34 protein-coding genes, 1 pseudogene and 2 CRISPR repeat arrays are annotated in these 43208 nt (G+C 66.1%); of the genes and pseudogenes, 18 read left to right on the top strand and 17 right to left on the bottom strand.

Going from position 1 to position 43208, the window contains the following annotated elements; all coding sequences use genetic code 11:
• Together ABZW74_RS14160 and ABZW74_RS14155 are read right to left on the bottom strand one after the other, a co-directional pair.
• The coding region (locus tag ABZW74_RS14160) for an NtaA/DmoA family FMN-dependent monooxygenase (protein WP_355276947.1) at positions 1-817 on the bottom strand (817 nt) is incomplete at its 3' end.
• Complete coding sequence (locus ABZW74_RS14155) at positions 814-2037, bottom strand: LLM class flavin-dependent oxidoreductase (protein WP_240859863.1); 1224 nt, start codon at positions 2035-2037, stop codon at positions 814-816. The genes ABZW74_RS14160 and ABZW74_RS14155, both read right to left, overlap by 4 nt.
• 286 nt (positions 2038-2323) lie before the next feature.
• Here ABZW74_RS14155 and ABZW74_RS14150 point away from each other — a divergent pair, with 286 nt between their 5' ends.
• Positions 2324-3487: an LLM class flavin-dependent oxidoreductase gene (locus ABZW74_RS14150; protein WP_355276943.1), complete on the top strand. Its 1164-nt coding sequence runs from the start codon at positions 2324-2326 to the stop codon at positions 3485-3487.
• Here the strand turns inward: ABZW74_RS14150 and ABZW74_RS14145 are convergent.
• Positions 3463-4575 (bottom strand): acyl-CoA dehydrogenase family protein, encoded by a 1113-nt coding sequence (locus ABZW74_RS14145; RefSeq protein ID WP_355276940.1) that lies wholly within the window; start codon positions 4573-4575, stop codon positions 3463-3465. The genes ABZW74_RS14150 and ABZW74_RS14145 overlap by 25 nt on opposite strands.
• 30 nt (positions 4576-4605) lie before the next feature.
• Positions 4606-5799, bottom strand: coding sequence for an acyl-CoA dehydrogenase family protein (locus ABZW74_RS14140; RefSeq protein ID WP_240859860.1), 1194 nt, complete (start codon positions 5797-5799; stop codon positions 4606-4608).
• Between the two features lie 187 nt (positions 5800-5986).
• Here ABZW74_RS14140 and ABZW74_RS14135 point away from each other — a divergent pair, with 187 nt between their 5' ends.
• The 4 genes from ABZW74_RS14135 to ABZW74_RS14120 are packed head-to-tail and all read left to right on the top strand — an operon-like array spanning position 5987 to position 8877.
• Complete coding sequence (locus ABZW74_RS14135; protein ID WP_355276936.1) at positions 5987-6565, top strand: TetR/AcrR family transcriptional regulator; 579 nt, start codon at positions 5987-5989, stop codon at positions 6563-6565.
• A gap of 25 nt (positions 6566-6590) precedes the next feature.
• The gene (locus ABZW74_RS14130) at positions 6591-6848 is read left to right on the top strand and encodes a DUF1707 domain-containing protein (protein ID WP_355276933.1); all 258 of its coding nucleotides are present in this window, start codon (positions 6591-6593) and stop codon (positions 6846-6848) included.
• A gap of 11 nt (positions 6849-6859) precedes the next feature.
• Positions 6860-7438: a hypothetical protein gene (locus ABZW74_RS14125; RefSeq protein WP_355276930.1), complete on the top strand. Its 579-nt coding sequence runs from the start codon at positions 6860-6862 to the stop codon at positions 7436-7438.
• Between the two features lie 17 nt (positions 7439-7455).
• Positions 7456-8877, top strand: coding sequence for an amidase (locus ABZW74_RS14120; RefSeq protein ID WP_355276928.1), 1422 nt, complete (start codon positions 7456-7458; stop codon positions 8875-8877).
• 8 nt (positions 8878-8885) lie between these two features.
• Here the strand turns inward: ABZW74_RS14120 and ABZW74_RS14115 are convergent, their stop codons facing one another.
• Positions 8886-10784: a hypothetical protein gene (locus ABZW74_RS14115; protein ID WP_355276925.1), complete on the bottom strand. Its 1899-nt coding sequence runs from the start codon at positions 10782-10784 to the stop codon at positions 8886-8888.
• 118 nt (positions 10785-10902) lie between these two features.
• On the opposite strand from ABZW74_RS14115, the gene ABZW74_RS14110 reads away from it, so the two are divergent.
• Positions 10903-12741: a hypothetical protein gene (locus tag ABZW74_RS14110; protein WP_355276922.1), complete on the top strand. Its 1839-nt coding sequence runs from the start codon at positions 10903-10905 to the stop codon at positions 12739-12741.
• 83 nt (positions 12742-12824) lie between these two features.
• On the opposite strand, the gene ABZW74_RS14105 is transcribed toward ABZW74_RS14110, so the two are convergent.
• Together ABZW74_RS14105 and ABZW74_RS14100 are read right to left on the bottom strand one after the other, a co-directional pair.
• On the bottom strand, positions 12825-14465 hold the full coding sequence (locus ABZW74_RS14105; RefSeq protein WP_240859846.1) for a cation acetate symporter: 1641 nt from the start codon (positions 14463-14465) through the stop codon (positions 12825-12827).
• Positions 14462-14818 (bottom strand): DUF485 domain-containing protein, encoded by a 357-nt coding sequence (locus ABZW74_RS14100; protein ID WP_240859845.1) that lies wholly within the window; start codon positions 14816-14818, stop codon positions 14462-14464. Before ABZW74_RS14100 ends, ABZW74_RS14105 begins: the two co-directional genes overlap by 4 nt.
• A 179-nt stretch (positions 14819-14997) precedes the next feature.
• Between ABZW74_RS14100 and ABZW74_RS14095 the strand changes: the two genes are divergently transcribed.
• Both ABZW74_RS14095 and ABZW74_RS14090 read left to right on the top strand, forming a co-directional pair.
• On the top strand, positions 14998-15198 hold the full coding sequence (locus tag ABZW74_RS14095; protein WP_240859844.1) for a type II toxin-antitoxin system VapB family antitoxin: 201 nt from the start codon (positions 14998-15000) through the stop codon (positions 15196-15198).
• Entirely contained in the window at positions 15195-15599 is a 405-nt protein-coding gene (locus tag ABZW74_RS14090) for a PIN domain-containing protein (RefSeq protein ID WP_355276918.1), read from the top strand. The genes ABZW74_RS14095 and ABZW74_RS14090 overlap by 4 nt, the downstream gene beginning before the upstream one ends.
• A 203-nt stretch (positions 15600-15802) precedes the next feature.
• Here the strand turns inward: ABZW74_RS14090 and ABZW74_RS14085 are convergent, their stop codons facing one another.
• From ABZW74_RS14085 to ABZW74_RS14045, 9 genes and pseudogenes are all read right to left on the bottom strand, one after another.
• Positions 15803-17545 (bottom strand): cation acetate symporter, encoded by a 1743-nt coding sequence (locus tag ABZW74_RS14085; protein WP_355276916.1) that lies wholly within the window; start codon positions 17543-17545, stop codon positions 15803-15805.
• On the bottom strand, positions 17542-17955 hold the full coding sequence (locus ABZW74_RS14080; RefSeq protein ID WP_355276913.1) for a hypothetical protein: 414 nt from the start codon (positions 17953-17955) through the stop codon (positions 17542-17544). Before ABZW74_RS14080 ends, ABZW74_RS14085 begins: the two co-directional genes overlap by 4 nt.
• Positions 17952-18764: a LytTR family DNA-binding domain-containing protein gene (locus tag ABZW74_RS14075; RefSeq protein WP_355276910.1), complete on the bottom strand. Its 813-nt coding sequence runs from the start codon at positions 18762-18764 to the stop codon at positions 17952-17954. Before ABZW74_RS14075 ends, ABZW74_RS14080 begins: the two co-directional genes overlap by 4 nt.
• 10 nt (positions 18765-18774) lie before the next feature.
• A complete protein-coding gene (locus tag ABZW74_RS14070) occupies positions 18775-20007 on the bottom strand; it encodes a histidine kinase (protein WP_355276907.1) in 1233 nt (410 codons plus the stop codon).
• A gap of 174 nt (positions 20008-20181) precedes the next feature.
• A pseudogene (locus ABZW74_RS14065) lies at positions 20182-21705 on the bottom strand (polyamine aminopropyltransferase); the annotation flags it as partial.
• Positions 21706-21914: 209 nt separating this feature from the next.
• The gene (locus ABZW74_RS14060) at positions 21915-22346 is read right to left on the bottom strand and encodes a DUF350 domain-containing protein (RefSeq protein ID WP_240859829.1); all 432 of its coding nucleotides are present in this window, start codon (positions 22344-22346) and stop codon (positions 21915-21917) included.
• Between the two features lie 57 nt (positions 22347-22403).
• The gene (locus ABZW74_RS14055; protein ID WP_355276905.1) at positions 22404-22937 is read right to left on the bottom strand and encodes a DUF4247 domain-containing protein; all 534 of its coding nucleotides are present in this window, start codon (positions 22935-22937) and stop codon (positions 22404-22406) included.
• Complete coding sequence (locus tag ABZW74_RS14050) at positions 22934-23476, bottom strand: DUF2617 family protein (RefSeq protein WP_355276903.1); 543 nt, start codon at positions 23474-23476, stop codon at positions 22934-22936. The genes ABZW74_RS14055 and ABZW74_RS14050 overlap by 4 nt, the downstream gene beginning before the upstream one ends.
• Entirely contained in the window at positions 23473-24111 is a 639-nt protein-coding gene (locus tag ABZW74_RS14045) for a DUF4178 domain-containing protein (protein ID WP_355276900.1), read from the bottom strand. The genes ABZW74_RS14050 and ABZW74_RS14045 overlap by 4 nt, the downstream gene beginning before the upstream one ends.
• A 248-nt stretch (positions 24112-24359) precedes the next feature.
• Here ABZW74_RS14045 and groL point away from each other — a divergent pair, with 248 nt between their 5' ends.
• The 10 genes from groL (at position 24360) to cas2e (ending at position 35498) form a co-directional block, all read left to right on the top strand.
• Complete coding sequence (gene groL, locus ABZW74_RS14040; protein ID WP_240859821.1) at positions 24360-25985, top strand: chaperonin GroEL; 1626 nt, start codon at positions 24360-24362, stop codon at positions 25983-25985.
• A gap of 381 nt (positions 25986-26366) precedes the next feature.
• The gene (locus ABZW74_RS14035) at positions 26367-26564 is read left to right on the top strand and encodes a hypothetical protein (RefSeq protein WP_355276898.1); all 198 of its coding nucleotides are present in this window, start codon (positions 26367-26369) and stop codon (positions 26562-26564) included.
• Positions 26565-26661: 97 nt separating this feature from the next.
• Positions 26662-29397: a CRISPR-associated helicase Cas3' gene (gene cas3 / locus ABZW74_RS14030; RefSeq protein WP_355276896.1), complete on the top strand. Its 2736-nt coding sequence runs from the start codon at positions 26662-26664 to the stop codon at positions 29395-29397.
• Entirely contained in the window at positions 29378-31036 is a 1659-nt protein-coding gene (casA, locus tag ABZW74_RS14025; protein WP_355276894.1) for a type I-E CRISPR-associated protein Cse1/CasA, read from the top strand. Before cas3 ends, casA begins: the two co-directional genes overlap by 20 nt.
• Positions 31017-31667, top strand: a complete 651-nt coding sequence (gene casB, locus ABZW74_RS14020) for a type I-E CRISPR-associated protein Cse2/CasB (protein ID WP_355276892.1) — start codon at positions 31017-31019, stop codon at positions 31665-31667. Before casA ends, casB begins: the two co-directional genes overlap by 20 nt.
• Positions 31668-31674: 7 nt before the next feature.
• Positions 31675-32796 carry a type I-E CRISPR-associated protein Cas7/Cse4/CasC gene (cas7e, locus tag ABZW74_RS14015; RefSeq protein ID WP_355276890.1) on the top strand — a complete coding sequence of 374 codons (1122 nt, stop codon included), beginning with the start codon at positions 31675-31677 and terminating at the stop codon, positions 32794-32796.
• Positions 32793-33479 carry a type I-E CRISPR-associated protein Cas5/CasD gene (cas5e, locus tag ABZW74_RS14010; RefSeq protein ID WP_355276888.1) on the top strand — a complete coding sequence of 229 codons (687 nt, stop codon included), beginning with the start codon at positions 32793-32795 and terminating at the stop codon, positions 33477-33479. Before cas7e ends, cas5e begins: the two co-directional genes overlap by 4 nt.
• Positions 33479-34165, top strand: coding sequence for a type I-E CRISPR-associated protein Cas6/Cse3/CasE (cas6e, locus tag ABZW74_RS14005; RefSeq protein ID WP_355276886.1), 687 nt, complete (start codon positions 33479-33481; stop codon positions 34163-34165). Before cas5e ends, cas6e begins: the two co-directional genes overlap by 1 nt.
• The gene (cas1e, locus tag ABZW74_RS14000; protein WP_355276884.1) at positions 34165-35124 is read left to right on the top strand and encodes a type I-E CRISPR-associated endonuclease Cas1e; all 960 of its coding nucleotides are present in this window, start codon (positions 34165-34167) and stop codon (positions 35122-35124) included. Before cas6e ends, cas1e begins: the two co-directional genes overlap by 1 nt.
• The gene (gene cas2e / locus ABZW74_RS13995) at positions 35118-35498 is read left to right on the top strand and encodes a type I-E CRISPR-associated endoribonuclease Cas2e (protein WP_355276882.1); all 381 of its coding nucleotides are present in this window, start codon (positions 35118-35120) and stop codon (positions 35496-35498) included. The genes cas1e and cas2e overlap by 7 nt, the downstream gene beginning before the upstream one ends.
• A gap of 50 nt (positions 35499-35548) precedes the next feature.
• A CRISPR array of direct repeats spans positions 35549-36065; the repeat unit is 29 nt; unit sequence GTGCTCCCCGCGGACGCGGGGATGAGCCC.
• A gap of 91 nt (positions 36066-36156) precedes the next feature.
• Here cas2e and ABZW74_RS13990 read toward each other — a convergent pair.
• A protein-coding gene (locus ABZW74_RS13990) for an IS3 family transposase (protein WP_355276880.1) occupies positions 36157-37310 on the bottom strand; the annotation gives its coding sequence in 2 pieces (ribosomal slippage) (positions 36157-37034 and positions 37034-37310; 1155 coding nt in all).
• A 76-nt stretch (positions 37311-37386) separates the two neighbouring features.
• A CRISPR array of direct repeats spans positions 37387-43095; the repeat unit is 29 nt; unit sequence GTGCTCCCCGCGGACGCGGGGATGAGCCC.
• Positions 43096-43208 lie beyond the last annotated feature (113 nt).

The raw sequence follows: 43208 nt of genomic DNA, 5'->3' as shown, positions 1-43208 counted from the left end.
CGAAGGTCGCCGCCGGCAGGATCAGCAGATCCGACGGTGCGCGGCCGTACCGGCCGAGGCGCCGCTTGACGTCGGCGTAGAAGCGGGTGCCCGCGTCGAGGGTGGAGTGTCGGGAGAAGATGGCGTCGGCGCGTTGTGCGGCGAATTCGCGGCCCTCGTCGGAGTCGCCGGCCTGGAAGATCACCGGCCGCCCCTGTGGGCTGCGCGGGACGGGGAACCGGCCGGCGATGTCGAACTGGGTGTCGCGGTGGGCGAATGCTCCCGCGTCGGGTCGGGCCACGAACTGGCCCGACGCCTGGTCGCCGACGATGTCGTCGCGCTCCCACGAATCCCATAGTGCAGTGGCCACTTCGAGGAATGCCTTGGCGCGCACGTAGCGCTGGTCTTGCGGCAGGTAACCGCCGCGTCGAAAGTTCTGCCCGGTGAACTCGTCCCAGGAGGTCACCACGTTCCAGGCGGCTCGACCGTCGGAGAGATGGTCGAGTGTCGCGAATTGCCGTGCCACTTCGAAGGGTTCGTTGAACGTCGAGTTGATTGTGCCGGCCAGACCGAGGTGTTCGGTGACCGCGGCAAGGGCGGCGAGGACGGTGAAGGTGTCGGGTCTGCCGACGACGTCGAGGTCGTAGATCCGACCGTTCTGTTCCCGCAGGCGCAGACCTTCGGCGAGGAACAGGAAGTCGAACAGGCCGCGCTCGGCGGTCTGCGCGAAGTGAACAAAGGAATCGAACTCGATGTGACTGCCCGACGCGGGATCGCTCCACACCGTCGTGTTGTTGACGCCGGGGAAGTGTGCGGCGAGGTGGACCTGTTTGGTCATCGGGCAGCCTCCACCAATTCCGAAATGGCATAACGGCTTTCCGGTCGACCGAGTCCGAGTCGGGAACGCAGCGACTCGCCGTCGATGTAGGACTCCCGCAGGCGGTGCCGACGGCGGAGTTCGGGTGCCAAATCGGCGGCGATCCGCTGGAGGTCGTGCGGAATCGCTGCGGGGTGCAGGCGAACTCCGTCGGCTCCCAGATCCAGCAGTTCGGCGATCCGATCGGCGACGTCGGACGCGGTGCCCGCCACCACCGGGATGCCACCCGTGTAGACACTGCCGGCTGACTCGTCGAAGCGTGCGCGCCGGGCGCGGGCTTGCGCAGCGGTGTCGTCGACGACGACGAGCAGGTCGACGAGGATCGCGAGCGGACTGCCGGCACGCTCCGCCCGGGCCTCGGCTGTCCGTGCGGCGGTGATGGTGTCGGCGATCGCCGTGTCGTCGCTGCCGACGGCGAAGCCGATGTCAGCGGTCGTGCCCACGAAGGATGTGGATCGGTTGTCGAGGTCGGCGGCGATGATCGGCTGTCCCTGCGGCGGTCGCGGGGTGATCGACGGTCCGCGCACCGAGAACTGGCTTCCCTCGAAGTCGATGTAGTGCAGCTTGTTTCGGTCGATGAAGCGGCCCGTCGCGGTGTGACGGATCTCCGCGTCGTCCTCCCAGCTGTCCCAGAGTCGACGGAGAACCTCGGCGTAGTCGGCTGCCTCCGCGAGCAGATCGGCATGCGACACCGAATCGAGGGCGCGTCGGCCGAACAGCGCCGCGTGCTCCTGGCGTGGGTCGATGGTCACCACCACTCCGGCACGTCCTCGGCTGATGTAGTCCAGTGTGGCAATCGATTTCGACGCGTGGAAGGGCTCGGTGTGCGTGGTCACCACGGTGGGCAGCAGGCCGACACCAGTGGTGATCGGCGCCAGCCGCGCGGCGAGAAGCTGCGTGTCGAGCTGTCCCGCAACGACATCGGTGCGCGTAATGTCGGTCTCGTCCGTATCGAGTCGGTGCACCGAGAAACCGTCGTCGAACGTGACGAAATCGGCACGTGCGTCTTCGGCGGCGGCGATCACCGAACGCCAGTGTCGGGCCCCGAGTAACGTCGCGGGCGTCACGTCGGGCTCGCGCCAGGCCCCGGGATGGCGACCGGTCGGGGTCAGTGCGATCGCCACCAGCGGTTGCGTCGGCTCGTGAGTGGGTGCGGGCATGTACCGGACAACGTCGGGCATGCACCCGACAACTCCGCCGTGCGGGGAATCGATCACCCTGAGCCAAACCCTCGCGTCGTCGGCCGATCTGCGTCTGACTGGGATGTCGGCGACGGTGAGGAGGTGTTGTGGTGGCGTGGTTGGCGCGTGTTCTCGAACGCGAGCACCGGTGGCTGCTTCGCGGCGCGGAAAGCCTGATGCCGGAAGCCACGGGAGCGACGACGCTGTGTCCGGATTCATCCTGTCGATGCGCAGGCGAACGGGTGTTGCCCGATGTGGCCTACGCGGCACAGCCCGGTGGCGAGAGATGAGTGGGTATTCGCGGATCCCGTTGTCGGTGCTCGATCTTGCTCCGATCGCGGACGGATCCTCGCCGGCCGAGGCGATCCGACGATCGATCGAACTGGCGCGCGTCGCGGAGGGCGCGGGCTATCGCCGATTCTGGTTGGCCGAACACCATTTCGTGTCGGTGGCGTCATCGTCGACGGCAACTCTCATCGCATTGATCGCCGCCGCCACCCAACGCATTCGGGTCGGCAGTGCGGCAGTTCAACTCGGGCACCACACGCCGGCGTCGGTGGTGGAGGCTTTCGGCACCATCGATGCGGTCCATCCCGGTCGGCTCGACCTGGGACTCGGGCGGTCGGGCCAGCGACGGACCGAAGCCATCGCCACGGTACGTACCGGCGGCACCGTCACGCGGTCCGAACCGGAACGCGTGGTCGACGGGCTGTTGATCCCACGTGCCTTTCCGGTCGAGACCCTGTTGGCCTCGCCGCGGATTGCGGCGGCCGCCCAAGCTCTGGAGTTCGAGGGCGCAGCTCCGCAGGATTTCGCCGACGCCGTCGCGGATGTCCTTGCGCTGCTGAGCGGTTCGTACCGTGTCGACGGCATCGCACTGCACGCTGTTCCGGGCGAAGGCGCTGATGTCGACGTGTGGGTGTTCGGAAGCAGCAAAGGCCAGAGCGCACAGGTGGCCGGTACCGAGGGGTTACCGTTCGTCGCCAACTATCACGTCAGTCCCGCAACGGTTCTCGAGGCCGTGGAGGCCTACCGTGCGGCATTCCGCCCTTCGGGGCGGCTCGACCGGCCCTACGTCGTGGTGTCGGCCGACGTGGTGGTCGCCGACAACGACGCCGCCGCACGCGAACTCGCGTCGACCTACGGTCACTGGGTGCACAGCATCCGGGCCGGCGGTGGCGCAGCTCCGTATCCCGATCCGGCGTCGACACCCCCGCTCACCACCGAACAGTGTGCCGTGGTGGACGATCGCATTCGGACCCAGTTCGTCGGCTCACCGTCGGCAGTGGCCGATGGGCTCGACACCCTCGCCCACGCCACCGGCGCCGACGAGCTCGTGATCACCAGCGTCACACACGATTTCGAGGCGAGGAAGCGATCGCACCAGCTCCTGGCGGCCGAGTGGGGTGTCACGCGGGAGAAGGCTCAGCCGACGGACACCATCTCGTAGGTGCCCACGTTCGCCGACAACCGGCTCAGGTGCGACGACGCATCGCCCAGGGTGTGCGAGATGCCGGTCAGGCGGCTCACGTAGTGCCCGACAGGGTATTCGGCGGTCATGCCGATACCGCCGTGCATCTGGATCGCTTCCTGGCCGATCGCGCGGCCCGAGGTGCAGATCTGCAGCTTCGCACGGGACGCGACGACCGGGTCGGCGACACCGTCGGCTAGTGAGGTGGTGGCGTACAGGCTCATGCTGCGTGCGAGTTCGAGCTGCACGTACATGTCGGCGGCGCGATGGCTCAGTGCCTGGAAGGTCGACAGGGTGACGCCGAACTGCTTGCGTGTCTTGAGGTATTCGGTGGTGAGTTCCAGCGAACGCTCCATCGCGCCGACCGCCTCGGCGCAGAGCGCGGCCTGGATCCCGACCTCGGCGTCGGCGATGAGGTCCGACGCGTCGCCGCTGCCGAGGCGTCGGGCGGCGGCGTTGGCGAACTCGATCTGGGCGCCACGACGACGGTCGTGCGTGCGGTACGGCGTGCGGGTGACACCCTCGGCGTCGGCGTCGATGAGGTACAGACCCACGCCGTCGGCGTCCTTTGCCGACACGATGAGCTTGTGGGCGCAATCGCCGTGTCCGACAAGACTCTTGAGTCCGGTGAGGTTGCCGTCGGCATCCGCGGTGGTCTCGATGGTGCTTTCCGGCCAGCGGTTTCCGGCCTCATGATGGGCGAAGGCCATCATGAGCTCACCCGATGCGAGGCCCTCACGCAACTCGACGCGGGTCTCGTCGTCGGCGATCGCGAGCAGCGACCCCGGTACGAGAACCGAATCCAGGTATGGCTCGGGAGCCAGCGCGCGGCCGATCTCGGTCATGACGCTGGTGAATTCGACGGGGCCGGCGTCCATGCCGCCCTCGGCCTCGGGGAAGGTCATGCCGAGAATTCCGATGTCGGCCAGCGACTTCCAGACCTTCTCGCTCCAGCCGCGCTCGGTGTCGGTGACCGCGCGCAGGGTTTCCACGTCGTAGCTCTTGGTGAGGACGTCGCGGACGGTGTCGCGCAACATCTGCTGCTCTTCGGACAGCTCGAAATCCATGATGTTCCTTGGGTTGTGGCGGGTAGGGCTTTACAGGCCCAAAACGGCTTTGTCGATGATCTGGCGCTGAACCTCGGAGGAACCGCCGTAGATGGTGACCTTGCGGTAGTTGAGGTATGTCGGGACGCTGCGCTGTGCCCATTCGGGGGATTCGATGTCGGCGCTGCCGTTGGCGGCCGCGGCGTCGAGTTCGGCGACGGGGAGGGAGTCGGGGCCGGCGATGTCGGCGATCAGCTCCATGGCGGCCTGCTGCAGTTGGCTGCCCAACAGTTTCAGCAGCGACGACGCCGGGTTGGGTTTGCCGTCGGCCGACGATGCGACCACCCGCAGCTGCGTGAGTTCCAGTGCCAGCAGCTGATTTTCGATCTCGGCGAGACGGGCCGCGAACAACGGGTCATCGAGGAGGGTGCCGTTGGCGGTCGGTGTCTGTGCGGCCAATTCCTTGGCGCGCGCGAGCTTGGTCTTGGTGTAGCCGACGCGTGCAATACCGCTGCGCTCGTTGCCGAGCAGGAACTTGGCCTGGGTCCAGCCGTCGTTCTCCTCACCGACGAGATTCTCGACCGGCACCCGGACGTCGTTGAAGAAGACCTCGTTGACCTCGAAACCGCCGTCGATCAGCTGGATCGGCCGCAGTTCCACGCCCGGGGTGTCCATCGGGAACAGGAACATGCTGATGCCGGCCTGCTTCTTGACGTCCGGGTTGGTGCGGGCGAGGCAGAAGATCCAGTCGGCGTACTGACCGAGTGTGGTCCAGGTCTTCTGGCCGTTGATCACGTAGTGGTCGCCATCGCGGACCGCCTTGGTCTTGAGCGACGCGAGGTCGGAGCCGGCTTCGGGTTCGGAGAACCCCTGGCACCACCAGATGTCGGCGTTCGCGGTCTTCGCGAGGAACCGCTCCTTGATCTCCTGCGACCCGAACTGCGCGATGACGGGGCCGATCATGCCGACGTTGAACGGCAGCAGGTCCGGCACGAAGTTGAGGCTCATCTCCTCGCGGTAGATGTGGTGCTGGATCGGGGTCCAGTCCTTGCCGCCCCACTCGACCGGCCACGCGGGCGTCGCGACGCCGTGCTCGTTGAGGATGCGCGTGGTGGTGACGATGTCGTCGGGATAGCTGATCTTGCCGGCCTCGTTGCGTTGCCGGATCTCTTCGGGAACCTTCGAGAAGATGCTGCGCAGCTCCTCGCGGAACGCCTCTTCTTCGGGGCTGTACTTGAGATGCATGGTTCCGTCTTACTCCTCACCGGCGGGTGCTGACGCGCAGACCTCGGAAACGGTTCGCGCGGTCGATCTTTGGGGGATGCTGCAGGCTGTCGCAGTGATTTGGGGGATGCTGTGACAGCCGTCTCGACCATGACGGTACGCGAAACGGGGTCACAAAAGCAACGATCTTTGCAATAATGGCCCGATCATGACCAAACCGACAACAGCGACCGGCATCGCCAAACGTCCCGGCGGCCGCAGCGAGCGTGTGAAGGCGGCCGTCTTCGACGCGGTCGGGCAACTCCTGGATCAGGGGCTGCGGGAGACGATGACCATCCCGCAGGTCGCCGAGTTGGCCGGGGTCAACCCGTCCAGCGTCTACCGGCGCTGGGGGTCGATGGACGTGCTGCTCGAGCAGGTCGCGATCGAGGTGCTCACCGCCGAAGAACCAGTCCCCGATACCGGTGTGTTCGCCGACGATCTGCGCGCATGGGCCCAGCGCATCGCCGCAGACCTCACCACTCCTCGTCGTCGCAACTATCTGCGGGCCATGGTGTGGGCCCGCACCGACATCGTCGACGCCTACCCGCGCTGGGAAATCCGGCGTGACCAGGTGGAACAGATGCTCGCTCACGCGCGTGAACGCGGCGAATCAGTACCGGCCGTCGACCTCGTCCTCGACCACGTCGTCGCTCCGCTCTACCACCACTGCGCTTTCGGGATGCCGGTCGAGGAGGCGTGGGCAGAGCGGTTGGTGCGCGACGTGTTGTCGATGACGGCGCGCTGAACCGTAGGCGGCGTAACCTGGCGCCATGGCCGACCATGAGTCGGGTCGGGGGAGAACGCAGGCGGGTACACGGGCGCGCGACGTCGACCGGGTGACGTCGATGCAGATCCTCGACGACGCCCTTCTGGACGGGCAGCTCAGTATCGGTGAGCATCGCCAACGTGTCGAGGACGCCAAGTCGGCATCAATACTGGCGAACTCGATTCCATCGTCTCTGACCTGCAGCGTGGCACGGAGTCGCCCGCGGATTCGGCGTCGACGCGGTCGGTGGACCCGCGCGTGATCCTCGGCATCGTGGCGATCCTCGCAGTCGTGGCCCTGCTAGTGGGGGTGGTCGTCGTGACCCGCGCCTCGTCCGACGATGAGGCCGGCGCGCCGGTCCCATCTGATCCGCTGGTGGAGGGTGCAATGTTCACCGCCGGCGGGATACGCGGGATCATCGAGGCCACCCGTCAGCGATTCGGGACGACTGTCGTGCAAGGTGTCCACCTGTACCGCGACGACGCCGTACTGCATGTCCTCGATCCGAAGTCTCCCACCGGCGCTGTGCACTACGACTTCTCGCCCGGCGGTGAGTTCCACAATCCGCAGGTCTACAGCGGACTATCGGTGAACTCGACCGGATCGCCCGACGTGGTCGTCGATCTTGCCGACGTCGACGCCGACAGCGTGGCCGACCTCATCGCATCGGCCCCGGCTCGGCTCGGCATCAGCGCAGCCACTGTAGGACAAGCCAAGTTCCGGGTGACGATCGGCGGGGACGACGGCGGCGAGATCTGGATGGGCGTCAACGACATCAGCCTCGATTCGCATCTGGTGGCCGGCCTGGACGGGCACATCAAGGGTGTGCATCGCTGCGGCTGGGGTTGTTGACGCTATGCTCGGCCTGCATGAAGCATGTGCATGCGTTTGGTGATGACTGTCTCGGCGATCTCGACGGTGTCGGCGTCGCACGGGGGATTGTGGCTGGCGAGTTCTCCGCGACCGAGGCCGTGGAGGCCGCGCTGGCCCGCATCGACGCGGTCAATCCGCACCTGAACGCCGTCGTCTACGACGACCGCGAACGTGCCCGCAAACGTGCCGTCGACAACGACTTCCCGGCCGGCTCGTTCACCGGTGTGCCGTCGATCATCAAGAACAACACCCTGTTCACCGGCTTGCCGACGCGGCACGGGTCCGCTGCCGTGCCGGAGCGTCCGGCCGAGATCAACGAGGCCTTCACCGACCAGTGGCTCTCGACCGGCGTCAACGTCGTCGGGGCGTCGACGCTGCCGGCCTTCGGCCTCACCGCGACCACCGAGTTCGTCGACGGCGACCCGACGCGCAACCCCTGGGACACCGACTTCTCCTCGGGTGCGTCGTCGGGCGGTTCAGCGGCACTCGTTGCCGCCGGAGCACTACCGATCGCGCACGCCAACGACGGCGGAGGTTCGATCCGTATCCCGGCGGCCGCGTGTGGGCTGGTCGGTTTGAAACCGTCCCGCGATCGGGTCGTCGCATCGCGGGAGGGCGAAGCGGCACCGATCGACATCATCTCCAACGGCATCATCAGCCGGTCGGTCCGCGACACCGCGCACTTCATCGCCGACGCCGAGCGGTTCGCGGCCGCGCCGGATCTCGAGCAGGTTGGACTCGTCGAGGGCCCGAGTCAGCGTCGACTGCGGATCGCACTCATAACGGAGCCGCTGACCGGCCAGCTTCTCGACATGGAGACCCAGCGGGCGGTGACCGAGGTGGCCGAGCTGGTGGAGAAGCTCGGCCATCGAACCGAGATGGTTCCGCTGCCGGTGGACCGGGACTACATCCAGGACTTCACCGACTACTGGGCGCTGCTGGCCTTTTCGCTCGACCACTTCGGAAAACGCGTGATCGACAAGGGTTTCGACCGTTCGCAACTCGACCCCTTCACGCGCGGCCTGTCCCGGATGGCGTTGCGACGGTTCTGGCGGATGCCGTCGGCCATTCGAGGGCTCAAACGTTCGACGGCGGCCTTCCGCGGCATGTTCGACCGCTTCGACCTGGTCCTCACCCCAACCCTCGCCCACACCACCCCCGAGATCGGATACCTCGACCCCGCAGGCGATTTCGCCGATACCTTCGAACGACTCACCCGCTACGTCGCGTTCACCCCGGCCAACAACACCTCGGGCACCCCGGCGATCAGTCTCCCACTCGGCCAGACCGCCACCGGCCTGCCCATCGGCATCCACTTCATGGCCGACCTCGGCAAGGAACGCTCACTGCTCGAGCTGGCCTTCGAACTCGAAGCGGCGCAACCGTTTGCGCGGATTCAGGATGCGTCAGGCCGCTGACGTCGGGTTCACGCCATACCGACGATGGTGTTGAGGCACTTCACCACAAGCGCCCCCGGCACCGATGTCACATACTGCAGCGGGTCCTCGCAGGGCACCGGCAGTGCGTGCGCGTGTCCGTCGATACCGATCGCCACGAGACCGGGCCAGTGCGGTGGTTCCGGTGTCGGCCGAGTCCCGACACTGACGTCGCCCAGTGCGAACCAACCGCCGTTCACCGAGGTCCACGACGCCTCCAGCGTGGTTGCCCAGGCGGACTCTGCCTGTAGCGGTGTGCGAACCGTCCGCGCGGAGTCGACCAAGTAGATCGATGAAGTGTCCTTCCGGTCCGATCGCCTGGTCACCAAGAGAATCGATTGGTCGTCGATGAACTGTGCGGCACCCGCAACGGACTTGGTGTCCAGCGTGTTCACGTCGACAAGGATGTCGCGTCGACCAACCGTCAGCAGGGCGTGTGGGCCCCGCGCGTCGACGAAAGACACCCGATCTGACTGTCGCGCACCGAGTATCGCGCGTGTGATCGTGCCGCGCCGGGTTCCGGTGACGGGATCGAGAATCGTCGCCAGTTCGCTCGAATCGCCCAGCAGCACGCCGCTGCGGCCGACATCGCTGCTGTCGCATGCGGTGATGATCACCGCATCGGTGGTGAGGGTACCGCTGGAATTGCATCCGTACCGAAATATGCGCTGCCACAGAACTTCGCCGGTGCGAGGATTGATCGCCGTCCAATGCTGCGAACGCGCCGACGCTGTGACGCCCGGCGGTTCTGGCACAGAATCGGCGATCAAGGCCACGTCCGGTGAGGTCCCGAAGACGGTGGCCGGTGCCTCGGAAGTTCTGGTCCAGAGAACCCGGCCAGTCATCGCGTCGATGCCGATGACCGACTCGGACTCGGCGACATTCCGGGCGAGTTTCGTTGTCACCGCGGTGATCACCACCGATCCGTGACCGATGCCGGTGCTCCGTGGTAGGTACGGGGACACCTGTGGGGCTGACAGCCACCAGCGCCGCTCCCCGGTGCGGCCGTCGTAGCCCTCGATCGTGTCGGGTCTTCCGGACATGGTGAAGTCGTACTCGACTCGGACGAACCCGGCGCCGGCCGGAACGACCCGGTCCGCGTCACCGACAGCAATGCGATAGCGTTCCTGGACTTCGAGGCCAATGCGGCCGCCAATCGTTGTCGGAGCGGCGGTTTCACCGGTCAACGGCCCATTCGACGACGAGCTCTGTGTGGCGGCAACGACGATCGCCGGAATCGAGATGAGGATCGCCGCAGCGACAGCCACCGCAACCGTCCAGCGCGGCCGGTGGCCAGGAGTGCGGTGCCGGTGGTGCTCACGCGGCGGTGGTTGGACAGCCAATCCGATCGCCTCTCGTGCCGGACCGTAGGAGAACAGAGCGACCACGACGAGCACAGCCAGCGCCGCGCAGGCAGACAACCAAGCTGCTGTCGCCGCGGCCGTAGCCAACGTCGATGCGGAGTTTCGCTGGGCATCAAAGGTATCGGTGAATGCGGCCATGGTTGTGCCGCGGAATCGGGCGATGATGACACAGACACCCGCGACGGCCAGGATCGGCGTGGACAGCGCGGCGATTCGGTGGCGAGTCCTGTTCGACCACATGTGCACCCTGCCGACGAAGTAGTAGAGGCCGACGAGGACGGTGGCCGTACCGACCATCCACCCCGTCCGGACAAGCACACCGTCCATGGCCACGTTCACCGGAGCAGGCATCCCGGTCGGCCGCGCGATGATCGCGTAAGCGAGGCATGTCAGTGATGCGCCCAGGAATCCGATCACCAACGCCGACAGGATCGGTGACCATGGTCGTTCGATGTCTCTGTCGGTATCGGTCGGTTCCCAGACGTCATCGGCGATGGATGTTTCCGTGTCTGCCCCGTCCTGCACGAGCAGAGCGTACCTTCGTTGGGATGGCTCCGGAGAGCTCGCTGCACAACGGTTCTGAGTTGTCCACAGCGAGGACTCGGCAGTGATCCGAACCGCCTGCGGCCGTTAGTCTATGCAGATGCCGGGGGACGACTCGAACACCGATGCCATCACGACGACGAGCGTCGACCGACCGCGCGTCGGGTCGCGAACTCCACTGTCGATCGCGTCAGCAATCGGATTGGCCGTGGCGGGCGTTGTGCTCACCGGTTATGCAGTGGCGCACCGGCATCCCGACAACTGGATCGGCGACTTCACCTCACCTCAGACGGACCGGTATCTGGTGATTGCGGCTGTGGCGGTTCCGCTGTTGGCGGCGGCCATCGCGATTACGGCTGTCGTGGTGTGGAGACGTCGGTCAGCCGACCTCGATCTTGCAGGCCCCGTCTTTGGGCTCCTGCTGTTGGCGTCCTTGGGTGTCGGCTGGCTGTGGCTGACTCCGATGGGTTCGACGGCGGACAAGGAGTTTGACGGGCCGCTGCTGCCACCGGTCGTGATGTGGATTCGGGTCTCGGATGGTCTGCTGATGGCCGCCTGGTTCGTACTTTTGATCGGCGCGGTGCGGCCGACAACGATTCCGCGCGAACGCCGAGTTCGTGGCGCCGCAGTGTTCGTTGCCCTCACCTCGATCGTGGCGATCAGCGTCGTCGGTGCCGGCTATGCTGGTGGGAAAGGACTGGTGGGCAGGAGTATTCACCAGCCAAAGGCGGCGTCGGTGCCTGTGCCGCCGCTGCCGACAACCGTCGGAACCCGCATCGCGTACACGATCCCAGCTCGCTCAGCGGGAGATGTCCTCGAGGCAGGCCCGGGCTTTGTGGTGCGTGGTGCGGACGGTCTGGTGGCCTATGACGGCTCGACCGGGGCGCGACGGTGGTCTATCGAGTCCTCAGATCTCGGAAGCCTGTGCGGGGGCGAGCTCCTGCGTCGCATGAGCCGCACATTGGGGGTCGCGAGTCCGCGCGCCGAGGCGTCGGTCCGCACTACCGGTATCGGCCGCGATGCGACGGTCGTCGTGACCTGCAGTCGATGGATTGTCGGAGTCGACGCGATGACGGGTTCGGTGCGATGGGTGAATTCGGAGGGTTGGGACGTCTACGACGCGACCCCCGATGTCATCGCGGTGACCAAGGACGATCGCAGTTCCCAGCACGCGGCGGTGGCGGCGATGGACCCCAGGACCGGCAAGGTGCGCTGGGTGATGGGAGCGTCGGACTGCACCGACGCCGAGAGCCTCATGGTCGTCGAGCGTGTGATCGTTCAAGAGGACCGCTGTTCGGTGAGCGGGCGGTGGCTGCGAATGCTGGACGTGCACAGCGGAATCGAACGCTACATCGCCATGCCCGAGTGGGCGGTGCGGTCGCAAGAGTGGCCGCGCCGCGTGATTCGGGCGCTGGCGCGATCCGGTTCGGTATTGGCCATCGAGGTGTCCATGGGCGGCACCGACTACCGGACGTGGGACACCGGAATTGTGGCCGTCGACACCAGGTCGCGTGGAGTGCGCGAGGTCGTGCCACACAGCACGAAGAGTGAGTATTGGCTCGTGGATCGATACGGCAGCGAGTGGCCGCCGTCCGGTGCGATCACTCCATTGGCAAGCACGTCAGATCAAGTGATGTTCCTCAGGCTTCCTGCTGGTCGCGTCGAACATCATTCTGCGCGTGAGGTCTTCAGTAGCGACGTCCGGGCAGAACAGTGGTGGACCCTCGTCGGCGACACCGCAGTAACGGCCCTGGGTCGCCCCGAATCCGGAGCCATCGTGACCATCTCGCCCGACGGCCGCGTCGTGAGCCGACCCGGTCCGTGCGGACGCGACGAAGGCGGCGTGATGACCGTCCCCGGTGGGCTGTTGGTGCTGTGCATGCGGACAGACGCACACAGCTACAAGGTCACAAGCGTGGATGTCGTCGGATTGCGGTGAGCGCGGCATAGCGGTCCGACAACGACAAAGGTTGCAGTTCGACGCCTCACGCGCGTCAAACTGCAACCTCTGCGTCGAAATCGCTAGTGCGCGACCGCCTTTTCGGCGCCGACACCGGTCAGTGAACGAACCTCCATCTCGGCGTTGCGCTCCGGAGTGCCCTTGTCGGCGGGTGAGGTGAAGGTGCCGATGATGCCGAGGGCAAAGCCCAGCGGGATCGACACGATGCCCGGATTCGAGAGCGGGAACCATGCGAAGTCGGAGCCCGGGATCATCGAGGTCGACGCACCGGAGACCGCCGGCGAGAAGATGATCAGGATGATCGTCGAGCCCAGACCGCCGTAGATGCTCCACAGCGCGCCGCGGGTGTTGAACCGCTTCCAGTACAGCGAGTACACGATGGTCGGCAGGTTGGCCGCCGCGGCGATCGCGAAGGCCAGCGCCACCAGGAAGGCGATGTTCTGGCCGTTGGCGAGGATACCGAGGACGATGCCCATGATGCCGAGCACCACGACGGTGTAGCGCGACACCCGCACCTGATCGTCCTCACTTGCCTTGCCGCGCTTGATGACACTGCCGTAGATGTCGTGGGCGAAGGAGGCAGATGCGGTGATCGCCAGCCCGGCCACGACCGCGAGGATCGTCGCGAAGGCGACCGCGGAGATGATTCCCAACAGGACCACGCCGCCGAGTTCGAAGGCGAGCAGCGGTGCCGCCGCGTTCTGACCGCCGGCCGCGGCAAGGATCTTATCGGGTCCGACGAGGGCTGCCGCGCCGTAGCCGAGGATCAGCGTGAACAGGTAGAACGCGCCGATCAGGGCGATGGCCCAGACCACCGAGCGTCGGGCTTCCTTGGCGGTCGGCACGGTGTAGAAGCGCATCAGCACGTGCGGCAGACCCGCGGTGCCGAGCACCAGCGCGATGGCCAGCGACACGAAGTTGATCTGCGAGGTCATCGATCCGCCGTACTGGGCGCCCGGCGCGAGCACATCGCGGCTTGCGACCTTCTTCGACTCGGAGTCGCTGATCGCGTCCTGGGCCGAACCCAGGAGCGAGGAGATGTTGAAACCGAACTTGGCGAGAACGATGAAGGTCATGATCGCCGCACCCGCGATGAGCAGCACGGCCTTGATGATCTGCACCCAGGTGGTGCCCTTCATGCCGCCGATGAGGACGTAGACGATCATCAGGGCGCCGACGACGGCGATGACGATCGATTGTCCGAGGCGACCCTCGATGTCGAGCAGCAGCGCGACAAGCCCACCGGCGCCGGCCATCTGGGCGAGCAGGTAGAACAACGACACCGCGAGCGTGGAGATCGCCGCGGCCAGTCGCACCGGACGCTGCTTCAGGCGGAAGCTGAGGACGTCGGCCATGGTGAATTTGCCTGTGTTGCGGAGCAATTCGGCGACGAGCAGGAGAGCGACGAGCCACGCGACGAGGAAGCCGATGGAGTAGAGGAACCCGTCGTACCCGTAGACGGCGATGGCGCCTGCGATACCGAGAAAGCTTGCGGCCGAGAGGTAGTCGCCCGCGATGGCGATACCGTTCTGCGGCCCGGAGAAGCCGCGGCCGCCGGTGAAGAAGTCGGCGGCGGACTTGTTGTTCTTGCTGGCGCGGATGACGACGTACATCGTGACCGCCACGAACGCGAGGAAGATCGAGATGTTGGCGACGGGGCTGCCGACCGTTGCGGCGAGCACCATGGTGTTCTGGCCGGTCATGCCGATACCTCACTTTCCATCTGGTCGCGGATGGCCTCGGCCTTGGGATCGAGTTCGCGGTTGGCGAACCGCACGTAGAGGCCGGTGATGACGAAGGTGGTCACGAACTGCAGCAGTCCGAGGATGAGTCCGAGGTTGATGTTGCCCCAGACCTTGGTGGCCATGAAGTCGTGCGCGAACGCGCCGAGCAGCACGTAGATCGCGTACCAGGCCAGGAAGAACGCCGAGACCGGGAACACGAAGCGACGCAGGGTGCGCTTGAGGTCCTGGAACTGATCGCTCTCCTGCATGGCGAGATAGGCCTCGCCGGTGGGTAGGTGTGACTGAGGTGGTGGTTGGTCGACGGTCGACACGGGTTTCCTCCCAGCTGTGACGGGTAACTGGAGTCAGACTTGCTGAGGCGTGGATCACATCGCAATGCGTGGCGCGGGTCACACGCCGAAGTCCACCGGCTGTGCGCCGGACGGTCGAAATGTGCCGACGAGCGGTTGCCGTTCGCAGTGTGTGGGATCATGTGTAAGGAGGTACACAGATGGCCACAAATCTCGCGATCGACCCGGAACTGCTCGATCATGCTTTTCGGGTCGGCGGTGAACGCACCAAGAAGGACACGGTCACTCGCGCGCTCGAGGAGTTCATCGCCCGACGTGAACAAGCCAAGATCGTCGACCTCTTCGGTTCGCTCGATCCCGACGAGACCTTCGACTACAAGGCGCAGCGTTCGCGCGGATGAGCGTTCTCGCAGACACCAGCGTCTGGTCGCTGGCGTTGCGGCGCGACGCTCAGCTCGACAACCCGCACGTCGTCGAACTGCGACGGCTACTCGTCGGTGGTGACCTCGTCGTCACCACCGGACTCATCATTCAGGAGCTACTCCAGGGGTTCGTGCCGGAGCGCACGCGCGGGGTCATCCTCGAACGGTTCGCGTCGGTGCCGGTTGTTGCACCCGACCGCGACGACCACGTCGCCGCTGCCGACCTGAAGAACCTGTGCCGCAGTGCAGGGGTCCAGTTGGGCACGATCGATGCTCTGATCGCGCGACTTGCGATTGCCCACGGGCTCACATTGCTGACCGCGGACAACGACTTCGTCCATGCCGCACCACATGTCGGGCTCGCCGTCTGGACGTCGTGAGTGGCGCTGGCCCGTCCATCTGGCCCGGCAGAAGCACCATCGGTCCGCCGGTGCGCCCCACAAAAGTAGGGGAAGAAACTTCTTCCCCTACCCTTGGAGTCCTCCCCCAGAAAACTCTCGCGGACGACTACATACCCCGGGGAAGAAGTTCTTCCCCTAGATTTTGCGGCCACGGCACTATCGCATTTGCCCAGTTCAGAAGGTCAGTCGCCCGGGAGTCGCTCGACGCCCATGCCGAGGCGTTCGGGCACGTGCATTCGTGCAAACGTGCGTGACAGATCGGCGGGCACCCGGCTGCGGGTGGCCAGACTGACGCCGATCATGGTCCCGAACGCGAGCGGCACGGTGACTGCGGCCGGGTACCCGATGATGACCGCGAGCCAGCCGTTGAATGCGTCGTCGTCGGCGACACCGGCGATCGCGAGGCTGGTGGCTACGCCCGCCGATACGCCGCCCACGATCAGGCCGGCGATCGCGCCTGGCGCGGTGAGCCCGCGCCACCAGATGCCGAGCACCAGAAGAGGACACAACGTCGACGCGGCGACCGCGAACACCAGGCCGACGGTCCGCGACAGTTCCAGCGACGTCGCCGCCAAGGACAGTCCCACCGGGATGAGGCCGCCGATCACCGCGGCCAGACGGAAGTCACGAACCCTGCCGCGCAGAACGTCGGTGGCCAATGCTCCGGCGACGCTGACGAGCAAGCCCGACGAGGTGGCCAGGAACGCGGCGATCGCGCCGGCCGCCACCAGCGCGGCAAGAATCTGGCCGCCCACACCACCCACCGCGGCGCTCGGCAACAGCAGAACAGCGGCGTCGGCCGTGCCGGTGATGAGCAGTTCGGGGACGTACAGGCGCGCAAACACGCCGAGCAGCAACGGAAACAGATAGAACAGCGACAGCAGCGCGATCACGGTCAGCGCCGTCCGACGCGCGGTCCGGCCGTCGGGGTTGGTGTAGAACCGCACCAGGACGTGTGGCAGGCCCATGGTGCCGAGGAAGGTCGCAATGATCAGCGAAAGCACTTGGTAGAGAGCGTGATCGCCACCGAGACCGTGGCCGGGGGAGATCCATTCCGAACCGGTGGCCGGCGCGCCGGCGATGACCGGGGTCGCGGCCCCGGCGTCGAGGGCGATCACGCTGCCCGCCGAGATGTGGTGCTGTCCCGGCGCGAGGATCGGCTCGTCGTCGACCGCGCGGCCATCCACGGTCCCGGAGATGCGCATGCCGGCCGGATCACTCACGGTGACCAGCACGTCAGTCGTGACGTCGACCGTGGTGGCGACCGAGACGCGAGGCGGTGCGGGGTCGCCGAGATGTGCTCGGTCCCCGGCAAATACGCCGACGAGAACCAGAGCGGGGATGGCGATGGCGGTGAGTTTGAGCCAATACTGAAATGCCTGGACAAAGGTGATCGACCGCATGCCGCCGCCGACCACGTTGACGATAACGATGGCTCCAACAGCAACAGCACCGACCCATACTGGGGCGCCGAGCAGAATGTTGAGTGTCAGTCCGGCGCCCTGGAATTGGGGGATCAGATAGAGCACGCAGACCACCACCACGACAATCATCGCCGTGGTGCGCACCGGCTTCGACGACAATCGGAACTCGGCGAAGTCGGGCACCGTGTAGGCGCCGGAGCGACGCAGGGGTGCGGCCACGAACAGCAGTAGCCCCAGGTAGCCCGCGGTGAACCCCACCGGATACCAGAGTGCGTCGGCACCGTACTTCGCGACAAGTCCGGCAACGCCGAGAAAGGATGCTGCCGAGAGGTATTCGCCGGATACGGCGGCGGCATTCCACCGCGACCCGACCGTCCGCGAAGCCACGAGGAAGTCCGACGTGGTTCGCGAGAACCGTCCGCCGTAGGCGCCGACCGCGATGGTCGCCACCGCCGCGACGAGCAGGGCTGCCGCGGTCAGGGCGTCGACGTGCTGGTTCACGGGCCGTCACTGTCTGAATCGGTGTCGTCGAAATCAGTGTCCCTGTCGTCGTCGACGACACCCATGAAGTCGCGTTCGGCTTGTTCGGCGAGCCGTATGTACAGCCAGCCGGTCAGATACACGATTGGGTAGAGGAGGACCCCGAGGACGATCCAGTGCAACCGGATGCCGAACACGGTGAGCTCGCCAAGTGAGGGAAAAGCCAGTCCCAGCAACGGAATTGCCACGATCAGAACCAGCAGACTACCGCCGAGCCGAAGTGCGAGCCCGAGCTGGGCACGCATCAGGCCACGAACCAGCGTGTCGCCGACCTCGGTCTGTTCCTGCACCTCCACCCGGGTCCGGACGGTACGTGCGCCGCGTCGGGACGCGAGGACAACCCGTTCACGTGGTGGCGGATTCGAGGTCATGTTCGCCCGCCTGGTTCCCCAGAGCGATAGGTGCGGAGCGGGTCTCGAATGATGCGGTCCTTGATCTCACGCAGCTGACGTCGGCTGACTGGAAGCTCTACCGCGGGAGATCGGCCGTTCTCGCCGACGCTGACTACCGTCGTCGACCCCGACGTGCGCAACCCGGTGACCATCTTGAGGGCGACCAGATACGAGCGATGCACGCGGGCAAAGCCGTGATCCTGCCAGCGAGATTCCAAGGTGGACATCGGTATTCGCACGAGGTGTGCGCCGGAGTCGGCGTGTAGCCGGGCATAGTCGCCGACGGCCTCCACCCATGAGATGGAGTCGCGTCGGACCAGCGAGGTGACGCCACTCATCTCCACCGGGATCACCTCGTCCGATGCGTCGGTGGTGCCGGTCACGTTGTCGCTCTGCGGTTGTGGCGTGGAATCTGCATTGTCTCGATTGCTCGTCACGCGGTCCACGGCCTGTGCCAGCCGATCCTCGCGCAGTGGTTTGAGGAGGTAGTCGAGTGCGCCGACCTCGAAGGCGTCGACCGCCTTGTCGTCGTGCGCGGTGACGAAGACGATGGCCGGCGGCTCGGTGTAGCGGCCCAGCACGCCGGCGAGTTCGAGTCCGGAGAGTCCGGGCATGTTGATGTCGAGGAAGATGGCGTCGATGTGATGGTCGTTGAGTTCGCGCAGCGCGCCAGTGGCATCGGACGCGGCGAGAACGGTCCCCACGGCCTCTTGTCGCTCGAGGAGGTAGCACAGTTCGTCGAGCGCCGGTCGCTCGTCGTCGACGGCGAGGACCACGAGATCGTCCATCGGTCACCTCCTAAACGTGCACGCCCGCGCGGAACTTCGGTACTCGCATCCCGACCTTGGTGCCCGCACCGACCGCGGTCTCGACCACTAGACCGTAATCGTTGCCGAAGGCCGCGCGCAGTCGATGGTCGACATTCGTGAGCCCCACGTGAGCACCCTCGGAGGTCTCTCCCGAAGGGTTCGGTCCCGAGGTAGTTGGCGCAGACGGTTCCAGCGCGTCGAGCACACCTGAGCGCAGCATCTCCGGGTCCATGCCAACCCCGTCGTCTTCGACGGTGATCACGCAGTCGGTGCCCTCGTCGCGGGCGGTGATGGTGATGACGCCACCGCCCTTGCCGCCCAAACCATGTCGGACGGCGTTCTCCACCAGGGGTTGGAGGGCGAGGAACGGCACCACCACGTTGAGCACCTCGGGCGCGACGTGCAGACGCACCTCGAGCGCGGGCCCGAATCGGGCGCGTTCGAGGGTGAGGTAGCGGTCGATGTTGCGCAGTTCGTCGGCGAGCAGGGTGAACTCGCCGGCCGCGCGGAACGAGTAGCGGGTGAAGTCGGCGAACTCGAGGATGAGTTCGCGGGCGCGGTCGGGGTCGGTGCGGACGAAGGACGCGATGGTGTTGAGGGCGTTGTAGATGAAGTGCGGGCTGATCTGTGCGCGCAGGGCGAGGACCTCGGCGCGGTCGAGGCGGGCGCGGGAGGCGTCGAGGTCGGCGAGTTCGACCTGGCTCGACACGTACCGGGCCACCTCGGCAACCGCGCCCAGCATGCCCGGCCCGGGTCGGCGCGTGGTCGCGACCACGAGGACGCCGAGCCGCTCATCCCCGGCGACCAGGGGTTGGGCGATGAGTGCCCGCACCGGTGATTCGGAGTACGACGGGTCGGTCGACAGGACGCGGCGCTGGTTGTCGGCGGCCGACGCGGCGGCCCGGTCGGCGTGGGCGAGCATGTCGGCGTCCCAGATGTCGTCGTCGACCGGGTTGTGTGCGAGGCGACGTGGTTCGTCGTCGTAGAGAGCCACGGCGTCGGCGGCGGTGAGCGATCGGAGGTGGGGCAGCGCTTCGGCGGCGGACTCCGCGGTCAGCCCGGTACGCAGCGACCGCGCGGCCCGCGATGCCGTGTGCAGGGTGGTGTGCACCGCACGCTCGGTGGGGGTCGCGACCACTCGCCGCGTCCGGATCAGCATGATGACACCGACGACGACGATCGTCGCGAGCACGGCGATCAACACCGCCAATCCGCTAGACATCGTCGTACCGGTCCATGCGTTCATCTTCATCGGTGGCGTTCGGGCCCGCTGTAACTCTGCCCAAATCGTTGATCGTGCATCCCAAATCGTTGATCGTGCGTCCCGCGTGCCCACTCAACGGTTTGAGGCGCACGGTCAACGGTTTGCGACGCACGGTCAACGAGGGTCGGGAGATCAGTAAACGGTCCACTCACTCTGGGCGTACCGCAGGATGCGGGGGTCCATGAGCGTCGACGGCGGCATGTCGAGGGGTGGGCGGTCGAGCGGGAAGACGGCGGCCGACGCGAGTTCGTCGGGGCTCAAGAATCGCAGCGGTCTGGGAGCGTGCACGGCGAGTGGAACCGGCTCGTTCGCGGCGAGGTGGAAACCCCAGTCGCCGAAGGACGGTACGTCGACGTGGTACGGCTGCGTCCAGAGCCCTGCGTCGCGCAGGGTGGACTGTATGCACCAGAACGACTTCGGCGCGAAGTACGGTGATCCCGACTGCACCACCATCCGTCCACCGTCGGCCAGGTGCGCGCGGGCCAGTGCGTAGAACTCCGTCGAATACAGCTTGGCGGTGGCGGATTCGTCGGGGTCGGGCATGTCGATGATGATCGCGTCGTAGCGCTGGTTCGCCTGCCGCAGCCAGGTGAAGGCGTCGGCGGTGATCACCCGCGCGCGCGGATCTGTCATCGATCCGCGATTCAAGCGCACGAGCCGCTCGTCGTTCCGGGCGAGACGGATCATCTCGGGATCGAGTTCGACAAGGGTGATGTCCCCGGCGTCGGGGTAGGTGAGTACTTCCCGCAGGGCCAGGCCGTCGCCGCCACCGAGCACCAGTACCCGTGCATGTGCTCCCGACATCGCCGGATGCACCAGCGCCTCGTGATACCGGTACTCGTCGATCGACGAGAACTGGAGGTCGCCGTTGAGGTAGAGCCGAGTGTCCGGTCCCTCGGCGGTACGACGCTCGGTGATGACGATGTCCTGATATGGCGTGCGTTCGGCCGCGACGATCGGATCGCGGTACAGCGCCTGACGGGCGGTGACCTCGAACTTCGACGAGTAGACGAGAGCCGCGACCAGCGCCGCGACCACCGCTACGGCGGCGGTGCCGAGCAGTGCCATCCGCATCGGGCTCAACGACCGCCGGAACACCACGAACACCAAGAACGAACCAGCCGCGGCGTTCACCAGGCCGACCACGAGCGCACCCCGCAGCTGACCGAAGAACGGCAACAGCAGGAATGGGAAACACAGGCCGCCGACGAGGGCGCCGATGTAGTCGACGGCGAAGATGTCGGCGACCGCCGAGCCCGCCTCCTGCCGCCGAATCCGTTGCAGCAGAACCATGAGCAGCGGGATCTCGGCACCGATCAGCAGACCCAACACAAACGCGACCACCACGAGCGCCTGCGTGTACAGCGCAAGATAGGCGAACGCCGCGTACAGCGCCATCACCGACAATCCACCGAGCAACGCGAGGGCCAGTTCGATCACCGCGAACGCGGTGACCGAGTGCGGCTGAAGCGGTTTGGCGGCGAGCGACCCGACACCCATTGCGAAAACCATCACCGCGAGCACGATCGACGCCTGGGTTGCGGTGTTGCCGATCAGGAACGACCCCAACGACACCAGGGCCAGCTCGTAGACGAGACCACAAGCAGCGCAGACAAAGACGACGGCCAGGAGCGCGGATCGGGACCAGCGGGTAGCGGTCGTCTTCTCGCTCCCGGTAGCCTGCCCGCTCCCGGTCGTCCTCCCGCTCCCTGAGGTGTGAGGAGCGCCAGCGACGAGCCTCGAAGGGTCTGGCGACGTCATCTCACCAGGCCTTCGAGGCTCCTCGCTAGCGCTCGTCGCACCTCAGGCAGCGGAAGGAGCTCAGGCAGCGGCATTTCGGGGCGATCCATGCTCAGGGGTTGGCGTCACAAGATAGAGGCGGCGATGATCAACGCGGTGCCGACGTGGGTGACGCCGTGTACCCACACGGCCGGGTGACTTTCGGTGTCGACGACGAGTTCGCCGAGCTTGCCGGGCGTGAACAGGTCGACGATGACGAAAGTGAGTGCCATTGCGGCCATTCCGATGATGGTGTAGACCACTGTGTACGTGAGCCCCACCGCGAGCCGTCCCTCGCTGGACACGATCGCCGCGGTGACGATGATCGCGACCGACAGCAGGTTGGTGGCAACGAGGATGCCGGCGTTGCGATTTCGGTCGGCCCACAACTGGTGGCGCAGGTTGCCGGGCGTGAGCACGTCGAGGACCGCGAAGGAGATGAGCATCAGGAGGACCCCGACACCCGAGTAGGCCGCGGCGTAGGCGGCGTTGAGCGCGATGTCACCTATCGAGATCATGAGTATTCTCCGGTTCTTCGTGGTCCGTCGTGCTGTGAGGGTGATCGTCGTCGAAGGTCATTTTCCGCCTCCGTTGCTTCCGCCGCCGCGGTTGTCGCTCCCGTTGCCGCCGAAATTCGGTGTGGGAACCCAATATCCGCCGACGTAGTTGTGATAGTGGTTGTAGCCCGACCGGTAATCGCGACTGACCATCACGCGTGTCTTGTCGTTGCCGTAGGGGAAGAGGCCGATGAGGTAGTCGGGGTACTGCATGAACAGCGATCCGGCCACGGCGCCCGCTGCGGCGGCATCACCCTCGCGCCGGTCGTTGGGGTTCTCGGCGTCGCTGATCTCGTCTGCGACCTTCGACGGTGTGCCGTCGGCGATGTAGGCCTGCACTCCGCTCTCGTCGAGCGATGCGTCGCGCTGATAGTTCGACGTCACGTACTGGCGAGCATTGTTCTGCTTGAAGGCGTTGTAGCCGCAGGAGCCGATCAGGATCAGGATGGCCACCCCGGCGATCACGGCGATGATGATGTTTCGGGTACGACGCAGCGAGCGGAGCGGATCGGGCTCGGGTGCGCCGAAACCGCCAGGGGGAGACACACTCACGCCGAAATCACCGCGCCCCGACCCAGCCTGCTCGTGGTCAGCACGACTTCACCGGCTTGCGGATAGGTATGCCAGGTGTGCCACGAGATCGCGTCGGGTTCGTCGTCGGCCACGATCGCGGTGACCGCGTGCGGCGCGCCCGGGAAGTGTCCGATCAGCGCCGGCATGCCTTCGGCGATGCGGTCGGCGACGCGACGGTGAAGGTCGTCGACCAGGTCGGCCAGCGCGTCGGGATGCACCGCGTCGACCCGGGAGGCGAAGTAGTAGTCGAGGTGCTGGAAGGACTCGGGAAGTGCGGACGTCACCTCGGGCAAGCAGGCGACGGTCTCGCACAGATGCTGATTCCCGTCGTCGACGATCACTTGGTGACTCGCACCGAGCAACCGCAACGAGACAGTGATCCCGCCGAGTTCGCCAGAGCTCGTGGCGAGCGCCGGCTGTTCCGGGGCGGTCAGCGAATACCCGAGCTGTCCGGCGCTGGTGTCAGCGAACGCGACGGCGAGTTCTGTCGAGCCGTCGGGCGGTGAAGCGGGACTCACGGCGCTCCAGGAGCAGAGCTGCTCGGATAGATCCGGTACTCACCCGCGTCGAGCACCTCGCCGCGCGCGCATTCCCAGCCGCCGCCGAAGTCCTCGAAGGACAGACGCTCGTCGCCTGCCTGGTAGTCGTGGTAGCGCAGGGAGCCGGTCGGGTTGAGCCCGGTTGTCCCGGTCGAGGTGAACGTCGCCGATCCCGATTCGTCGGACTCGTAGCGTCGGCCGCCGTCGAGTTCGATGGTCTGCGGGCCCGGCACCATGGTCACACCCTTGAGCTCACGCCACAGGATGACCTCGAGATCGGGGTCGTCCTCCACCGACAGCCATGCCTTGGAGCCGAGGCCGGTGTCGAGAAAATGCTCGGTCCACTGAAAGCTGCCCTGGGTCAGCACCAGGGTTCCGCGAACCGCATGCGTCTGGCCGCGGAATTCGACGAGGTCGCCGGGCTTGAGGGTGCGCGGGTTGCCGTAGACGGAGTCGTCGTCGGCCGAGGAAAACGGGTCGGCCGGGCCGTGGGTGCGCTGGTGGAGGCCCTGTTCCTCGAGTTTGCGCAGTTTGCGATTGCCCAGGAAGTTGAAGATCACGACGACGGCGATGATCGCCAGCAGTGCGACGATGATGACGAGCAGATACCCCACCCGACCGACCCTAACCGACCTGGGATCGGATGCGCGTCGACTGTCGTTCGGCTGGCGGCGAACGCCCGCGTCCCGACCTTGCACTCGCCTGGTCCGAGTGCTAAAACGGTCATTGGCACTCGCGTAGTGTGAGTGCTAGGTCGGGACGGTGAGACCGGTACCGAATGACACACCGGTCGTCCGTCGCGGGCACCGAAGTTCCGGCCATCAATACCTGGTGTCACCCCCTATCGGAGGATCACTTACCCATGGCCAAGCAAATCGCGTTCGACGAAGAGGCCCGCCGCGGCCTCGAGCGGGGCCTCAACAGCCTTGCCGACGCAGTCAAGGTCACGCTGGGACCCAAGGGTCGCAACGTCGTCCTGGAGAAGAAGTGGGGCGCCCCCACGATCACCAACGATGGTGTTTCCATCGCCAAGGAGATCGAGCTGGAGGACCCGTACGAGAAGATCGGCGCCGAGCTCGTCAAGGAAGTCGCCAAGAAGACCGACGACGTCGCAGGCGACGGCACCACCACCGCCACCGTTCTGGCTCAGGCTCTCGTCCGTGAGGGTCTGCGCAACGTCGCTGCCGGCGCCAACCCGCTGGGTCTGAAGCGCGGCATCGAGAAGGCCGTCGAGGCCGTCACCGAGTCCCTCCTCAAGAGCGCCAAGGAGGTCGAGACCAAGGAGCAGATCGCTGCCACCGCGGGTATCTCGGCCGGCGACCCGTCCATCGGCGAGCTCATCGCCGAGGCCATGGACAAGGTCGGCAAGGAAGGCGTCATCACCGTCGAGGAGTCCAACACCTTCGGGCTGCAGCTGGAGCTCACCGAGGGCATGCGCTTCGACAAGGGCTACATCTCGGGCTACTTCGTCACCGACGCCGACCGTCAGGAAGCCGTCCTCGACGACCCGTACATCCTGCTGGTCTCGGGCAAGGTCTCGACCATCAAGGACCTGCTGCCCCTGCTGGAGAAGGTCATCCAGGCCGGCAAGCCGCTGCTGATCATCGCCGAGGACGTCGAGGGCGAAGCCCTCTCGACCCTGGTCGTCAACAAGCTCAAGGGCACCTTCAAGTCCGTCGCCGTCAAGGCTCCGGGCTTCGGTGACCGCCGCAAGGCCATGCTGGCCGACATCGCCATCCTCACCGGTGGCGAGGTCATCAGCGAAGAGGTCGGCCTCTCGCTCGAGGGTGCAGGCGTCGAGCTGCTCGGTACCGCTCGCAAGGTCGTCGTGACCAAGGACGAGACCACCATCGTCGAGGGTGCGGGCGATCCCGACGCCATCGCCGGTCGCGTGGCCCAGATCCGCGGCGAGATCGAGAACAGCGACTCCGACTACGACCGTGAGAAGCTGCAGGAGCGTCTGGCCAAGCTGGCCGGCGGCGTCGCCGTCATCAAGGCCGGTGCTGCCACCGAGGTCGAGCTCAAGGAGCGCAAGCACCGCATCGAAGATGCCGTGCGCAACGCCAAGGCTGCCGTCGAAGAGGGCATCGTCGCCGGTGGTGGCGTGGCCCTGCTGCAGTCGGAGCCGGCCATCGACGGTCTGTCGCTCGAGGGTGACGAGGCCACCGGTGCCAACATCGTGCGCGTCTCGCTCTCGGCTCCGGCCAAGCAGATCGCCGTCAACGCCGGGCTCGAGCCGGGCGTCGTCGCCGACAAGATCCTCAACTCGCCGAAGGGTACCGGCCTCAACGCCGCCACCGGTGTGTACGAGGACCTGCTGGCCGCCGGCATCAACGACCCGGTGAAGGTCACCCGCTCGGCGCTGCAGAACGCTGCGTCGATCGCGGCTCTGTTCCTCACCACCGAGGCCGTCGTCGCCGACAAGCCGGAGAAGAACCCCGCCCCCGCAATGCCGGGTGGCGACGAGATGGGTGGAATGGGCTTCTGATCTGACGATCAGAACCCGCGCCTACCAACGCAATTCAACGCCAAGGCCGGTCACCTGCGAGGGTGGCCGGCCTTCGGCGTTATGTCGATGAAGCGCACGTTCACATCGAGTGGGTGCTGCTATCGCAGGTGGGCACGGAGGCGGGGGAGACGCGCTGGTGGAGTTACCAGTTGGTCCACGTCATAATCGATGGCGTGCTGCTCAGGCTTGAATACCGCAGCACAGTTCCCGGCCGAGCGGGATGAACCCTGAACGATCTCCTGGGCACGTCAGGGTCTAAATTTTTGTCCCTGCGTACGCGGGGGTCTCGGATGGTGTGCCAGTACCACTAACTGAACAATCTCATTGGCACGTCAATTGGGCATGCGCTAGTGTGCAACTATGAGACCCGAGATCGAGGACGCCATCCGCACGGCTGTCGAGAAGCGTGTCGAGTGCGGACGCTGGGCGACCGCAGAGGGTTTCGCGGCCGAACGTCATTGTGTGGACTTGACGCGACTTCGGTTCGCGCTTGCTGCCGACCGCATGCGTCCTGACGGAGTCGCCTCGCAGCACGTGTCCATGCTGTGCCGCATATAGATCGGCAGTACACCGAACGAACCACTTTCTCGGCTATGTCAGACCTGACTGCTTTGCTCCTCGATAGATTTCTTCGGTCGAGTCCAAAGGAGGTGTGATGCTCAGTCGCCAAGTGCGATCCGCGTGGGCGAAATCGCGCCGAGAGTCCGGGGAGTGGCTCTCGCTGGTCCGCCATTGTGAAGACTCGGCCGAGGTCGCGGGCTACCTCTGGCATTGTTGGCTGGCGGAGTCGACCAAGCGATTCTTGAGCGAGGGCCTCACCGACGACGAGGCGTGCACTTTCGGGCAGTTCCTGGCTGCGACCCACGATGTCGGCAAGCTCAGCCCGACGTTCGCGATTCAGGTCGAGTCGATGTCGAACACGCCGGGTGGGATCGACCTCGTCGGCCCGATGCGCGATGCGGGTCTGCGTTTCCCGCCGGGATGCGGCAAGCGTCCAGGGGTTCCGCACTCGGTGATCAGCTACCACGCGATCCATACGTTTCTGAACGAGCGCCGTGGTTATCGACCCAGCGCGGCCGAGAAGGTCGCCGTCATTGCCGGTGGTCATCATGGAGTGCCTCCCTCGACCCGTGCGGCCGGCCCCAGGGACGTAAACAGCACGTATTTCGGTGGGCCTGAGTGGACTTCCTCGCGCGACGAGCTGATCAGCCACCTCGCGACGGGACTTGATGCCGGCCCGGTTCTCGACAAGGTGCGGGACTTACCGCCTTCGGCCCGCGCGCAGGTGCTGTGGACGGGTTTCGTCATCATGTGCGACTGGATCGCCAGTAGTGATCTGTTTCCACTCACGGACCGGACGGAGTCGGAGGATGCCGCCGCGACTGCCTGGGACCTGTTGGCGCTTCCCGAACCGTGGTCCGCTCACCCGATTGACGGCCTGGACCATCTGCTCACACAGCGATTCGACCTGCCCGCCGGAGCGACTCCCAACGTGATGCAGCAGACGGTTGTTGACGCGGCGAGAGCCATGAGTGAGCCAGGGATGTTGATTGTCGAGGCGACAATGGGCTCAGGAAAGACGGAGGCGGCTCTCGCCGCGGCCGAGCATATCGCCGCCCGTTTCGGTTGCTCGGGCGTATTCGTTGCGCTGCCAACAATGGCCACCTCGAATGCGATGTTCGATCGAGTGCACCGTTGGCTACTGCACCAGGATTCCGACCTGGTCACCAGTATTTCACTCGCGCATGGCAAGTCGAATCTCAACGAGGAGTTCACGCGGCTTCGTCCGCGTCTGACGGACATCGACTCGGGCGGGCACTCCCGCGCCGCGCGGTGTGCTGTGGAAGTCGTTGCGCATCAGTGGTTTTTCGGACGGAAGCGGTCGATGCTCGCCAATTTCGTCGTCGGCACCATCGACCAGTTGCTGTTCGCCGGTTTGAAGGCCAAGCATGTTGTCCTGCGGCATCTGGCCCTGTCCAACAAAGTGGTGATTCTCGACGAGGTGCATGCCGCAGACGACTACATGCGGGTGTACCTGGTGCGAGTGCTCGAATGGCTCGCGGCGTATCGCGTACCGGTCATCCTGCTGTCGGCCACACTGCCGCCGGCGCAACGGCTGGAGTTGGCGGAGGCATACGAACGTGGGCGGGGCTGGGACGGAACCGGAGAGTTTGCGGCCACCGCCGAGTACCCGATCATCAGCTCGGTCGGCGAAAGCCGCCGGACGTACCCGGTTGAGCCTGGTCGGTCGGTCGAGGTGGCATTGGAACGGCTCGACGACGAGGACGATGTCCTGGTCCGCTTTGTCCACGAAAACCTCGATGACGGAGGATGTCTCGCGATCATCCGGAACACCGTTGGCCGAGCCCAGGCGACAGCTCGGCTACTGCGCGCGGAGTTCGGCGACGATGTGGTGCTGGTGCATTCACGGTTCGTCCAGCACCATCGAGCAGAACTCGAGAAGCGACTGGTGGCCAGGTTGGGGCGAGACGGTTCGCGGCCCCACCGGCTGATCGTGGTCGCCACCCAGGTGATCGAGCAATCCCTCGACCTGGACTTCGACCTGATGATCTCCGACCTCGCGCCCGTCGACCTGGTCCTGCAGCGGTTGGGTCGACTGCACCGGCACCAGCGGGCCAATCGCGGTGCTCATCAGCATCCCCGGTTGGTGGTAACGGCCGTCGGTGAGTGGTTTGCCGGCCCACCCGAATTGGAGAGCGGCGCGCGCAGTGTGTACGGCGAGGCGCGTCTGCTGAGATCCGCGGCCGTGCTCCGGGGTCTGCCGGTGATCGCTGTGCCTCAAGATATCCCGGTCCTCGTACAGCGTGCATATGCAAAACAATTCGACGTGGCCGACGATTGGCGGGCGGCGCTGGATATTGCGGATGCGAAACAGCGGGCAAAGGTAGCCGCCCAGCAGCAGCGGGCCGAGCAATGGCGGATCAGCGGGCCGTCGAAGAGACCGAGCCTGCTCGCCTGGCTGGACACGAACGTCGGGGACGTTGACGACCCCAAAGGCTTTGCGAAAGTTCGTGATACCGAGGAGAGTATCGAAGTTCTTGTCACCCGCCGTGTCGGCGACGTGGTGTACCTGTTACCGCAATGTGGCGGAGATTCGGTGGTCACGGAATTCGAGCCCGGCTCGAAGGTGGCGCGAAAGGTTCTCGGTTCGGCCGTCCGACTCCCGCGTGCGCTGTGCATTAATGCAGAGGTAACGGAGAGGACGATCGCGGAGCTGGAGAAGCGCATGTACCTCGGATGGCAGGATTCTCGCTGGCTCGCAGGCGAATTGGTCCTAGAGCTCAACGTGGATAACGAAGCTGAATTGCAGGGCTATCGCCTACGCTACGACGACACTGAAGGGCTGGTACATGAGAAGCTCAACAACTGACGTGATCGACACCTTCAATCTGGTCGACGAACCCTGGATCATCGCGACCGATCTGGAAGGGCAGACCAGGGAGTACTCCATCGCGGAACTTGTGGTGTCCGCGCATCGGTTGGCCACCATCGGGGGTGATCTACCGACTCAGCAGTTCGCCATTACCCGCCTATTGCTCGCAATCGTTCGGCGCGCGGTCGACTGGGGCGATTGGCCGATCGAACGGTGGGAAGAGCTATGGGCCACCAGAGAGCTGCCGGCTGCCGAACTCGCGGCCTACCTCGAAAAGGTGCGGTCGCGTTTTGACCTCCTGGATCCTCTGAAACCCTTCTACCAGGTGCCCGACTTCCAATCATCAAGCGACGCATTTAAACCGGTCGGGCTCCTCGTCAGCGACGTACCGGCCAAGTTCCAGTACTTCACAACGCGCGCGGGGAGCGGCGCCGCTGATTTGTCACTTGCGGAGGCCGCGCGATGGATCGTGCACGCGCAGGCGTATGACCCGTCGGGCATCAAGACCGGCGACAAGCGCGATCCGCGGACTAAAGGCGGTAAGGGGTACCCCATCGGAATCGCGTGGGTCGGGCAATTCGGAGGAGTGCTCGTCGAGGGACACACGCTGGCGCAGACTCTTCTCCTGAGTCTCGCGTTGGTGATCGATGGCGAGCCCACCATGGTCGACAACGATGTGCCGGTATGGGAGCGTGAGCATCTCGGTGTTCTCCCCCGAGTGGATATCGAGCCGCATGGGCCACTCGATCTACTCACTTGGCAAAGCCGCCGTATCCACGTTCGCTACGAAGACGGCCGCGTGACCGGAGTCGTCATCGGCAACGGAGACTCCTTCGAGTCGTTCAATCGTTTCGCCACCGAGTTGTGGTCGCCGTGGCGGTACAGCGAGATCCAGTCCAAGAAGGCGGGAGAACTTCGGTTTTACCCACGAACTTTCGACCCCGGCCGAGCTGTGTGGCGGGGCGTCGAAAGTCTGCTCATGGACGTGGACGACTACTCACGGGGAAGCGCGGCGGGACACGCACCAGGTGTAACGAAGTGGATCGACTACCTCGTACAGCAAAGCGTCATCGACTCCGACGAACTGATTGTCGTTCATGTTTACGGCCTTCGCTACGACAACCAGGCCAGTGTGATCGGTGCTGGTGTCGATGACGCCCTGAGCATGCGGATTGCCGGGCTCACCACCTATGAGCTTCGGCAGCGGGCCTGCGACGCTGCCGACACAGCCGAGCGGGTGTCGCGCGCACTAGGGGCACTCGCCCGCGATCTGACGCTCGCATCGGGAGGCGATGGAGACGGCGACCGCCAGCGAGTGATCATGCAATTCATGGCGGCCGTTGACCAACCGTTCCGACGGTGGGTTGTCGCACTCGGCGGCGAGGTCGATCCCGACGAACTGGTTATCAACTGGCACCGCCAGTTGTATGGAATCGCAAGAGAGCTCTCCGATCAACTGGTCCGCGACGCAGGGCGGCCCGCGTTCATCGGGCGATCGGTGAAGGACCACAAGGACAAGTCGCGATGGATTGACGCGCCGTGGGCCGAGTCAACCTTTCGAAGAGCGCTGAATCGTGAACTCTCAGAGGCATTTGCCAGCACAGGAAAGGGCGACAATGACACAGCCGGAGAGTAAGGGGCCCTCTCAGCGCCTCTCTGATCTGGGTATGGCGGTGAATGGCTCAGTGGCGTCGCTACAGAGGCGGTACCTGAGCGATACCCGGGATGCCGACATACTCGGTCGGCTGGCGCGGTTGAGGCAGTCACTCAACAGGCCGCCGGGTACCACGCCCGAGGTGTGGGGGAACACCCTGGCTCTCGTGCCCGAGTTGCCATCCGACGACCATGTGACTCCGCGTGAGCGGGCGACGTGTATCGCATTGGGGCTCTACGCATTCCACCAACAGGGGAGGCGTGTGCCGGTGCAGGTTGCAGGCGTCTCGATGGGACATGCAGCGCGGCGGCTGGCCATGACCCCAGACGACGAGCCGGCAGTCCGGAAAAGACTTCAAGCGATCGCCCTCGCCGACACGGAGGTAGGCGTCGAACGACACCTCCGGTCGATGATCTCACTGCTGCGGTCGGCTGATACCCCGATCGGACTCGACTATGGGCGTCTCACCGATGACCTTGCTGCGCTCTATCGCGGTGGGCGGTGGGCCGAAACGGTTCGATTGCAATGGGGACGAGACTTCGTCCGGCAGGTCAGGCGAGAACCGGACTCGTCAGAAAACTCCACTCCCGCAACCCAGATCACGGAAGGCTGACCCCGTCATGTTCATCGATATCCACATTCTCCAATCTGTTCCGCCGAGCAACATCAACCGGGACGACACGGGTAGCCCGAAGACGGCGATCTTTGGCGGAACCCGACGTGCGCGCGTTTCCAGTCAGGCGTGGAAGCGGGCCACGCGAAAGCACTTCAACGAGAACCTCGACGACAGCGGTGTCGGATACCGCACTCGCAAGGTCGCCGAGGTGCTCGGTCGGCGGATCGCGGCCCGCAGGGACGGCATCGATGATGCTGCCGCGAGAGAGCTTGCCTCCAAGGTGTTCACTGCTGCTGGAATCAAGATGGTCGCACCGAAGGTTGCAAAGGGTGCGCCGAAGAAGGCTGATGAGTCCGGCTACCTACTGTTTCTCAGTGCAACGCAACTGGATTCGCTGGTCGAGCTTGCGCTCGCTTCCCTCGACGGCGACGGGGAGCTGGACAAGAAGCGGGTTAAGGCGATCATCAACTCCGACAACAGTATCGATGTCGCTTTGTTCGGTCGGATGATCGCCGACGATGCCGAGCTGAACGTGGATGCGGCGGTGCAGGTGGCCCACGCGATCAGTGTGCAGGCCGTTGAGCAGGAGTTCGACTACTTCACCGCCGTCGACGATTTCGACGAATCTGAGCATGAGACCGGTGCCGGGATGATCGGCACCATCGAGTTCAACTCGTCGACGCTATACCGCTACGCCACTATCAACGTCAAGGGCCTGGAAGACAATCTCGGCGACGCGTCTGCAGCCGCCCGCGCTGCCGGAACGTTCCTGGAGTCCTTTGTGCGCTCTATGCCCACGGGCAAACAGAACACCTTTGCCAACAGGACGCTACCGGAGGTGGTGGTAGTCGCCATCCGTGATGACCAGCCGGTGAATCTGGTTGGTGCCTTCGAGCAGGCCGTGTCACCGACCGTGGACCGGGGCGCGGTATCGCTCGCCTCGGAGAAGCTGGTGCGTCGCGAAGCGGAGATCGCAGCTGCCTACGGTCCTGCCCGGGTGACGTTCCGTGCCGGTATCGCGGACGCGGACGCCGGGGCCGCCTCGCTCGGCGAATCCGTGGCGTTGAGTGACCTTGTTGCTCGTGTGGAGGGCGCCGTGCTTGACGAGTTGAGTGCATCGGCATGACCACGTTGTCGATCTGCCTCGCCGGCCCGATGCAGGCATGGGGAGCGTCGAGCCGCTTCACAAGTCGTGAGACGAGGCCTGAGCCCACGAAGAGCGGTGTCCTCGGCCTACTTGCTGCGGCACAGGGGATCCGGCGTACCGAGAGTATCGAGCATCTTCTCGGCCTCTCATTCGCGGTACGTGTCGACCAGCCGGGGACGTTGATGCGAGACTTCCAAGTAGCCAAGAGTCTCGATGACAAGCGCACGATGCCGCTGTCGAATCGGTACTACCTTGCCGACGCGATCTTTGTCGCGGCCGTCGAAGGTGATGAAAACCTGGTGCGATCCCTGGCCGATGCAATTAGGCGACCCACGTACCCCCTGTATCTCGGCCGGCGATCCTGCCCACCGAGTCGGCCGTTGTTTCTGGAAGTGAGGGGTGCCCCGCTCGTGGAAGTCCTGGCGGACACCCCGTGGCAGGCGTCCATTGAATTTCGTCGCAAACAGGGGAAGTCGGTGAGCCTCCGTATCGCTTCCGACGGCCGGCCGGGCAGTGGAGATACCGTGCGCGACGTGCCCGTGAGCTTCGACCCGCGGCGACGTGAGTACGCGCGGCGGCATGTGGAGGAGACCTGGGTGACGGTGGAGAACGCGGACGGCAGAGACGTCCACGATCCCATGGCAATTCTTGGCGGTGCGTGATGTATCTGACCAAGATGCCGATCAATCGCCGCCGACGGGGTGCCGGAAAGCTGCTCTCCTATCCGCAGGCCATGCATGCTGCCGTCGAATCAGCTTTTCCACCAAAAGCACAGGGGCCGAAGGACTCACGCCCTCTGTGGCGAGTGGATTCGCCGACAAGGGATGAAACGTACCTGTACATCGTCAGCGCCACCGAACCTGACCTGAGTCACGTCGTAGAGCAGGCCGGATGGCAGACCGGAGACATGTGGCAGACGCGAAGTTATCTACCGGTTCTGGACGGTTTACGTCCGGGAGGCCGATACGCGTTCCGCCTTCGTGCCAATCCCGTCCGCAGCGCCAGAAAGACGCCGGACGGTGACACGAAACCTGTTGCGCACGTATCGGAGAAGTACCAACTGGCATGGCTGACGGATCGGGCGGAGAGTCGCGGATTCGAGATCCCCGACGACAGTGCCGGCGACCGAGCATTGCGGATTGTGGAGCGGGGCACTATGCGGTTCGGCAAGTCGGGACAGCCGCCTGGCGCCAAGGGGGTCGTGACCATCGGGTTCGCCACCTACGAGGGAATCCTCGTGGTGTCTGACGCTGATGTCCTTCGCGGGTCCCTGATTAGCGGAATCGGGCGGGCAAAGGCGTATGGCTGCGGTCTGATGACGTTGGCGCATACAGGCTCCCGTGTGTAATGGGTGAGGTACCCGGACCGCCGCCCGTTCGACCCACGGAGCTGGTGAGGGTGGCGGATCGCCTTTCGTTCATCTACCTCGAACGCTGCACGGTGCATCGTGCGGACAATGCTATTACGGCAACCGATGAGCGTGGGGTGATCCACATCCCGGCGGCAACAATCGGGGCACTGCTGCTCGGGCCGGGGACTCGTGTCACCCACCAGGCGATGGTGTTGCTGGCGGAATCCGGTTCTACTTCGGTTTGGGTGGGGGAGCAGGGCGTCCGCTACTACGCGCACGGACGGCCGTTGGGGCGTTCGAGTCGCCTGCTGGATGCTCAGGCACGGGCGGTGAGCAATCGCGACGCGCGTCTGACCGTCGCGCGCAAGATGTACGCGATGAGGTTTCCCGGCGAGGATACGTCGGCGCTGACCATGCAGCAGCTGCGTGGGAAGGAAGGGGCGCGAGTCCGGCGCAGCTATCGGGAGCATGCCGAACGGACGGGGGTGGAGTGGAAGCGGCGCGACTACGATCCCAACGACTTCGCGGCGTCAGATGTTGTCAACCAGGCGCTTTCGGCTGCCACCACTTGCTTGTACGGTGTGGCGCACGCCGTGATTGTTGCGCTCGGATGTTCGCCCGGGCTGGGATTCGTGCACACCGGACATGATCGGTCTTTCGTGTATGACGTCGCGGATCTGTACAAGGCCGAGATTGCCATACCGGTGGCGTTCGATGTGGCCGCCGACGACGGTGTTGATGATGTTCCTGCGGTCACGCGCCGTAAGGTCCGCGACGCGGTCTTTGCAGCAAGGCTTTTGCCGCGCTGCGCCGCCGATGTGAAGCAGCTACTGGTCGGTGACGACGCTGAGGTGTCCGACTACGACGCCGACGTGGTCTATCTCTGGGATGACCGCGGCAAGGCCATCGCGAGCGGACAGAGCCACGGCGACGACGAGTTCGAGGTGCCGTGGTAGTTCTCATCGTTACAGCTTGCCCAGCTGGTCTGCGCGGCCATCTCACGCGATGGTTGCTAGAGATCAGCCCCGGTGTTTTCGTCGGAGTACTCAACCAGCGAGTTCGGGAGTTGGTGTGGGCGCGCGTGCAAGACCTTGTCAAGGATGGTCGTGCAGTGATGGTGTTCCCTGCTCAGAACGAGCAGCGCCTCGAATTCCTCGTCCATCGATACGACTGGCAGCCGATAGACATTGATGGAGTGCGTTTGGTTCGGCGGCCACATACGGGAGAGTCGTTGGAAGGTGCGGCTCGACCACGGGCCGGATGGAGCAAGGCGAGCCGGTACCGAAAGGCGCGGAGAATGCAGGCGCGAAAAGACGAACCGTCGAACTGAGTCTGAAGGAAACGCCGACCGCTTCGGGCTATAGTTGCTGCTCAGAAAGTGTGCTCCCCGCGGACGCGGGGATGAGCCCACGGACCCGGTGCCTGCTGATCCGCCGTCGCCGTGCTCCCCGCGGACGCGGGGATGAGCCCTGGAGAAGCTGCTGGCGCTGCCCGCCGACTAGGTGCTCCCCGCGGACGCGGGGATGAGCCCATTTATGATGCTCTGCTGTAGCGTGGCTGACGGTGCTCCCCGCGGACGCGGGGATGAGCCCGGGTAGGCGCATGAGCGCCCCGACTGTCGGCAGTGCTCCCCGCGGACGCGGGGATGAGCCCAGCGGCTTGGTGAACGTCTGCGCCCGCATGCGGTGCTCCCCGCGGACGCGGGGATGAGCCCGAGGTGTCCGCGCCAGCCGCCGCGACCGTGTAGTGCTCCCCGCGGACGCGGGGATGAGCCCCGTCGTCCGCCAAGAACTCGGGACCGCAGGCTGTGCTCCCCGCGGACGCGGGGATGAGCCCTGACCGAACATCGACTCCATGCCGACGAACTTGTGCTCCCCGCGGACGCGGGGATGAGCCCGGGTTCGGTGTCGTCGCGGCGGGTTTGGGGGAGTGGCAGGTCCCCGATAACCGGTCCAGGCAGTTCTAGAGCCAGTTCCTTGTTGTGATCGTCAGTCGATCTCGCAGCCCACGGGGTGATGTTGGTGGGTGCATCCGGCAGCGTACTCGGCCGGCGTTTGGTAGCCCAGCGCTGAGTGCCGGTGTCGGTGGTTGTGGTCGTCTTTGAAGTCGTCGATGACCACGCGGGCCTCGATCAGTGTGGGCCAGCAGTTGCGGTTCAAACACTCGTCGCGCAACCGGTTGTTGAACGACTCGATGAACCCGTTGTTCCACGGTGTGCCGGGCGGAATGTAGGAGATCCCGACCGACCCTGCACAGAACGCCTGCAGGGCTTCTGAGATGAACTCAGGGCCGTTGTCCATGCGCAGCACCATCGGCGGGCCACCCCAGATCGCGAACGTCTTCTCCAACTCCTCGATCAACCGCTCAGCCGGAATCGAGCGGTCCACGATGTTCAGCAACGACATCCGGGTGTGTTCGTCAACCATGGACGCGATCTTGATCTTCTTCCCATCCACGGTGGAATCGAACTGAAAGTCCAATGCCCATACCACTTTCGGTGCGTCCGCGACAACGACCGGGACCGATGACTGGCCGGCGCGTTTGCGGCGCGGAGCGCGCCGCACTTGCAGGCCCTCTTCTTTCCACAACCGGTGCACTTTCTTCTTGTTGATCTCGATGCCGTCGTCGAAGCGCAGGTGTGCCCACGCGCGCCGGAACCCGTGCCGGGGGTTCTTGCGGGCATACGTGCGTAGCTGCTCGCGCAGTGCGGCGTCGGGGTCGGCCGGGGTGTGTGCTTGCGGCAGCCGTCGATAGGCGGAACGGGAAAGCCCAACTACCTTGCACGCCATGCGTTCTGACATGCTCTTGACGTCCTTGAGCATGTCGATGGCGGCGCGTTTGGCGGTCGGGCTCAGAATTTTCCCTTGGCGATCTCCCGCAGCGCGTCTTTCTCGAGTTCGGCATCGGCGAGCAGTCGCTTGAGTCGGCTGTTCTGCTCGCGCAGCTCTTTGAGTTCCTTGGCGGCGTCGCCGTCCATGCCGCCGTACTGGCGCCGCCAGTTGTACAACGTGGCCGCCGACACCTCGAGATCGGCAGCGATCTCCTCGCCGGTCTTGCCTTCCGCGGTCAACTCATCGGCCCGGCGCAATTTGCGCACGATGTCCTCCGCCGAGTGACGCTTCCGTCCTGCCATGTTCTTCATCGTCCCTTCTCCGCCCTCATCAGGGCAATCAGGACTCTAAAACAACCCGGACCGGCTCACGGGGGACACGCCAGGAGTGCTCCCCGCGGACGCGGGGATGAGCCCGATGGTGTCGTATTTGGTCGGCGAGGGAAGCCGTGCTCCCCGCGGACGCGGGGATGAGCCCAGCAATTTCACTCGCTGCCCATACACCGGGAGGTGCTCCCCGCGGACGCGGGGATGAGCCCCGTGGACGGTCACCTGGTGGTGGGCGACACCAGTGCTCCCCGCGGACGCGGGGATGAGCCCGCCCGCTGCCGCCACGCCTGCATCGCCGACGTGTGCTCCCCGCGGACGCGGGGATGAGCCCGTGGCGTTATGTGGATGTGCCGTTGCGAATGTGTGCTCCCCGCGGACGCGGGGATGAGCCCACCTATCGCATCCGAGGGGCGAAGATGTGCCGGTGCTCCCCGCGGACGCGGGGATGAGCCCACCTATCGCATCCGAGGGGCGAAGATGTGCCGGTGCTCCCCGCGGACGCGGGGATGAGCCCACGATTGTGGGGTGGCCGAGCTCGGCTGCGTGGTGCTCCCCGCGGACGCGGGGATGAGCCACAGGATTTCGCCGAGCGGATGGGTGGTCGCAGCGTGCTCCCCGCGGACGCGGGGATGAGCCCCGCCCGTTCGCGTCTTGAAAAGACAGCGCCCGGTGTGCTCCCCGCGGACGCGGGGATGAGCCCTGGGCACATCATCGGAAGCTTTGGGCCACTTGGTGCTCCCCGCGGACGCGGGGATGAGCCCACCGCATTGATGGGTTCCGGGGTGCGCGGCTTGTGCTCCCCGCGGACGCGGGGATGAGCCCGACGACGTCCACCCAGTCGGGCCGCAGTCGCAGTGCTCCCCGCGGACGCGGGGATGAGCCCCTGCCGCGCTGGTTCTTCCGATACTCGCCCGTGTGCTCCCCGCGGACGCGGGGATGAGCCCAGGGTGCCCGATCTATCGCTAGCGCCGAAGAGGGTGCTCCCCGCGGACGCGGGGATGAGCCCGGTGTGCAGGTCGGTTCCTACGCAGAGAACGGGTGCTCCCCGCGGACGCGGGGATGAGCCCGCTTCCGCGACCGGTAGCGGCCCGTCGCACACGTGCTCCCCGCGGACGCGGGGATGAGCCCTCGATCGGTGAGCGAACATGGCTCAGACTGTAGTGCTCCCCGCGGACGCGGGGATGAGCCCGACACGTACAGCAGTGAGGTGCCTTCGTGGTCGTGCTCCCCGCGGACGCGGGGATGAGCCCAACCAAGACCACCGCATCCGCACACGACTCGGGTGCTCCCCGCGGACGCGGGGATGAGCCCTTTGTGATGCCATTCACCACGACGTAGTAATTGTGCTCCCCGCGGACGCGGGGATGAGCCCGCGTGACGGAAACCGTAGGGCGTCGTGACCACGTGCTCCCCGCGGACGCGGGGATGAGCCCCCAGTCGCGGCCGATCGCATCACAACAGCCCTGTGCTCCCCGCGGACGCGGGGATGAGCCCTCGACACCCGCGACGACCAGATCGCGAACCTTGTGCTCCCCGCGGACGCGGGGATGAGCCCTGCGTCGCCTGCAGCACGGGGAAGAATTCCTCCGTGCTCCCCGCGGACGCGGGGATGAGCCCGCACTCAACCAGAACCAGAACAACAACGACGAGTGCTCCCCGCGGACGCGGGGATGAGCCCACGTGGACACCTTCATGACCGCCCACCAGTTGGTGCTCCCCGCGGACGCGGGGATGAGCCCCCATCACAACTCCTTCGCATGGGCGCGGATGGGTGCTCCCCGCGGACGCGGGGATGAGCCCGGTCGCAACCGACGCATGGAAGCCCAGCTGATGTGCTCCCCGCGGACGCGGGGATGAGCCCACCCCACCATCCGCGAGATCTTCGACCGCGAGGTGCTCCCCGCGGACGCGGGGATGAGCCCGCCTCCGCTAAAACACCATCCAAGAGAAGGAAGTGCTCCCCGCGGACGCGGGGATGAGCCCCGACAGAAGCCGGACGGTGAACGCGGGGGTCAGTGCTCCCCGCGGACGCGGGGATGAGCCCGCGCGCACCTGCAACTCGAAGCCCGCGCCCGAGTGCTCCCCGCGGACGCGGGGATGAGCCCAGCGGCGGCAACGAGGCGAGCGGGCTGTTTCAGTGCTCCCCGCGGACGCGGGGATGAGCCCCGTTCGCGTACGCCCGTATATCGACCGGCCCAGTGCTCCCCGCGGACGCGGGGATGAGCCCCGCTGCATATTGGCGACCGGCCCCGACCAGTCGTGCTCCCCGCGGACGCGGGGATGAGCCCACGATCGGGTTCGTCGCAGCAAACCCGAACGGGTGCTCCCCGCGGACGCGGGGATGAGCCCAACTCGACTACGCGCGCGCGATCCTCGCCGCCGTGCTCCCCGCGGACGCGGGGATGAGCCCTGCGTGATCGCTGGCAGGAACGGCGACGGGAAGTGCTCCCCGCGGACGCGGGGATGAGCCCAGTACCGAGTCGATCGCGTACTTGGTGCCGGCGTGCTCCCCGCGGACGCGGGGATGAGCCCCTGCTCGACGCGATCCTGCGCGGTATCCGTGGGTGCTCCCCGCGGACGCGGGGATGAGCCCGCACCCACTACACACGCCCCCATGCTCGACGGGTGCTCCCCGCGGACGCGGGGATGAGCCCTGCTGAACCCGCCCGGTGTACGTCGGCGCATAGTGCTCCCCGCGGACGCGGGGATGAGCCCATCACGAATGTGAACGCCCCGAATCTGTTGGAGTGCTCCCCGCGGACGCGGGGATGAGCCCGCGGCGTGCACATCCCCTGGACAGCAACAACAGTGCTCCCCGCGGACGCGGGGATGAGCCCATCAAAGCGGCGCTCGGTGACAACGAAACCGGGTGCTCCCCGCGGACGCGGGGATGAGCCCGCGGATCGACCGTCTCAGCCTTCGCGTCGTCAGTGCTCCCCGCGGACGCGGGGATGAGCCCGGTGCGAGTCCGCAGCCGCAGCACTAGAGGACGTGCTCCCCGCGGACGCGGGGATGAGCCCATTGCGATCGCGCGTGGTGACGCCGAGCGAGGGTGCTCCCCGCGGACGCGGGGATGAGCCCCCGCAATGCGCCAGCAATGGCCATGGCACTGTGTGCTCCCCGCGGACGCGGGGATGAGCCCACGTGCCCGCGAACCTGTTCCCGCGCTGCCACGTGCTCCCCGCGGACGCGGGGATGAGCCCGGGCCGAACGGCACGTTGCCGATCGCCGCCGCGTGCTCCCCGCGGACGCGGGGATGAGCCCCAGCCGAGCCGTGCCCCTCCGACTCATCCCACGTGCTCCCCGCGGACGCGGGGATGAGCCCCTCCTCGGTCGGCGCACCGACGCGCCGGGTGGGTGCTCCCCGCGGACGCGGGGATGAGCCCGGCCCGATTCGGGTCGCGTAGTCCACTCGACCGTGCTCCCCGCGGACGCGGGGATGAGCCCGCAGCATCAACGGACACCCGAATCTCGCCCGAGTGCTCCCCGCGGACGCGGGGATGAGCCCGCCACCTTCCGTGACGAGAGGGAGTTCTACCAGTGCTCCCCGCGGACGCGGGGATGAGCCCACACCGCCAAGCTCCTTCACCTGCTCCCACGTGTGCTCCCCGCGGACGCGGGGATGAGCCCCTCGGCGACGAGCCGTCGTGGTTCTGGTGCGAGTGCTCCCCGCGGACGCGGGGATGAGCCCCCGGTTCGTCGACGGTCCTGGCTGGCATCTGTGTGCTCCCCGCGGACGCGGGGATGAGCCCGACTTTCACGGCGGAAACCAGTGGACCGGCTGGTGCTCCCCGCGGACGCGGGGATGAGCCCTGGCGGTACCACCAGAGGATGCCTTCGCGTGTGTGCTCCCCGCGGACGCGGGGATGAGCCCGGCTTCTGTCGAGTAGCCATCGGCGATCACCTGTGCTCCCCGCGGACGCGGGGATGAGCCCCAGCCTGGCTGGTCGTTGAGCGAGAGCACACTGTGCTCCCCGCGGACGCGGGGATGAGCCCGAAACGGAGACCACCGTGACCACCAGAACCGAGTGCTCCCCGCGGACGCGGGGATGAGCCCGCGATCCTCGCGGCCACCGAGGCCGAGGAACGCGTGCTCCCCGCGGACGCGGGGATGAGCCCGCGGTGACTGCGGCCGCTGTGGTCGGGAAGGCGTGCTCCCCGCGGACGCGGGGATGAGCCCGGACAGCCCCGTCAGTGGTGCCGTGTCGGAACGTGCTCCCCGCGGACGCGGGGATGAGCCCGGATTCCGGTGTTTGGGGAGCGTATAAGGCTCGTGCTCCCCGCGGACGCGGGGATGAGCCCCGCGGGCACGGAACCTGGCTGTTCTCGATCGCGTGCTCCCCGCGGACGCGGGGATGAGCCCACCAGACCGCCGTCAGCGGGGAGCCCGCGGCCGTGCTCCCCGCGGACGCGGGGATGAGCCCACCACCCGCAGCTCGGCCTGTGCTCGCAGTTCGTGCTCCCCGCGGACGCGGGGATGAGCCCGTCGCTCGGGAGGCCGGCGGTCCCGGCTGGGCGTGCTCCCCGCGGACGCGGGGATGAGCCCTGGGTGAACGTGAACGTCGAACCCGAGCGGATGTGCTCCCCGCGGACGCGGGGATGAGCCCGGTTGTGTGCAACATATCTGACAACCCGGACAGTGCTCCCCGCGGACGCGGGGATGAGCCCGGGTGGTTCGCCGAGCCGGTAACCGCGCGATGGTGCTCCCCGCGGACGCGGGGATGAGCCCAACTCGAACGGCCCGCGCTCGCGTACGTCGTGGTGCTCCCCGCGGACGCGGGGATGAGCCCAGGCGGCGCGCCGTCAGGAGGGATGCGACAACGTGCTCCCCGCGGACGCGGGGATGAGCCCGCACAGCTGGTTGCGCGCTACACCGACGGAAAGTGCTCCCCGCGGACGCGGGGATGAGCCCGTCCAACCGGTCGCGCGCCTTCAGAATCAGGGGTGCTCCCCGCGGACGCGGGGATGAGCCCAACGCATCCGCCAAATCGCCAATACCATCAGCGTGCTCCCCGCGGACGCGGGGATGAGCCCGTTCGACCGCTGACTCACGCCCGAGTCCGCGGGTGCTCCCCGCGGACGCGGGGATGAGCCCGGTGTGAGCATCGGTTTCGGCCGCAACTCCGAGTGCTCCCCGCGGACGCGGGGATGAGCCCGCCTGGACCACCACCCTCATCACCGCCATCGCGTGCTCCCCGCGGACGCGGGGATGAGCCCGCCTCAGCCTCACCCACTGCGCGACCGAGCAGGTGCTCCCCGCGGACGCGGGGATGAGCCCTCTGGTGTGTGGGTCCGGCAACGGCTGCGCACGTGCTCCCCGCGGACGCGGGGATGAGCCCCCGAAGCGTGACGCGACATCCGCGAGTATCGAGTGCTCCCCGCGGACGCGGGGATGAGCCCGTCCGCGCAACCCCATTGGTGAGACCGGTGACGTGCTCCCCGCGGACGCGGGGATGAGCCCGGGGTCGGTGACCGGCTCGCGCCGAATCATGCCGTGCTCCCCGCGGACGCGGGGATGAGCCCCGGCCAAGGGTCGGGTGGGTACGTGGACGGTGGTGCTCCCCGCGGACGCGGGGATGAGCCCTTGGTGCCCGTCTCCGCATCCTCGCCGTCAGGGTGCTCCCCGCGGACGCGGGGATGAGCCCGACATGGTCGCCGAACAGTTCGGCTAACGGTCGTGCTCCCCGCGGACGCGGGGATGAGCCCGACCCGATGACCTCGTGGTTGATCATGAGTGGGTGCTCCCCGCGGACGCGGGGATGTGTTAACGACGCCTGAAAACTGACCCCTTAGCGACGGGTGAATTTTGACCCCCGTCTGAGCTAGGAGGGTGATTTCAGTGGAACAGTGGGCGGAGATCCGCCGGTTGCATCGCAGTGA

It is taken from the genome of Gordonia sp. NPDC003585 (genome assembly GCF_040610755.1).
In the GTDB taxonomy this organism is placed as follows: Bacteria; Actinomycetota; Actinomycetes; order Mycobacteriales; family Mycobacteriaceae; genus Gordonia.
The sequence above is the reverse complement of the archived record's forward strand: the minus strand, read 5'-3'. Positions and strand labels throughout refer to the sequence as shown.

What these genes read in the sequence shown, in the direction of transcription:
- ABZW74_RS14155 (WP_240859863.1), bottom strand. Translation starts at nt 2,037, where the DNA reads ATGCCCGACGTTGTCCGGTACATGCCCGCACCCACTCACGAGCCGACG.
- ABZW74_RS14150 (WP_355276943.1), top strand. Translation starts at nt 2,324, where the DNA reads ATGAGTGGGTATTCGCGGATCCCGTTGTCGGTGCTCGATCTTGCTCCG.
- ABZW74_RS14145 (WP_355276940.1), bottom strand. Translation starts at nt 4,575, where the DNA reads ATGGATTTCGAGCTGTCCGAAGAGCAGCAGATGTTGCGCGACACCGTC.
- ABZW74_RS14140 (WP_240859860.1), bottom strand. Translation starts at nt 5,799, where the DNA reads ATGCATCTCAAGTACAGCCCCGAAGAAGAGGCGTTCCGCGAGGAGCTG.
- ABZW74_RS14135 (WP_355276936.1), top strand. Translation starts at nt 5,987, where the DNA reads ATGACCAAACCGACAACAGCGACCGGCATCGCCAAACGTCCCGGCGGC.
- ABZW74_RS14130 (WP_355276933.1), top strand. Translation starts at nt 6,591, where the DNA reads ATGGCCGACCATGAGTCGGGTCGGGGGAGAACGCAGGCGGGTACACGG.
- ABZW74_RS14120 (WP_355276928.1), top strand. Translation starts at nt 7,456, where the DNA reads ATGAAGCATGTGCATGCGTTTGGTGATGACTGTCTCGGCGATCTCGAC.
- ABZW74_RS14110 (WP_355276922.1), top strand. Translation starts at nt 10,903, where the DNA reads ATGCCGGGGGACGACTCGAACACCGATGCCATCACGACGACGAGCGTC.
- ABZW74_RS14105 (WP_240859846.1), bottom strand. Translation starts at nt 14,465, where the DNA reads ATGACCGGCCAGAACACCATGGTGCTCGCCGCAACGGTCGGCAGCCCC.
- ABZW74_RS14095 (WP_240859844.1), top strand. Translation starts at nt 14,998, where the DNA reads ATGGCCACAAATCTCGCGATCGACCCGGAACTGCTCGATCATGCTTTT.
- ABZW74_RS14090 (WP_355276918.1), top strand. Translation starts at nt 15,195, where the DNA reads ATGAGCGTTCTCGCAGACACCAGCGTCTGGTCGCTGGCGTTGCGGCGC.
- ABZW74_RS14080 (WP_355276913.1), bottom strand. Translation starts at nt 17,955, where the DNA reads ATGACCTCGAATCCGCCACCACGTGAACGGGTTGTCCTCGCGTCCCGA.
- ABZW74_RS14075 (WP_355276910.1), bottom strand. Translation starts at nt 18,764, where the DNA reads ATGGACGATCTCGTGGTCCTCGCCGTCGACGACGAGCGACCGGCGCTC.
- ABZW74_RS14070 (WP_355276907.1), bottom strand. Translation starts at nt 20,007, where the DNA reads ATGTCTAGCGGATTGGCGGTGTTGATCGCCGTGCTCGCGACGATCGTC.
- ABZW74_RS14060 (WP_240859829.1), bottom strand. Translation starts at nt 22,346, where the DNA reads ATGATCTCGATAGGTGACATCGCGCTCAACGCCGCCTACGCCGCGGCC.
- groL (WP_240859821.1), top strand. Translation starts at nt 24,360, where the DNA reads ATGGCCAAGCAAATCGCGTTCGACGAAGAGGCCCGCCGCGGCCTCGAG.
- ABZW74_RS14035 (WP_355276898.1), top strand. Translation starts at nt 26,367, where the DNA reads ATGAGACCCGAGATCGAGGACGCCATCCGCACGGCTGTCGAGAAGCGT.
- cas3 (WP_355276896.1), top strand. Translation starts at nt 26,662, where the DNA reads ATGCTCAGTCGCCAAGTGCGATCCGCGTGGGCGAAATCGCGCCGAGAG.
- casA (WP_355276894.1), top strand. Translation starts at nt 29,378, where the DNA reads ATGAGAAGCTCAACAACTGACGTGATCGACACCTTCAATCTGGTCGAC.
- casB (WP_355276892.1), top strand. Translation starts at nt 31,017, where the DNA reads ATGACACAGCCGGAGAGTAAGGGGCCCTCTCAGCGCCTCTCTGATCTG.
- cas7e (WP_355276890.1), top strand. Translation starts at nt 31,675, where the DNA reads ATGTTCATCGATATCCACATTCTCCAATCTGTTCCGCCGAGCAACATC.
- cas5e (WP_355276888.1), top strand. Translation starts at nt 32,793, where the DNA reads ATGACCACGTTGTCGATCTGCCTCGCCGGCCCGATGCAGGCATGGGGA.
- cas6e (WP_355276886.1), top strand. Translation starts at nt 33,479, where the DNA reads ATGTATCTGACCAAGATGCCGATCAATCGCCGCCGACGGGGTGCCGGA.
- cas1e (WP_355276884.1), top strand. Translation starts at nt 34,165, where the DNA reads ATGGGTGAGGTACCCGGACCGCCGCCCGTTCGACCCACGGAGCTGGTG.